The organism is Streptomyces sp. NPDC048331 (assembly GCF_043201215.1).
GTDB lineage: Bacteria > Actinomycetota > Actinomycetes > Streptomycetales > Streptomycetaceae > Streptomyces.
In genome coordinates, this window is record NZ_JBICYT010000052.1 from 1 (window position 1) to 44,562 (window position 44,562).

Consider the following 44,562-nt stretch of genomic DNA (forward strand, 5'->3'; position numbering starts at 1 on the left):
CCGCCCCACCCGAAGCCACCCCCAGCCCCGCCGGCGTTTGAGGCGCGACCACCGGACCGCACCCGGGAACGGCACCCGCACCGCCCGGCCAGGGCAAGGGCGCGGCCCGGAAGCGGGATCAGCCGCCCAGCTGCGACGCGCTCGGGACCTTGTCCGTCACCGTCGCACCCGCGCTCTGACCGGCTTCCTTCACGCTGTTGATGACACTGTCGAACGCATCGATGTCACCGTCACCCGCCTGCCCCTTGCGCAGCTTCCCGCCGAGCCCCTTCAGCGACTCGATGCCCGCCGCCAGCGGGGCCACCGCCTTCGCCAGCAGCGGGTCGCCCTTGGCGTTCTGGGTCGCCGCCTTGAGCCGGTTGTACGCGAACGCGCCCGCCAGGCCCGCCTTGATCAGGGCGAACGTACGGCCCTTGGCGCCCTTCTTGAACTTGCCCGCGCGGTACGGCTTGACGATCCACTGGTACGTCGCGCCCGCCGCGAGGCTCGCGTTGGCGACGAACCGCGTCTTGGCGAACTTCTGCTTCTCCGCGGACGTGCTGGGCGACGGTGTCGCGGCGGCCAGTTCGTCGGCCTCGGCGGCGACGGGCTCCGCCGCCGCGAGGGCGGCCAGCTCACCCATCGACGCGGCGGACAGCTCCTCGCGCGGGCCGTTGCCGCCACTGCCGCATGCGGTGGCGCCGACCATCAGCGCGGTGGACAGCACCACGGCGGTGACGGCGCGGCGGAATCGGACGGTCGTGGGTACGGACACGGTTTCCTCCGGAGACTGAGGCGTCCTCCGCAGCCTCACCCCGGTCCCGCCACCCCGCCACCGGGGGAACCCGTTCGGGTTTACGACACGCCAAGGCGGCAACACGGGCCGTATGAGCACTCACACACGAGTACGCACCCGAGGAAGCAGTCAGGCAGGCCGTGCCGTCGCGCTGGTGGCGGACGTGCTCGCCTTCATCATCGGACTGTGGATCCTGCTCTACCTGCTGGAGGCCAACCAGGGCAACGCCCTGGTCGACCTCGTCCACGACGTCGCATCCTGGCTCGCGGCCTGGTCCTACGACCTGTTCACCTTCAGCCGCGAATGGGTCCAGGTCGTCATCGGCTACGGCATCGCCGCCGTCGCCTATCTCCTCATCGGCCACGCCGTCGCCGGTTGGCTGTACCGCCGCTGACGGGTCAGCCGCAGCAGTCCGGTTCCAGCCCGGCCGGGAGCGTGGTCCCACCGAACACCTCGGTCGTGGCCTCGTCCCCACCGAGCGCGGCGACGGCGAGCAACAGGGACCCGGCCGTCCAGGTGGTCTGCTCCACCGGCCAGACGGCCTCGTCCTGGAACACGTACCCCGTCCAGTACATGCCGTTGTCCGCGCGCAGGTGGGTGATCGACCGCAGGATCTCCAGCGCCCGGTCCGACTCCCCCGTCGCCCAAAGCGCCAGCGCCAGCTCGCAGGACTCGCCGCCCGTCACCCACGGATTGGGCAGCACGCAGCGCACGCCCAGGTCCGGGACCACGAACTCTTCCCAGCGCTCGTCGATGCGCGCCCTGGCCTCCGAGCCGGTCAAGGCCCCGCCCAGGACCGGGTAGTACCAGTCCATCGAGTAGTGGTTCTTGTCGAGGAACCGCTCCGGGTGGCGCCGGATGGCGTGCCGCAGCGCGCCCGCCGCGAGCTCCCAGTCGGGCTGCGGCTCCTCACGGTGCTCGGCGATGGCCAGCGCGCAGCGCAGCGCCTGGTGGATGGAGGAGGAGCCGGTGAGGAGCGCGTCGGTGACCGCCGTGCCGTCCGCCTCCCGCTTCCAGCCGATCTCGCCGCCCGGCTGCTGGAGCGTCAGGACGCACTCCACGGCCGCGTACACGGCCGGCCACATGCGGTCGAGGAAGGTGTCGTCGCCCGTGGACAGGTAGTGGTGCCACACGCCGACGGCTATGTACGCGGTGAAGTTGCTCTCGCGGCTCGCGTCCTGCGGCTGCGCGGTGTCCACACCGTCGGGCCGGTCGGCGTAGGCCGCGTACCAGGAACCGTCCTGGTTCTGGTGCCGGGCCAGCCACGTGTACGCGCGTTCCGCGGCCTCGTGCTCACCGGCCGCGTCGAGGGCCATCGCGGCCTCGGTGTGGTCCCACGGGTCGAGGTGGTGTCCGCGGAACCACGGTATGGCGCCGTCGGCGCGCTGCGCGGCGAGGATGCCCGCCACCGTCTGCGCGGCCTCCTCGGCCGTCAGTACGCCGTCCAGGACCAGGTGTTCGGTACGCCCGGGCGTGCTCACTGGGCGGCGCTGACGGGGAGATGGGGCTTGGTCGCGTAGGCCACGAAGCTCTTGCCGATGAGCGGGTTCAGGGCCTGCTCGGCGAGCCGCGTCGCCATCGGCTTCTTCATGATGTCCCAGACCAGGAGCTTGTGGTACGCCTTGACGGGCAGCGCCTTGTCGTTGTCGACGCCGAAGGCACACTTGAGCCACCAGTACGGGGAGTGCAGCCCGTGGGCGTGGTGCGTGCCGTACGGCTTGAGGCCCGCGGCCTTCATCTTGCCGAGCAGCTCGTCCGCCTTGTAGATGCGGATGTGGCCGCCCTCGACCTCGTGGTAGGCGTCGGAGAGCGCCCAGCAGATCTTCTCGGGGCCGTAGCGCGGCACCGTGATGGCGATGCGCCCGCCGGGCTTGAGCACGCGCACCATCTCGGCGAGCACACCCTTGTCGTCGTGGATGTGCTCCATCACCTCGGAGATGATGACGACGTCGAAGGAGTCGTCGGGGAAGGGCAGCGCCAGCGCGTCGCCCTCCATGGCGGTGGCGGTGGCCCCGGCGGGGGCCTCGCCGGCCTCCTTCATCGCCGCGAACCACTTGGCGACCTCGCGGATCTCCTCGCCGTTGCGGTCGACGGCGACCACCTGGGCGCCTCTCCGGTAGCACTCGAAGGCGTGCCGGCCTGCGCCGCAGCCCAGGTCGAGTACGCGGTCGCCTGCGGCGAGCGGGAACCGGGAGAAATCGACGGTCAGCACGGGGTCCTGCCTTCGCGGTCGCGGGGGTGTTCGGGGGATGGGAAGAAGCGGGGGTGGCGGAAGGTCAGCGCGCCCGGCGGGCACGGCCGGCGGCGGCCTGTTCGATGGCGGCGCGGTAGTGCGCGACGGTGCCCTTGGCGGCCGCGGCCCAGGTGAACCGGGTCAGGACCCGTTCGCGCCCGGCGGCGCCGAGGCGGGCCCGCAGCAGGGGGTCGCCCAGCGTCCGGCCCAGCGCGGCGGCCAGCGCGCCCGCGTCGCCCGGGGGCACCGCGAGGCAGGTCTCGCCGTCGGGTCCGGCGACCTCGGGGATCGCGCCGCCGGTGGTGGCGACGAGCGGGGTGCCGGTGGCCATGGCCTCGGCCGCCGGGAGCGAGAAGCCTTCGTAGAGGGAGGGCACGCAGGCGATCTGGGCGCTGCGGTAGAGGTCGACGAGCTCGGCGTCGGTGATGCCCTTGACGAACCGGACGGCGTCCTGGAGGCCGTACGTCTCGATGGCACGGGCGACGGGGCCCTGCTCGGCGCGCTTGCCGACGACGACGAGGTGCGCCTCGGGCTGCTCGGTACGCAGCTTCGCGAGGGCCTCGACGAGGTACACGAGCCCCTTGAGCGGTACGTCGGCGCTGGAGGTGGTGACGATGCGGCCCGGTACCTCGGCCACGGACGGGTCCGGCGACCAGAGGTCGGTGTCGGCGCCGATGTGCACCACGTGGATGCGCTCGTCGCGGACACCCAGGTGCTGGGCGATCTCCTGCTGGGATGACCCGGACACGGTGAGCACGGACGGCAGCCGGCGGGCCACCCGACCCTGCATGCGGGTGAAGCCGTACCAGCGGCGCACGGAGGCCCGCTTCAGCCGGCCCTGCGCGGCGTCGAGGTCGAGCTTGCGGTCGACGGTGATGGGGTGGTGGATCGTGGTGACCAGCGGGGCGCCGAGGTCGGCGAGGAGGCCGTAGCCGAGCGTCTGGTTGTCGTGGATGACGTCGAAGTCACCGGCGCGCGCGGCCAGATGACGGCGGGCGCGCAGCGAGAAGGTCAGCGGCTCGGGGAAGCCCCCGGTCCACATGGTGGCGACCTCGAGGGCGTCGATCCAGTCCCGGTACTCGTCGCGCTTGGGTGTGCGGAAGGGGTCCGGACTGCGGTAGAGGTCCAGGCTCGGGAGTTCGGTGAGCGAGGCGCCCGTGTCGAGGACCGGGTAGGGCTGCGCGCCGATGACTTCGACGGAGTGCCCCAGTTGTACGAGTTCACGCGAGAGGTGGCGGACGTAGACGCCCTGGCCGCCGCAGAACGGGTTCCCCTTATAGGTGAGGAGTGCGATACGCAGCGGGCGGTCGCCGTCGGCGGCGGGGCCCGCGAAAGGGCTCGTCACCATGGCCTCTGCGGTCACTCTCGGCCCCCTTCTCACTGCAACTTTCGCCGGAGCGTAACCGCTCGGATAATGTAGAACAAGTTTCAGACTTGATCCGTCGAAGACCATTGAATCTACCGGCCGGAAACCACACCGTAAGAGGCGGAGCAGGTGATTCGCGCCACGGCTCCTGCGCCTACGATGCTGGCCGCGGACCAGCCCGGATTCAGCCCGCGCAACGACACGGAACGGGACACATGACAGCGGAAGTGAAGGCCGTCACCACACCGGCGTCGCCTCCCCTGACGGAACGCCAGGAGGCACGCCGCCGCCGGATCCTGCACGCCAGCGCGCAGCTGGCCAGCCGGGGCGGTTTCGACGCCGTCCAGATGCGCGAGGTCGCGGAGGCGGCGGGCGTGGCGCTGGGCACGCTCTACCGCTACTTCCCCTCGAAGGTGCACCTGCTGGTCGCCACCATGCAGGACCAGCTCCAGCACATGCACACCACGCTGCGCAAACGCCCGCCGGCCGGGGACGACCCGGCGGCGCGGGTCGCGGAGACCCTCATGCGGGCCTTCCGCGCCCTCCAGCGGGAGCCTCAGCTGGCCGACGCGATGGTGCGGGCACTGACGTTCGCGGACCGGAGCGTGAGCCCCGAGGTGGACACGGTGTCCCGGCTGACCACGGCGATCATCCTGGACGCGATGGGCCTGGAGCAGGCGCCGACGGCGGAGCAGCTCTCGGCGGTCCGGGTCATCGAGCACACCTGGCACTCGGCACTGATCACGTGGCTTTCCGGCCGCGCCTCGATCGCCCAGGTCAAGATCGACATCGAAACGGTATGCCGCCTGATCGACCTGACGGCCCCGGAAAAGGCCTGAAGCCGCCGCTGCCTCCCGAGGGCGGGCGGGGTCGGGGGGCGGGGTCGGGCGGGCGGGGTCGGACGAGGGCGGGCGGTTCCGGGGTGGCCGGGGTCCACTCGGTCCGCATCAGGGATGTGTATGGGGGTTTCCCGTCAGTCCCATCGTCCCTCCGGGTCGGGCCGGTCCCTCAAGGGCGCTCCTCCTTCGTCGTCGCGTCGCTTCGCGATGGCCTGCGGCCACCCTTGACCGACCGTCCCGCCCCGGAGAAACGAAAGACTGCCGAGAAGCCCCCAAAAGAACGAGCCGGTCCAAGGCCATAGGGACGGGGACATCACAGACCCCCGACCCGACTCCGGTGAGCACGGTCCCGAGACGGGCCCCCAGGAGGGGCCTTCCGTGTCGGTGGGGCGCGCCCGATCGCTACGCGCTCCTCACCTCTCAGCGTCCGACGACCGTCCTGGGCTGGACATAGACCGCCCACGCCCCGCAGACGCTTTCCGTCCGAGGCGCCCCCAGGCTGACCGGGGCCGGACAGAGACCGCCCACGACCCGCAGACGCTTCCCGTCCGAGGCGCCCCCAGGCCGACCTGGGTCGGACATGGGCCGCCCTCACCCTTGGGCGCTTCTCACTGACCGCGACCGGCGGCCGTCAGGGGCTGACGAGAGGCGACGCGAGGGGCGGACGGCCGACAGCTCGGCCCATCGGTGGTGGATCCGGGTCAGCGCGAGCCCGGCACCACCAACCCACCCCCAAAGCGGGGCAATAAGGGCAAACCTTCGGCCTCCGGACCGCCCACGCGCGCTGACCCGCATCCACCACGGAACAGCCGTGCTTCCACGCCCTTGCACCCCAAACGGTCGTCGGACGCCTCGCACGGGGAGCGTCCATGAGTCGTGGGCGGCCTATGCCCAGCCCAAGACGATCGTCGGACGCAGGTCGGGCAACGGACCGAGCTCGTGGGCGGCCTATGTCCGACCCAGGACGGTCGCCGGACGCTGAGAGGTGGGGAGCGCGTAGCGATCGGGCGCGCCCCACCGACACGGAAGGCCCCTCCCATGGGCCCGTCTCGGGACCGCGCCCACCCGGGCCTGCCTGGGCTTCTGTGATGTCCCCGTCCCTGAAAGGATCGACCGGCTCGTTCCTTTGGGGGCTTCTCGGCAGTCTTTCGTTTCTCCGGGGCGGGACGGTCGGTCAAGGGTGGAGCGCAGCGACATCGCGAAGCGACGCGACCGCAGGGAGCGCCCTTGAGGGACCGGCCCGACCCGGAGGGACGATGGGACTGACGGGAAACCCCCATACCCACCCCTGATGCGGACCGAGTGGACCCCGCCCACCCCGAAGCCCCGTCCCACCGACCCACCCCCGCCCGAGCGGCCCCGCGGCTCACCGCCGCGTGAGCAGGGCTCCCCAGACGGCCCGGGCGCGGTGCAGTCGGTAGGAGAGCTTGCCCCACGGGCGATAGCTCCAAGGGATGGCGTTCGCGTAGCCGTCGACCTGTCGGAACTGCTCCAGGGCCGCTCGGTAGCGGCGCTGGCGGACGAGGAAGTAGGCGAGCAGGTGCCGCGCCTGCGGCAGGTTCGGGTGGCCTTCCGCCGCTCCGACGTCCTCCAGCGCCGCGTCCACGAGCGCGAGGACGTGCGGCGTGCCGAACAGGCCCGCGGGGTCGCCTCCCAGATCCACTTCCTCGTACCACGCGAGCAGGGGCAGGAGCGCCAGCAGGCTTCCACGCGGTGCATGCCTGGCCGCCCGCGCCGCGAACTCCTCCACTTCGGCCCGGGAACCGCGCCACTTGCTGCAGAAGTACAGCAATGCGGCGTAGTGGGTGCCGAAGTGGTGCGGCGAGGCCGCCTCGGCCTCGGCCAGCAACGCGCCCATCTCGTCCTTGGGGAAGGCCAGCCCGCGCCCGACCGTAACCAACCCGGCCAGCGGTGTCGGATCTCCCGGACAGCGGCGTGCGGCGTCCGCCAGCTCCACGCGCGCCGCGGCAAGCTCCTGGTGGAAGCCGGCGAACTGCTCCCGGGACGTCACACTCGCCGACCGGAACCCGCGCAACCGCCAGGCCCGCTTCACGCGCGTCCACCCGGCGACCAACATCGCGTCGGGGTCGTCCGGGGCGGCCGCCTGCCAGGCCTTCAGCCAGCCGTCACCGTCGTACGCGGCTGAGTACGCCAGGTGCCCGGCGTAGTGCGTACGGCGCTCCCAGTCGGTTCCGGCCGCCTCCATGAGGTCGGCCGCGGGCTCCCACGCCCCACCGCGCACGGCCTTGAGCGCGAGCTGGAGCTGCGGATCGGGCCCGGCCAGACGCCCGTTCAGGGGGCGTGGGGGTATGAGGGCGGCCAGGAGAAAGCACAGCACCACGACCGCAGCCGCTGTGTAGAGGATGGGGATGGATATGGATGAATCGACCAACTGAAGCTGGGCCAAGGGGGTTCCCGTCATCGAACTCGTTCGCCCGTCCGTTCGAGATGCGAGCGCAGCGGAGTATGCAACATCGACAACGGAACGGACAACGGCCGATCATGCGGCGGGGCGGGGCGTATCCGACCGCCCCACCCCTGCCCCTCTCCCTGCTCCTCTACTCCTCCGGCGGGAAGACCGGTTCGCCCGTCGCCGCGAGGGTGATGAGGATGGCTTCCACGGGGCAGCCTTCGGCCGCCGTGAGGGTGGGTTCGTTCGCGTCCGACTGGGGTGTGCGGGGGTGGGACTGGCGTGCCGAGTCCAGGACGAAGCCGTCCGGGGCGTGGTTCACGCACATGCCCGAGCCGATGCAGACGCCTCTGTCCACCTCGACCTGCCAGCGGTCACCCATCAGGCACCCGCCTCGTAGCCGGCCGGGAGGTGGATCATCTTGTGCTCCAGGTACTCGCTCAGGCCTTCCGGGCCGAACTCCCTTCCCAGGCCGCTGTTCTTGTAGCCGCCGAACGGTCCCAGCATGTCCAGGCTGAAGGTGTTCACGTTGAAGGTGCCGGTGCGGATCCGGCGGGCGAAGTCGATCCCGCGCTCGACGTCCGCGGTCCAGACGCTGCCGCTGAGGCCGAACTCCGAGTCGTTGGCGACGCGTACGGCTTCGGCCTCGTCGCCGTAGGGGATCAGGCAGACGACCGGGCCGAAGATCTCCTCGCGGGCGATCCGCATGGAGTTGTCGACGTCGCCGAAGAGGGTGGGCTCCACGTACCAGCCTCGCTCCAGGCCCGCCGGGCGGCCGCCGCCCGCCAAGACCTTCGCGCCCTCCTCCTGCCCGATCCGGATGTAGTCCAGCGAGCGTTGCCGCTGCCGCTCGGCGACGAGCGGACCGAGTTGGGTCGCCGGGTCGAGGGGGTCGCCGACGACGAGTGCGCCGGCCGCCTCCGCGAGGGCCTCGGCCACCTCCTCGTACCGGCTGCGGGGGGCGAGGACGCGGGTCTGGGCCACGCACGCCTGGCCGTTGTTCATCCAGGCAGCGGGCACGATCCCGGCGACGGCGGTCGCGACGTCGGCGTCGGGGAGGACCACGGCCGCGGACTTGCCGCCGAGTTCGAGGGTGACGCGGGTGAGGTTGCGCGCGGCGACCTCCATCACGCGCTTGCCGGCCGCGACCGAGCCGGTGAAGGCGACCTTGTCGACGCCGGGGTGTCCGACGAGGTATTCGCTGACCTCGCGGTCCGCGGGCAGGATCGACAGCACGCCCTCGGGGACCCCGGCCTCGCGCGCGATGTCGGCGAGGATGTAGGAGTCGAGCGGCGCCTCCGGGGAGGGCTTGAGGATCACCGTCGAGCCGGAGAGCAGCGCCGGCGCCAGCTTGGCGGCCGCCACGAACTGCGGGACGTTCCAGGGGATGACGGCGGCGACCACGCCCACCGGCTCCCGGCGCACCAGGATCGGGCCGAGCACGCCCTGGCGGTGCTCCTCGTACGGGTAGGCGCGGGCGACCGTGATCGCGGCGTCGTAGACCATCATCGGGCCGAGCGCCTGGGCGAGGATGCTCCAGGAGTACGGGGAGCCGTTCTGGGAGCTGATCGAGCGGGCGATCTCCTCGTGCCGGACGGCGATGGCGTCCTTGATGCGGGAGACGACGGCTATCCGCTCGTCCAGGGTCATGCGCGGCCAGGGTCCCTCGTCGAACGCCTTGCGCGCGGCGGCGACGGCGCGGTCGACGTCCGCCTTCGAGGCGTGCGGGACGGATCCGATGACCTGCTCGGTGTGGGGGGAGACGATCCGGATCGTGTCGGTGCCCAGCGGATCCGTCCACTCCCCGCCGATGAACAGCTTTCCGTGTTCCACGAGCTCGGTCATGGCTGAGGCCTCCTGCGGCTTGGCGTTGCAGAACTGATACCAGTTCTAGTTAGAGGAGTCCACGGCCAGGACCGAACCTCCGCCCCCGCCACGTAGATGATCGAACGACTGGTCAGCGGGCCCGGAAAGTGGTCGACTTGGGCTACTACTGGAACACGTTCTCATCCGAGGGCGGCAACAGGGGGAGGGCGAGGGCGCATGACGGAGGACGGCACGTCACAGGCCGCACAAGGCGCGGAGAACGCGCAGGCAGCGCAAGCAACGCAGGCAGCGCGGGACGGCGCGGCTCGGGCCGCGGGAGACGGCACCGCACGGGCCGCCGGGGACACGCCGCACGTCACCGATCACGGCGGCGGCGTGTGGGCCGTCAAGGTCCCCATCCCCGACAACCCCCTCGGGCACACCCTCGTCCACGTCCTCGACACCGACCGCGGCCCGGTCCTGATCGACACCGGCTGGGACGACCCCGCCTCCTGGGACACCCTCGTCGCCGGCCTCGCCGCCCTCGGCACCGCCGTCACCGACATCCACGGCGTGGTCATCACCCACCACCACCCCGACCACCACGGCCTCTCCGGCCAGGTCCGCGAGGCCTCCGGCGCCTGGATCGCCATGCACGCCGCCGACACCGAGGTCGTCGTGCGCACCCGCTCCTCCGAGCCCGGCATCTGGTTCGACTACATGAGCGCCAAGCTCGCCGCCGCCGGAGCCCCCGAGGAGCACATCGCCCCGCTGCGCGCCGCCCGCGCGAGCGGCCGCATGCGGACCCTGCCCGGCCTGCGCGCCGCCGTCCCCGACCGGGAGATCGTCCCCGCCGAGCTGCTCCCCCTCGCCGGCCGCCGGTTGCGCGCGATCTGGACCCCCGGCCACACCCCCGGCCACGTCTGCCTGCACCTGGAGGAACAGCACCCGGCGCGACTCCCCGGCAACGGCCGCCTCTTCTCCGGTGACCACCTGCTGCCCGGGATCTCCCCCCACATCGGCCTGTACGAGGCCCCGGAGGACACCCGCGTCACCGACCCCCTCGGCGACTACCTCGACTCCCTCGAACGCATCGGCCGCCTCGGGCCCGCCGAGGTGCTCCCGGCCCACCAGCACGCCTTCACCGACGCGCCCGCCCGCGTACAGGAGCTGCTCGACCACCACGAGGAACGGCTCACCGGCCTCTTGCGGCTGCTCGCCGAGCCGCTGACCCCGTGGGGGCTGGCCGAGCGGATGGAGTGGAACCGGCCCTGGGAGCAGATCCCGTACGGCTCTCGCAACATCGCCGTCTCCGAGGCGGAGGCCCACGTGCGGCGACTGGTCAAGCAGGGCCGCGCCGAGGCGGTGCCGGGCACGGACCCGGTCACCTACCGGGCCCTGTGACCGAGGCCGGTGCGCCGTGTGACCCGGCCCGGTAAGGGGCGCCCGGCCCCTGCGCCCCCGGGCCCGCCGGTTACGGGCCGGTAGAGTGAGTCTGTCGTCCACACCTCTGTACGGGGGGAAGCCGGTGCAATTCCGGCGCTGACCCGCAACCGTGACCCGCACCCGGCACCGCCCGGGCGGGGAGCCGGAATGCCCCGTACCGGAGGTGCGCGGCTCGTGCCGCCGGAGCCCCCGGCGGCCGGCACCGTCGAGGTAAACGGAGCCGGAGCCCGGTGCCTGTGCGTGCCTGCTGCCGGTTCCCCCGTACGAGAGGCACCCGCCCCCTGATGAACGTCCGCCGCAGCGCAGCCGCGCTCGCCGCCTCCGCCGTGCTCTGTGTGGGCGCCGCCCCCGCAGCCCTCGCCGACACCGCGCCGCCCGCATCCCCCTCCGCGCCCCCGGTCATCCCCTCCGGCCTGTACGGCAAGAACGACCCCACCTACGACGGCGTGTGGCGGCAGTCCTTCGCGCTGCTCGCCCAGCACACGGTCGGCGTCGAGCCCGCCCGGGAGGCCGTGACCTGGCTGGCCGCCCAGCAGTGCGACAACGGCGGATTCACCTCGTTCCGCCCGAACGCCGCTTTGGCGTGCGACGCGAACACGATGTACGACACGAACGCCACCGCGGCGGCCGTGCAGGCGATGAAGGCCCTCGGCGGCCACGACGCGGCGGTCAAGAAGAGCGTCGACTGGCTGAAGTCCGTCCAGAACGAGGACGGCGGCTGGAGCTACGTGCCCGGCTCCCCCAGTGACGCCGACTCCACCGGCGTGGTGATCAGCGCCCTGTCCGTGGCGGGCGAGAAGGCGGCCGAGGTCAGGTCCAAGGCGGGCAAGTCGGCCTACGACGGCCTGCTCACCTTCCAGCTGGGCTGCGCGGCCGAGCCGGCCGCCGACCGGGGCGCGTTCGCGTACCAGCCGGCCGACGGCAAGCTCGTCGCCAACGCCAGCTCCACGGCCGCTGCCGCCCTGGCCGGCCTCGGCAAGGGCGCGGCCGTCGTCCCGGGCGCCGAGAACACCCCCGCCGCCCCGCTCGCCTGCCCGGCCGCGAACGCCGCCGACCCGGTGGCCGCGGCCCAGGGCGCGGCCGGCTACCTGGCCGAGGCCCTCAAGAAGGACGGCCACCTCATGGCCGTCACGCCGGGTGCGGACCAGCCCACCCCCGACACCGGCAACACCGTGGACGCGGTACTGGCCCTGGCCGCCGCCGGCCACAAGGAGTCGGCGGCGGGCGCGCTGAAGTGGCTGGAGACCAACTCCGCCGAGTGGGCCAAGGGCAGCCCGGCCGCCCTGGGTACCCTCGTCCTCGCCGCCAACGCGACCGGCACCGACCCGAAGTCCTTCGGCGGCACCGACCTCGTCGCCGCGCTGAACGCGACCGGCCCGGCCCCGCAGGGCGCGGACACCGAAGCGACCGAGGTGGACGGCGAGAAGAAGAAGTCCTCCGGCAACCAGAACGTCTGGTGGATCGTCGGCGCGGGCGCCGCGGCCGGTATCGGCATCGGCATCCTGCTGAGCGGCCGCCGGAAGAAGAACCTGTCCTGATGCGCCGCCGCCTGCCCGCCGTGGCCCTCGCTCTCGGGATCGCCCTGGCCCTGCTGTCCGCCGCCCCGGCACTGGCGGCCGGCTACCGCTACTGGTCGTTCTGGGACGGCGCGGCGGGCGGCGGCTGGTCGTACGCCACCCAGGGGCCCTCGCTGGCCCGCCCCAAGGACGGCTCCGTACAGGGGTTCCGCTTCTCGGTGAGCAAGGACGCGGCGGCGCAGGCGGCCCAGCCGCGCGCCGCGGCCGACTTCGAGACCGTCTGCGGGGCGACCGCCCCGACGGAGGGCAGCAAGCGGGTGGCGCTCGTCATCGACTTCGGCGTCCCGGAGGACGCCCCGACGGGCGACACCCCGCCCGATGCCGCCCCACGCACGGCCTGTGCGCAGGTGGCCGCCGATGCCACGACGGCCGAGGCGCTGGCCTCGGTCGCGAAGCCGCTGCGCTACAACAGCGCGGCGCTGCTGTGCGCGATCTCCGGCTATCCGAAGCAGGGGTGCGGTGAGCAGGTCGCGGACGGCGCGCCGCGGTCCGCCGCCCCGACCGCCCCGACGTCGTCCGCCGCGCCGGATTCCGGCGGGGGCCCGTCCGCGGGCCTGCTCGCGGGCATCGCCGCGGTGGCGGCCCTGGCCGCGGCCGGTATCTGGCAGTCCCGCCGCCGCTCCCGATGACGGACCACGACACCGGGCCCGCCCCCACCGGAGCCGCAGCCGAAGACGTGCCCCCGGCCCGGCGGAGCCAGGCCGGGGCGCAGGGTTCCCCGCACCGGTCGACGTACGAAAGGTGGCGGCCCCCGCAGGCCGTGCGCGCCACCACCCTGCACGCGGGGGCCTGGTGGCTGTGGGCCCTCGGTCTCGCCACCGCCGCCTCCCGCACCACCAACCCGCTCCTGCTCGGGTTGATCATCGGCGTCGCCGGGTATGTGGTCGCGGCCCGTCGCACCGAGGCGCCTTGGGCCCGTTCCTACGGGGCCTTCCTCAAGCTCGGCCTCTTCGTCATCGGCCTGCGCCTGGTCTTCTCCATGCTCCTGGGCTCCCCCATCCCCGGCTCTCACACCCTCTTCACCCTTCCGGAGATCCCGCTCCCGGCCTGGGCTCAGGGCATCCGTTTCGGCGGTCGCGTCACCGCCGAGCAGCTCGTCTTCGCCTTCTACGACGGCCTGAAGCTGGCCGCGCTCCTGGTGTGCGTCGGCGCCGCGAACGCCCTCGCCAATCCGGCGCGGCTGCTGAAATCCCTTCCGGCCGCCCTGTACGAGGCCGGGGTCGCCGTCGTCGTCGCCATGACCTTCGCGCCGAACATGGTCGCCGACGTCGTCCGCCTCCGGACCGCCCGCCGGCTGCGCGGCCGCCCGACGGGCGGGGTGAAGGCCGTCCTCCAGATCGGCCTGCCGGTGCTGGAGGGCGCCCTGGAACGCTCCGTCGCCATCGCCGCGTCGATGGACGCGCGCGGCTACGGCCGCACGGCCGAGGTCCCGCCCGCCGTCCGGCACACCACCAACGTCCTCACCCTCGGCGGCCTGCTCGGCATGTGCGCGGGCACGTACGGTCTGCTGGCCGCGCAGGGCGCCGCGTACGGGCTGCCCGTGCTCGGTGTCGGCGCGGCCCTGGCCGTCGCGGGCCTGCGCCTGGGCGGCCGCCGGTCGGTGCGGACCCGCTACCGGCCCGACCGGTGGGGCCCGCGCGCCTGGCTGGTCTCCGGATCGGGCGCGGCGGTGGCCGCCCTCATGATCCACGCCGGTTCCGTCGACGCGGCCGCGTTGCACCCGGGCGTGGTCCCGCTGACGGCCCCCCTGTTCCCGCTGTGGCCGGCGGCCGCGATCCTGATCGGCCTGCTGCCCGCCTTCGTGGCACCCGTACCGCCCAAGGAGGCGTCGCAGTGATCCGGTTCGAGCAGGTGTCGGTCACCTACGAGGGTGCGTCCGGCCCTTCCCTGCGGGATGTCGACCTGGTGATCCCCGAGGGGGAGCTGACGCTGCTGGTCGGCCCGTCGGGCGTCGGCAAGTCCACCCTGCTGGGTGCGGTCTCCGGACTGGTCCCGCACTTCACGGGCGGCACCCTGCGGGGTCGGGTCACGGTCGCCGGCCGGGACACGCGCACCCATGAGCCGCGCGAGCTCGCGGACGTGGTCGGCACGGTCGGCCAGGACCCGCTCGCGCACTTCGTGACGGACACGGTGGAGGACGAGCTCGCCTACGGCATGGAGTCCTTGGGCCTGCCACCTGCGGTGATGCGCCGCCGGGTGGAGGAGACCCTGGACCTGCTGGGCCTGAACGAGCTGCGTGACCGGCCGATCGCGACGCTGTCCGGCGGTCAGCAGCAGCGGGTCGCGATCGGCTCGGTCCTCACCCCGCACCCGAAGGTGCTGGTGCTGGACGAGCCGACGTCCGCGCTCGACCCGGCGGCGGCGGAGGAGGTCCTCGCGGTCCTCCAGCGCCTGGTGCACGACCTGGGCACGACCGTGCTGATGGCGGAGCACCGGCTGGAGCGGGTCGTGCAGTACGCCGACCAGGTCCTGCTCCTGCCGTCGCCGGGCGCGGCCCCGGTCATCGGCACCCCGGCGGAGATCATGGCCGTCTCCCCGGTGCACCCGCCGGTGGTCTCCCTGGGTCGCCTCGCGGGCTGGGCCCCGCTCCCCCTCTCGGTCCGCGACGCCCGCCGCCGGTCCGCTCCGCTCAGGTCCCGCCTGTCATCGGTCGCCCGCCCCGCCGCTTCCCAGGGCTCCGCCCCCGCTCCCGCGCCTCGAACGCCGGCGAGCCCGGGTATGTCAGCCTCGCCGGCGCTCGAGGCGGATCAAGCCCCGCCGCTGTTCGAGGCGCGGGGGTCCGGGGGTGGAGTCCCCGTAGCGGCCGGAGCCCCCGGCCTGCTCGCGCGCCTGCTGCGCCGCGCCCAGCCGAACCCGGCCCCCGCCCCCGCACTCGGAGGGATCGGCGCCGCCCCCGCCGAGGTCCACCGGGTCACCGTCCGCCGCGGCCGCGTCCAGGCCCTGCACGACATCACCCTCACCGTGGCCCCCGGCGAGACCGTCGCCCTCATGGGCCGCAACGGCGCCGGCAAGTCCACCCTCCTCTCCGCCCTCGTCGGTACGGTCGCCCCCACCACCGGCGAGGTGACCGTCGGCGGCCGCACCCCTCACCGCACGGCACCGCCCGAGATGGTGCGTCGCGTCGGCCTCGTCCCGCAGGAGCCCCGCGACCTCCTCTACGCCGACACGGTCGCCGCCGAGTGCGCCGCCGCCGACTCCGACGCCGCGGCGCCCCCCGGCACCTGCCGCGACCTCGTCTCCGCGCTGCTCCCGGACGTTCCCGACGAGATCCACCCGCGTGATCTCTCCGAGGGCCAGCGCCTGGCCCTCGCCCTGGCGCTGGTCCTCACCGGCCGTCCCGCCCTGCTGCTCCTCGACGAGCCCACCCGCGGCCTGGACTACGCGGCCAAGGTCCGCCTGATCGAGATCCTGCGCGGCCTGGCCGCCGACGGCCACGCCATCGTCCTGGCCACCCATGACGTGGAGCTGGCCGCGGAGCTGGCCCACCGTGTGGTGATCCTGGCCGGTGGGGAGGTCGTCGCGGACGGTCCGACCGCCGACGTGGTCGTCTCCTCGCCCGCCTTCGCGCCGCAGGTGGCGAAGGTCCTGGCTCCGGACCCCTGGCTCACCGTGGCCCAGGTCGCCGAGGCCCTCGCGGCGGCGGAGGCCCGATGAACGGGCCCGGCCGCCCGGCACGCCCCGTCCGCATCGGTCCCCGCGCCGCCGTCGCCCTGGCCCTCGTGACGCTCATCGGCATCGCGGCCTTCGGCTGGCCGCTGCTCGCCGACCGGCAGTCGGGCCTGGCCCACTCGCAGGACGCGCCCTGGCTCTTCGCCGCGCTCCTCCCGCTGCTGGTGGCGGTGGTCGTCGCGACGATCGCCGACAACGGCATGGACGCGAAGGCGGTGGCGATGCTCGGTGTGCTCGCCGCCGTCGGGGCGGCGCTGAGACCGCTGGGCGCGGGTACGGCCGGGCTGGAGCCGATGTTCTTCCTTCTGGTGCTCAGCGGGCGCGTCCTCGGCCCCGGCTTCGCTTTCGTCCTGGGCTCGGTGACGATGTTCGCCTCCGCCCTGCTGACGGGCGGGGTGGGGCCGTGGATGCCGTTCCAGATGCTGGCGATGGGCTGGTTCGCGTTGGGGGCCGGGCTGCTGCCGGGCTCGGAGCGGATCCGGGGCCGGGCGGAGCTGCTGATGCTGGCCGGGTACGGCTTCGCGGGCGCGTTCGCGTACGGCTTCGTCATGAACCTGCAGGGCTGGGTGATCCTGCAGGGCATGGACCACGGCGCCTCCTTCCATGCGGGGGACCCGCTGCCCGCGAACCTGGCGCGGTTCGTCGTGTACTACCTGACGACCTCGTTGGGCTGGGACCTGGGCCGGGGCGTGCTGACGGTCGTACTGACCCTGGCCCTCGGGGCGACCCTGCTGAAGGCGCTGCGGCGGGCGACCCGTAAAGCCGCGTTCGATGCCGCGGTCTCCTTCGATCCGGGGGTCGGAACGGAGCCCGAACCCGCCCTCGAAAAGGGTACGAACGGCGGCGGAGGGTGACATTCGGGGCGCCCCCCGGTGACCCGCCCCATAGGGCCCAGGTCACATACGAACGCGGCTAGTAGGCGTGGGGGCCCCTGAACACGGCCGGACGGGGGGTTCGTCGTACGGCCCGCTGCGAGGAGCGCTAGTAAGAGGGACCTTTGCCAGGGCGTCGGGGCGTCTGTAGAACTGGATGAGTCGCAGGGCGGCAGGGGTACTTCGGTCCCTCACCCGCCGCCGACGAACCCCTCTCCTTTGCGTGAGTGGCTCACGCGTGTCCTCGGCATGCGTGCGACCGCCCTTGTCCCCGTCGGAAGGTTCCCTCCGTGTCCAACACCGTCATCCGCCGCATCGCCGCTTCCAAGAAGGCCCTCGCGGGCACCGTCGTCGCCCTCGGTGTCGCCGGTTCCATGCTTGCCACGGTTCCCGCCCAGGCGGCCCCGATGAGCGCCAAGGCGATCGCGCAGCAGATGATCAAGGACCCGGCCCAGTTCGCCGCCTTCGACAAGATCATTTCGCACGAGAGCGGCTGGGACTACACCGCCACCAACGCCTCCTCCGGCGCGTACGGCCTGGCCCAGGCCCTGCCGGCGTCGAAGATGGCCTCCGCGGGCGCGGACTGGAAGACCAACCCGGCCACCCAGATCAAGTGGGGCCTGGACTACATGAACGACCGCTACGGCAGCCCGGTCGGCGCCTGGAACTTCTGGTCCGCCAACCACTGGTACTAGGCCGCCCACGGGCAGCAGCACAGCACCAAGACATACGAAGGCCCCGGTGGCCGGCCTCCCCAGGTCCGGCCTCCGGGGCCTTCTGCATCCCATCCCACGGGTCTCAGGGGCGCCTCAGAGGCGCTGGATGATCGTGCCGGTCGCCAGCGCGCCTCCGGCGCACATGGTGATCAGCGCGAACTCCTTGTCACGGCGCTCCAGCTCGTGCAGCGCGGTGGTGATCAGCCGGGCTCCGGTGGCGCCGACGGGGTGGCCGAGCGCGATGCCCCCGCCGTTGACGTTGACCTTCTCCAGGTCCTGATCGAAGACCTTCGCCCAGGACAGGACCACGGAGGCGAAGGCCTCGTTGATCTCGACGAGGTCGATGTCCCGCAGCGACATCCCGGCCTTGCCGAGCACGGCCCGCGTCGCGTCGATCGGCCCGTCCAGGTGGAAGTGGGGGTCGGCGCCGACGAGGGTCTGGGCAACGATCCGGGCGCGGGGCTTGAGCTTGAGGGCGCGCGCCATCTTGCGCGAGGCCCACATCACCGCGGCGGCCCCGTCGGATATCTGCGAGGAGTTCCCGGCGGTGTGCACGGCGGTGGGCATGACCGGCTTGAGCCGGGCCAGCGCCTCCATGCTGGTGTCGCGCAGGCCCTCGTCCCGGTCGACCAGGCGCCACATGCCCTGCCCGGCGGCCTGCTCCTCCTCGGTCGTCGGTACCTGCACGGCGAAGGTCTCGCGCTTGAACCGCTCCTCGGCCCACGCCGCCGCGGCCCGCTCCTGGGAGAGGAGGCCGAGCCGGTCGACGTCCTCGCGGGACAGGCCCCGGTGGCGGGCGATCCGCTCGGCGGCCTCGAACTGGTTGGGGAGGTCGACGTTCCACTCGTCCGGGAAGGGCTTGCCCGGGCCGTGCTTGGATCCGGAGCCGAGCGGCACGCGGCTCATGGCCTCGACGCCGCAGGCGATGCCGATGTCCATGACCCCGCCGGAGATCATGTTGGCGACCATGTGGTTGGCCTGCTGGGAGCTGCCGCACTGACAGTCCACCGTCGTCGCGGCGGTCTCGTACGGGAGCCCCATGGCGAGCCAGGCATTGCGGGCGGGGTTCATCGACTGCTCGCCGGCGTGCGTCACGGTGCCGCCGACGATCTGCTCCACGCAGTCGGGCTGGATTCCGGTACGGGCCAGGAGTTCGCGGTAGGTCTCGCCGAGCAGGTAGGCGGGATGGAGGTTGGCGAGAGCGCCCCCGCGCTTACCGATGGGGGTGCGTACGGCTTCGACAATGACGGGTTCCGCGGCCATGAGCTCGTCCTCTCCTGCACTGCGTCAGCACGGCGGGCCGTCCCGGCGCCCCGCCCCGAACTAGTACGCGTTCTAGTTCTCCCCGCAGTCTTATGACCTGAGGCCCCGGCACGCAAGGGTCTTGCACGTGCCCTGCACGGATTCCACACGCAACAGTTGGCGCCACGACCCTTGTCACTTCTGGAACTCGTTACTACCTTCAAGCCAACTTCTGATGGTCCGTCAGACTTTGGAGTTGCCCGATGTCCTGCCCCGCACTGCCCGAAGGCTTCGACGCCACCGACCCAGACCTGCTCCAAAGCCGCGTCCCCTTCCCGGAGTTCGCGCAGCTGCGGCAGACCGCACCCGTGTGGTGGTGCCCGCAGCGGCGGGGCGTCACCGGCTTCGACGACGAGGGCTACTGGGCCGTGACCCGGCACGCGGACGTCAAGTACGTCTCCACGCACCCGGAACTGTTCTCCTCGACGACCAACACCGCGATCATCCGCTTCAACGAGCACATTCCGCGTGACGCGATAGATGCCCAGCGTCTGATCATGCTGAACATGGATCCGCCGGAACACACCCGCGTACGGCAGATCGTGCAGCGCGGCTTCACCCCGCGGGCCATCCGCGGCCTGGAGGAGGCCCTGCGCGACCGCGCCCGGAAGATCGTCGAGGAGGCGTCGGCCACGGCCGCCGACGGCAGCTTCGACTTCGTCACGCAGGTCGCGTGCGAGCTCCCGCTGCAGGCCATCGCCGAACTGATCGGCGTACCGCAGAAGGACCGCGCGAAGATCTTCGACTGGTCGAACAAGATGATCGCCTACGACGACCCGGAATACGCGATCACCGAGGAGGTCGGCTCCAACGCGGCGATGGAGCTCATCGGGTACGCGATGAACCTCTCCGCCCAGCGTAAGGAATGCCCGGCCAAGGACATCGTCACCCAGCTGGTGGCGGCCGAGGGCCAGGGCAACCTCGGCTCCGACGAGTTCGGCTTCTTCGTCCTGCTGCTGGCGGTCGCCGGCAACGAGACCACGCGCAACGCCATCAGCCACGGCATGCACGCCTTCCTGACCCACCCCGAGCAGTGGGAGCTCTACAAGGCGACCCGGCCGTCGACCGCCGCCGAGGAGATCGTGCGCTGGGCCACCCCGGTGGTGTCCTTCCAGCGCACCGCCACCCAGGACACCGAGCTGGGCGGCGCGAAGATCAAGGCGGGCGACCGGGTGGGAATGTTCTACTCCTCCGCCAACCACGACCCCGAGGTCTTCACGAACCCGGACGTCTTCGACATCACCCGCGACCCCAACCCCCACCTGGGCTTCGGCGGCGGCGGCCCGCACTTCTGCCTCGGCAAGTCCCTCGCCGTGATGGAGATCGACCTGATCTTCAACGCCCTGGCCGACGCCCTCCCGAACCTCCACCTCACGGACGCTCCCCCCCGCCGCCTGCGCGCGGCCTGGCTCAACGGCATCAAGGAACTCCGCGTCACCCACGCCTGAGGCGATCTGTCGGGCCCGCCGGCGTTCGAGGCGCGGGGGTCCGGGGTCAGCGCCCCCGGCGACGGCGCCGCACCCGTTCGAGTGGCGGACCACCCCGAACGGAGTGATCCTGGCAAGCAGCGGCGATCCAGCCGACGGGGCGCCGGGGCAGCGAATGCCCCGGCGCCCCTTCGGCCACCACAAGCCCGGCCAGGGACACGGCGCCGGCCCGCCCGGCCAGGGCTACGGCGCCGGCCCGCCCGGCCAGGGCTACGGCTGCGACGGCCGCCCCGCAACCGCGTCGTACACCCGCAGCCGCAGCCTCCGCTGCCACCCCTCCTTCTCCTCCCGCACCCGCGCCCTCCGCTCCTTCCGCCCCCCGACGGGGTACCGCGCCCGCGCCCACGGCGACCCCGGGCGGGCCAGCCGTACCGCCCCGACCAGCGCGAAGATCGGTACGAGGATCCCCAACAGCCCGGTGAACACCTTCCCCTTGGCCAGCGTCACCAGCGCGAAGCCCGCGTTCACCGCGACCACCACCACGGACGTCCAGCCGGAAGCCCTCGCACCGCCCTCCGCGGCGTCGTCGACGCCGAACGGCGACGCCCCCAGCAACAGCAGCCCGCACGCGGCGGCCCCGACCACCACCGCGTCCACGGAGAGCCGGCCCTCCTCGGACCAGTAGACGTCCTTCAGGTGCAGGATCAGCGCGAACTCGTCGAGCACCAGCGCCGTCCCGATGCCGAACACGGCCGCGTCGATCTCCGCCCACGGGGTCCGGTTCCCGGTCGGGGAGGCCAGCGCCAGGCCGCTGACGATCATCAGGACCACGCCGAACACCACGTGGTGGATGTGCAGCCCGCCCGGCGTGACGTTCTTCGGCCACCAGGAGACCTGCGCCCGGATCAGCCGCACGCTGATCCGGATGAAGAGGAACGCGCCGAGGAAGCCCAGCAGCAGGCAGAGCAACGGCTGCTTGCCCGGCTCGACGATCTGACGCTGGTACCAGTCGCCCACGTCTCAGCCCGGCCGCATCGGCTTCGCAGTCATGACCCGATGCTGGCACCGGCCGGGCCGCCCCGCCCGGCGGACACCGGTTCGCCCGGCTCCGCCTCGACGCCCTGGCGCTGCACGGGCAGGTTCAGCCGCAGCCCGCGCGGCCCGGACAGGACGTACACGAGCCCGAAGCCGGCGGACACGACCGCGGCCCCGCCCACGGCGTCCAGGACCCAGTGGTTGGCGGTCGCCACGATCGCGCACACCGTGATCAGCGGGTGCAGCGCCCCGAGCAGCTTCTGCCAGCCCTTCGGAGCCAGCACCACGATCACGATCCCGCACCACAGCGACCAGCCGAAGTGCAGCGAGGGCATCGCCGCGTACTGGTTGGAGATCGCGGTCATGGCCCCGTACGAGGGGTTGGCCAGGTCCTGCGGCCCGTGCACGGTGTCGATGAAGCCGAGGCCGGGCATCAGGCGCGGCGGCGCGAGCGGGTAGAGCCAGAAACCGGCGAGGGCGAGGACGGTGGCCAGCCCCAGGGAGGCCCGCGCCCAGCGGTAGTCGCCGGGGCGCCGCCAGTACAGGACCGCCAGGATCGTCAGCGGGACGACGAAGTGGAAGGAGGTGTAGTAGAAGTTGAAGAACGCCTCCAGCCAGGGCGTGTTCACCACGGCGTGGTTCACCGCGTGCTCGATGTCGATGCCGAGCGCCTTCTCGATGCCGTGGATCTGGCTGCCGTTGCCCTCGGCGAGGCTGCGGCTGGTGGGCGCGGCGGCCCGGATGTGCGAGTAGAGCGAGTACCCGACCCGTATCAGCAGGAGTTCCAGCAGGAGGTTCGGGCGGGACAGCACGCGCCGCCAGGACGGCAGCAGCGGCACCCGCGCCCAGCGGGCCGCCGCGGGCTGCCCGTAGTCGGTGGGTACGGGCTCGCGCCAGTACGGCGACGAGCGCCGCAGGAACGGTACCGCGCAGGCCGCGGCCACGGCGGTGAGCAGCGGCACGTTGTCGCGTACGGGGGCCAGCGCGGCCAGGTTCGGCAGCAGCATCGCGCTCGGCAGGGTCATGGCGAGGACCACGGCCACCGGCCACACGGGCCGGTCGGCGGCCCGCTTGCCCACCTTGCCGGCGACGGCGAGGAGCACCCAGAGCAGCTGGTGGCGCCAGCCGGTCGGGGAGACGGCGACGGCCACGCAGCCGGTGACGGCGACGGCGAGCAGCAGCTGGCCGTCGCGGGCGTAGCGGACCGCGCGGCGCAGGCCGATCCAGACGATGGCGGCGGCCAGGGCGGCGTAGAGCAGGATCTCGGCGGGTCCGGTCAGGCCGAGGCGCAGCAGCGCGCCGTGCACGGACTGGTTGGCGAGGCCGTCGGGGGCGCCGCCGAGGCCGGTACCGGCGAGGTGCTCGACCCAGTACGTCCAGGAGTCGCGCGGCATGGCCGCCCAGGACAGCGCGGTGGCTCCGGCGAAGGTCACGGCGGCGGTGCGCGCGGTGGGGCGGCGTCCGGTCAGCCACAGCAGCGGGGCGAACAGCAGGAGCGCGGGCTGGAGCGCGGCGGCGAGGCCGACGAGGAATCCGGCGGGCCGGTCGCCGGGCACACGGAATACGGCGAGCAGCACGAGCAGGACGGGCAGGACGGCGGTCTGGCCGGGCGAGGCGGCCTCGCGGACGGGCAGGGAGACCATCATCAGCGCCGTGAGCACGGGCGCGGCGAGCAGCGCGGTGCGCCGCGGCACCGGGTCGGGCAGGCCGCGGGCGGCGACGAGCCCGATGGCGGCGACGCACAGCAGCGTCACGCAGGTCCAGGCGACCTCCAGCGACGGGGCGGCCAGGCCGACCAGCGGCTTGAGGACCAGCCCGGCGAAGGGGGTGTCGGAGAACTGGCCGGTGTCGTAGACCGTTCCGGGCAGGGTGCCGGGGAGGTGGAAGCCGCTCAGCCACTCGCTCGGTGGCGTCCGCAGCACGGCGGCGGCCTGTCTGACGGCGAGAGCTCCGGCCAGCGCCCAGAGCAGGAGCCGGGCCGCCCCGAGTCTGCCGTGATCGCCTATGACTCCGGCATGTCCGTTCGCACCGCTGTGCTCTGCCGCGTTAGCCACGCCTCGCCGGCCTCCCGCCATGTTGACCGCAACCCTGACTTCGCCTGGCTGCCGCGCTCCATTACCCGCACGACGATATCCCCCACGGGATGCGTCGGGCGGCCCGCTTCTCGACCGGGGGCCGGGGGCGGGCCGGGGACCGGGGGGCTCTCCAGGTGCGGACGGCGCAGTTCATGGCGAAGCTGAGGTGGACAGGCATTCCGTGGAGAGGATGGCTCATGTCCATGCTTGACAAGCTCAAGGACCTCATCAAGGGACACCCTGACCAGGCCCGCCAAGGCGTGGAGAAGGCCGGAGACGCCTTCGACGCGAGGACCGGGAACAAGTACCAGAGCCAGGTCGACACGGCACAGCAGAAGCTCAACGAGCAGATCGGCAAGGAGCCGCCCGCGCCGGGGCAGACCCGTCCGCCGCAGCCCTGAATCGGACCTCCGGGCCGGTAGGACGCCGGGACCGCAGCGCAGGGACCGCACCGTGGTGCGGTCCCTGCGGGCGGTCGTGCGGGCGGATGTAGGAAACTGCACGCATGTCGTCGAGGCCGGGCATACCGCCCGGCCGGCGTTTCATGAGAGGTGTCCTGTGCCCAGCGTCGTAAAGATCAACGCACTGACGGTTCCCGCCGAGCAGCGGGAGATCCTGGAGAAGCGCTTCGCCTCCCGGGCCGGGGCGGTGGAGAGCTCGGACGGCTTCGAGTGGTTCGAGCTGCTGCGCCCGGTGGGGGGCACGGACCAGTACCTGGTGTACACGCGTTGGCGTTCGGAGGAGGACTTCCAGGCGTGGATGGAGGGCCCGATGAAGGCGGCCCACCAGGGCGGTGGTGAGGGTGGCGGCGAGCGTCCGAAGCCCGCGGCTTCCGCGTCCACGGTGTGGTCGTTCGAGGTCGTGCAGCAGGCGGCGCCGAAGCAGGCCTGACACGAGCCGAAGCGGGCCTGACACGATTCGGGCCCGGGTCGGGGCCAGGTCCGATCCCCGGCCCGGGCCGCGACCCGGGCCCCGGGCCGGACCTCGGGCCGTCTCAGCTCCAGAAGGCGTCTTCCTCGTCGATGTCCGCGGTGCACTGGTCGATGTCGGTGATCTTGTCGCCGATGATCGTGAAGAAGAGTCCTTGGCGGATCTCGATGCCGCGGTCGCCGCGGTCGGCGCGCGCCGTGTGGAAACTCATCACGTGCCCGCGTCCGTCCGCCAGCACCGATTGCAGATCCACCTGGAAGGTGCCGTTCGTCTCCGTGCCGAGGCGACGGTAGAGGTCCAGGACGTTGTCCCGGCCCTTGTGGTGCCCGGACAACGGGTTGCTGCCCGGCACGTGGTGGATGACGTCGGCCGTCAGCAAGGTGCTCATCGTCTCCATGTCGCCCTTGCCGAAGGCCTCGTAGCCGCGGCGGACCAGGGCACAGTCGGGATGCTCTGACATGGCGTTCCCACCCTCCGGGTACGCAGGGAATGTCCTTTTTCCTATCATCGGCCTGGCCTTGTGGATATTCCACGTGGGAGAGTGACCGCGGATTCCGCAGCGGCGCGGGTCGGATGTCGGTCGCCCCGCGTACGGTCTGCGCATGGTTGATCAACAATCTCCCGGGCGATCGATACGTGACTTCGCGACCTGGGAGCCCGTACTGAGGCTCTTGTGGGCGGCCAAGGCGGACACGGCCGGTACCGGGCCCGCTCGCGTGGCGGGGCGCATCGGGCGAAGCGGCTGGAGCCTGGCCCTCCCGCACCCGGTGCCACCGCCCGGTCGGGCTCTCCGGACCGAGGACGTACGGGACGAGCTCGACGCGGTGGAACGGGTGCGGGCCGCGCTGGCGGAGGCCGGTGTCGACGACGTCTCGTTCTCGGCGAAGATCGAACCGACCGGGACGACCGTGCTGCGACTGATCGGACCCAGCCCGGCGGTGGAAACCGGAATCGGAGGCCCGCACCCCGGTGCGCTCCTCCTGGTCGAGGGCGCTCTTCCCGAGCCCTGGCGTCGCCTCCCCGATCCGATGCCCGGAGCGGGGCCGGCCCCTTCCGCGGACCTGGAGCTGCTGGAGCGGACGCTGCGCGAGCGGCTGCCCGACGCCATCGGCGCGACGGAGGACGAAATCGCCTCCGCCGAAGCCCGCCTGGGCGTCCGTCTGCCCGAGGAACTCAAGGTCCTGTACCGGGTGACGCGGGCGCGGTGGGAGGACTGGGGCAACGCCTACGAGGTGGCGGACGGTGTCTTCGAGGCGGTGCGCTGTGAACTCTCCTCCGTGGACGACCTGTACACCGCCGACGCTTCGACCCGCGACTGCAGTTGGGAGTTCGCGGCCATGGAGGCGGTCGACACTCCGCCCGACGCAGCCGTACAAGGCGTCGTCGGATCACCTGGGTGGATCGTCTTCGGAGAGAACGGCGGAGGAGACCGACTGGCGGTCGACCTGACACCCGGCCCGCGCGGACACGTCGGGCAGATCATCCTGATCGGCCACGAGGAGAGCGTCGGCGCCGCGTTGCTGGCCGAGTCCCTCACCGACTGGGTCCTGGACCGTGAGGCGGAAGGGAGTCGACGCCGCCGAGCACAACCACCGCTCGTGGCCCACGTCAACCACGCGAGCATCCGGAGCGTGCGGGAAGCCGCGCACCCCGGCCTGGAGGTCCTGTCGCTCGGGGTGTGGGACGGCCCACCGTTCAGCCTCGCCCCGGTCGCCGGGCTGCCCCGCCTGCGCACCCTCTCCGCGTACGCCGGCACACTCGCCGACCCGCTGGAGATCGCCGAGCTCACCGGCCTGGAGTTCCTGGCGCTCGACCCGCGGGACTGGCGCGTCCTCCTGGACGCCGGCGCCGTCCCCCGAAGCCTGTCGGCCGCGTCCATCAGGGCGTACGGCGACCAGGACCCCCTGACCGTCGTGGCCCTCGCCAACGAGATCCTGGCCCTCTGGGACCGCCCTCAGATCATCCAGACCGTCCTGGAAGGAAACCTCGACCCCGTGGCGACGGCCTAGTGGGCGGCGTGGTCCCGGCGCGGCAAGGCGTCGTAGGGCTCTTCCGCGTCGGACCCGCACAACTCCGCGTTGATCTGCTTCACCAGCTTGACCAGGTCGGTCGGGCGCTCCGGTCCCCACCAGTCGCCGAGCAGCTCGGCGAGCGACTCCTCCCGGGCCTCCGCCAGCTTTCCGGCGCTCACCCGCCCCTGGTCCGTCAGGACCAGCGGCAGCCCGTCCCGGACGGCGAGCCCACGCTCCTCGATCTGGCGCGCGGCGTCCGTGACGACCTTCAGCGGCACATTGGTGCGCTCGGCGAGCATCGCGGGCTCCACCGAGCCGTACCTCTTGATCCGCAGCAAGAGCCAGCTGGAGGCGGGCAGCAGGTCGTAGCCCGCCTTCTCGGTGATCTTCTCGTAGACGTGCCGGCGGCCCTCGCGGGTACCGAGGACCGACAGCGCACGGGCGACCTCGTCATGGGATGAGCGCTGGACGGGGTTGGAGGCCAGGGTCTCCGTCACATCGGGAGCCGTCACCGACCCGCGGAGCTTGTCCTCCTTCAGGAACCAGGCGATCACGAAGGCGATGAGGACGACCGGCACCGCGTAGAGGAACACGTCGGTGATCGCGGTCGCGTAGGCGTCGAGCACCTGGGGTCGCAGATCGGCGGGAAGCGCGGCGATGGCCCGCGGGTCCGCCTCCAGCTGCGCGACGCTCGCACCGGCCGGAAGCGTGACGCCCGCCAGGGAGGCGGCCAGCTTGTCGTCGAGCTGATGGGTGAAGACCGTGCCGAAGATGGCCACGCCGAAGGAGGCGCCGATGGAACGGAAGAAGGTGGCACCGGAGGTGGCGACGCCGAGGTCGGCGTAACTGACCGCGTTCTGCACCACCAGGACGAGCACCTGCATGACCAGGCCGAGGCCGGCGCCGAACACGAAGAAGTAGACGCTCATCTCCCAGGTGGAGCTGGTGCGGTGCAACTGGTGCAGCAGGAGCAGGCCCAGCGCGGTCACCGCCGTGCCCGCGATCGGGAAGACCTTCCAGCGCCCGGTCCGGCTGACGATCTGGCCGGAGACGGTGGAGGTGAGCAGCATGCCGATCACCATCGGCAGCATGTGGACGCCCGACATGGTCGGTGAGACGCCCTGGACGACCTGGAGGAAGGTCGGCAGGTAGACCATCGCGCCGAACATCGCGAAGCCGACGACGAAGCTGATCGCCGAACAGAGGGTGAAGGTGCGGATGCGGAACAGGCCGAGCGGCAGTACCGGTTCGGTGGCCCTGCGCTCCACGAGGAGGAAAGCGACGAGCAGTGCGGCGCCGAGGACGGCGACGCCGATGATCCGGGCCGAGCCCCAACCCCAGGTGGCGCCGAGGGAGGCGACGAGCACGAGGCAGGTGGCCACGCAGGCGATGAGGAAGGTGCCGAGGTAGTCGATGGTGTGTTTCGAGGAGCGGGCCGGGATGTGCAGGACGGCGGCGATGACGACGAGCGCGACGAGACCGATGGGGAGGTTGATGTAGAAGACCCAGCGCCACGACAGGTTGTCCACGAACAGGCCGCCCAGCAGCGGGCCCAGCACGCTGGTCGCACCGAAGACGCCACCGAAGAGGCCCTGGTACTTGCCGCGTTCGCGCGGCGGGACGATGTCGCCGACGATCGCCATCGACAGCACGATCAGTCCCCCGCCGCCGAGGCCCTGCAGGGCACGGAAGCCGATGAGCTGGGGCATGTCCTGGGCGATCCCGCACAGCGCCGACCCGATGAGGAAGAGGACGATGGCGTACTGGAAGAGCCGCTTGCGTCCGTACTGGTCGCCGAGCTTGCCCCACAGCGGGGTGGCGGCGGTGGAGGCGAGCATGTAGGCGGTGACGACCCAGGACAGGTGCGCCATGCCGCCGAGGTCGCTGACGATGGTCGGCAGGGCGGTGGAGACGATGGTCTGGTCGAGCGCGGCGATCAGCAGGCCCAGCAGCAGCGCTCCGATGGAGACGAGTACCTCGCGGGAGGCGTGCTCGCCGGCGGGGTTGGTCCTGTCCGGGTCGGGAACGGGGCCCGGGCCCTTCGCGGTCACATCCTGAGCCATCGATACCTCCTCAGGCCGGATCAACGTCTCCATCCTGAGCGGTGTGTCCGGTTATGGCCTCTCGGGCGGTTGGGACGGCTCCTGCGGGTCTGCATAATCGCAGGCAATAGCCAGGGAGGGAGTCCAGTGAGCCGTCAGCACTGTCCAGAATGCGGCGCCACCGGCGCAGCCTGCGGGTGCGTGCCGGGTGTGGGTTTCAACCCTTTGCGTATCCGCCCGTACGTGACGTTGCCCGACCCCGGCGAGCCGGACACCCCGGTGTCCCCGCAGCCGGTGTCCGGCGCGGTGGCCCCGGACCCGCACCCGGCGCCCGTTCCGGTGGACGACGACACCCCGGCGTACGGGATACCCGTACCACCGCAGGACGGGCCGTGGCCCGCGGAACCCGCCGGGCCCGCGTACCCGCCGAACCCGGCCGAGACGGTCCAGCTCCGGGCGATCCCGGCAGCGGGCCGCACGTACGCCGCCGCAACGGCCCCGGCGAAGCGAACCGGCCCGGCCGCGCGGAAGCCGCTCGCGCTGCTGATCGGCGCCGCCGCGGTGGTCGCCCTCAGCGGAACGGCCGTGGCGGTGTGGGCGCTCCCGAGTTCCACCGAAACCGATGCCGTACTGCTGGAGGGCAAGGCCTCGGCGCCCGTGACGAGCGCCGCCCCGGCCGCGCCCTCCGCGAGTCCGTCCCCGACCAAGGGCAGCCCGTCCCCCTCGGCCTCCCCGTCACCGAGCGCCTCGAAGTCGGCGTCCCCCTCCCCCTCACCGAGCGCGTCCCGCACCTCCGCGCCCCCGTCTCCCAGCCCCTCCCCGAGCGCGATCCGCTCCTCCAGCCCGCCGCCCACGCCGCAGGCCCCGACCCTGCGGCACGGGGACTCGGGCTCGGAGGTGGAGAAGCTCCAGCGGCTGCTGGCGGCACAGGGCCTGTACCGGGGCCGGATCAACGGCCGGTTCGACTGGCGGGTGGAGGACGCCGTGTCGGAGTTCCAGTACGACAGGGGCATCGACGACCAGGAATGGGGCTTCTACGGGCCGGTGACCCGCAAGGCACTGGAGGGATGAGCGTCACATGTCCGCTGGTGGCGCGGACCGCCCTTTGTTTTGTATCGTGATGGAACAAAGTGGTTCCGTCCTCATTCCCTGACCGGTGGACGGAACCACTTGTTCTCTTTCCCGCCCCGTCTGGAGCCCCGCCGATGCCGGCCAGCACCACCACCGCACCCGTAGCCCTCACCGCCAAGGCCCTGCTCCTGGACATGGACGGCACGATCGTCAACTCCGACGCGGTGGTCGAACGCTGCTGGCACGAATGGGCGGTCTCCCACGGGCTGGACCCCCAGGCGGCCATGAAGGTGGTCCACGGCCGCCAGGGCTACGCCACCATGGCCGTCCTGCTGCCGGACCGCCCCATGGAGGTCAACCACGCCGAGAACGCGGTGATGCTGGCCCGCGAGACGGCCGACACCGACGGCGTGATCCCGGTCGTGGGTGCCCCGGAGTTCATGGCCGCGCTCGACGGCCTGCCGCACGCCCTGGTCACCTCCGCCGACACGGCCCTCGCCACGGCCCGGATGACCGCCGCCGCCCTGCCCATGCCCGAGATACGGGTCACGGCCGAGTCCGTCCAGGCCAGCAAGCCCGACCCCGAGGGCTTCCTCATGGGCGCCGCCGCACTGGGCGTGGACCCGGCCGACTGCATCGTCTTCGAGGACTCGGCCGCGGGGATCACCGCGGGCAGGGCGGCAGGCATGCGCGTGATCGGCGTGGGCCCCCGCGCGGCCGCCCACGCCCCGACGGCCCACGTCCCGGACCTGACCGCCCTCCAGGTCACGGCCACCCCGGACGGCTCGATCACCATCACGCTCCACCCGGCGGCCTGACCCCGAACGGCTCCCACGTCGGCGAGGCGACCGCTCGGCGGCACAGCCTGCGGGCGCCCGTCGGATGCCGCAGGCTGTGCCGCCGAGGCCGGCCGGGCCGACGCCGCGTCGGGATGATGCTCGGCGGAACCGGGCTTGCCGGAACCGGGCTGCGGGAATCGGGCCACCGGGGACCATGCTCGCCGGACTCGGGTCGCCGGGACCACGCTCGCCGGACTCGGGCCGCCGGGACCACGCTCGCCGGAACGGTCTGCCGGAACCGGGCCGCCGGGACCACGCTCGCCGGAACGGGGCCACCGGGAACCAGGACCCCACTCGCCGGAATGCGGGGCCGGGCCTCTCCGACCGCCCCGATGGCCTCTCGTCTCCCGGCCCGTTCCTTCGGGGGCTTCCCGGCAGTCTTTCGTTTCTCCGGGGCGGGACGGTCGGTCAAGGGTGGCCGAAGGCCATCGCGAAGCGACGCGACGACGAAGGAGGAGCGCCCTTGAGGGACCGGCCCGACCCGGAGACACGATGAGACTGACGGGAAACCCCCGAACCCTCCCCGATGCCGCCCCAGCAGCTCCCGCCCCTACTGCCCCCACTGCCCCTACTGCCCGACCCGCCCGTCGATGCGCTCCCGCAGGAAGTCCGCGTGGCCGTTGTGGCGCGCGTACTCCTCGATCATGTGGACCAGGACCTCGCGGAGCTCCATCGGTTCGCCGTCATGCCCGCCACCACCCGCGACGTCCAGGCTGGGGGCCTCCGCCACGAGCTGCTCCGCGAAGGCGACCTCGGCACGCCAGGTGTCCCACGCGTCCGCGACCACCGCCGGGTCTGCCACCGCGCCGGTGAAGTCCCCCGCGCGGTCTTCCTCCGAGCGGTAGTGCCGTCGTACCTCCTGGCCCGCCATGACCTGCCGGAACCAGTACTGCTCGACGCCGGCGAGGTGGCGTACGAGACCCAGTAGGGACAGGTTGGACGGTTCCACCGAGCGCCGCGCCAAAGCCTCCGCGTCGAGGCCCGCGCACTTGAGTTCCAGCGTCAGGCGCTGGTCGCGCAGATATCCGGCGAGCACGGCGCGCTCGCCCTGGAATCCGCCGTCGGTCCGCGTGTCCTCGTCGGGGTGGACGAACATGTTGGACCAGCCGAACTTCCGCTCCTCGACGGACACAGCAGCAGGCACGGACGCGGGCGCGGACCCAGCCACGGGCATGGGCACGGACGCGGGCACCGGCGCCGAAGCAGCCGCAGACACGGGCTCCGCCAGAAGCGCGGGCTCGACGAAGGGACTGATGGAGGGGCGGACGGAAGGGCGGGCGGAAGGGCCGCCGAAGGAGGGGCCGGCAAAAGATTGGCCATCGAAGGAAGGCCCGCCGAAGGAAGGCCCGGCGAAGGAAGCGGTGTCGGTCACGCGCACGAGCCTGACCTGTACGTTCTCCGCCCGCAAGGCAATATCCCCCACCCCACCCCACTCCTCCCTCCCCGAACTCAGCCCGCGATCGCCTCGTACAGGGAGAACGCGGCCAGCGCTGCCATCACGGCCGCCGCGATCTTGATGATCAGCCGCAGCGGCACGTACTTCATCAGGGTCCGCCCGCCCAGGATGCCGATGCCCGCGACCGCCCACAGGGCGAGCACAGCGCCGATGCCGACCGAGACGGGGTCGTCGTACCGGGCGGCGAGGTTGGCGGTCATGATCTGGGTCAGGTCGCCGAACTCCGCCACCAGGATCAGCATGAAGCCCGCCCCGGACACCTTCCAGAAGGACTGGTCGGCGGGCGGCTTGACCTCCTCGTCCCCGTCGTCCTTCTTCAGGAGCAGCATGGCCGCGCCCAGAAGAAAGAGGACGCCGACAACGGCCTGGACGAGCCGGTGCGGAAGCAGCGTGAGGACGCTGCCCGCGGCGATGGCGAGTGCGACGTGCACGGCGAAGGCGGCGGCGACGCCGGCGAAGACGTAGGAGGCGCGGTAGCGGGTGCCGAGCATCAGGCCGGCGAGGGCCGTCTTGTCGGGGAGTTCGGCAAGGAAGACGACGCCGAAGGCGATCGCGGTGATGCTGAAGCTGAACACGGGGGTGAAACCTCGATCGGTCGGGCAGGGCGCCATCGGGACCGAGAGACCTGGGCTGTGTCAGGGGTCGCTTCGGCTCGGCGGCGCCCTGGCTTGCGCGTGCGCGTACGAAACGCGCCTGCGCTGAACAGGACACTGCGGCCGAAGGTCTCGCTGGCCTGCCGCTGTACGCGGCCTGCCTCCGGGCGCCGGCTGGGGTGACCCAGCAGTATGTCGACGGTCCGGCGAAGAGCTACTCCCCTTCTGCTCCGAACAGGATACGCGACGCCCACGGCCGGCCCTATGGACCGTCGCCCCCACCTCGCCCTCTCGCGCCCCTTCGCACCCGCCCCGAACCACCCCGAACCACCTTCGGCGGCACACCCCCATCCCTCCCGCATCCCTCCCCCGGCCCCCTCACACCCCGCTCACACCCCCATCGCACCACCCTCACACGATTACGGAATATCAACTTCCGATTAAATCAGGGGCGTTGATTGACTTGATGTGACGTGCCCATGTCGCCAGGCTGTCACCTGGCGCCCATCCCCGCGATACCCGGCGCCGCCACGATGGCCACGCCCCGCCGGGGCCGCACGGCCACACCCCCCGCACCCAGGGAGCCCCTCATGGCACTCATACCCAGCATCTACGCGCGTCGAATTGGCGTGCTCGCGTCAGCGGCGTCCCTCGCCGCGCTGACCTCCCTCCTCAACGCCCCCGCCGCCCAGGCCGCGCCGCCCGCCCCCATCAGCGCCTCGGCCGCCCGCGCCTACCTGGCGACCGTCACCCCGAAGACCGAGGGTTCCACCAGCGGCTACAGCCGCGACCTCTTCCCGCACTGGAGCACCGTCTCCGGCAGCTGCAACACCCGCGAGACCGTCCTCAAGCGGGACGGCGTCAATGTCGTCCAGGACTCGGCCTGCGCCGCCGTGAGCGGAAGCTGGTACTCGGAGTACGACGGCGCCACCTGGACCGCCGCCTCCGACCTCGACATCGACCACGTCGTCCCGCTCGCCGAGGCCTGGCGTTCCGGCGCCAATTCCTGGACCACGAGCAAGCGCCAGCAGTTCGCCAACGACCTCACTCGCCCGCAGCTCATCGCGGTCACCGACAATGTCAACCAGGCCAAGGGCGACCTCGACCCCGGCAAGTGGATGCCCTCGCGGACGGCCTACCGTTGCACGTACGCACGGATGTGGGTCAACGTGAAGCAGTATTACGGTCTGAGCATGGACTCCGGCGAGAAGACGGCCCTGGTCAACACCCTCAACGGCTGCTGAGGCCACTGACACGGCTCACGCCGGCGAGGCCACTGAGGCCGCGCACCGAGCCGGCCGCCGATCTTTCCCCGTCAGGGGGAGGCGTCGCTCCCCCTACCCGTCGTACCGTGATCGAAGGGGCTACGGAGGAGGGGGAGTTGCATGGCCGGACTGCGTCTGGGGCCGCTGCTGCGCCACGTCGACTGGGACACGGGGCGGTCGGCCACGATCTGGATCGAGGCGGACCGCCCGTGCACGGCCGAGGTGCGGTGCGCGGACGGGTCGGGCGGCAGTGCGCGCACCTTCCAAATAGCCGGTCACCACTACGCGCTGGTCCCGGTGACCGGCCTGACCCCTGGCGCGACCACGGCCTACGAAGTGCTGCTCGACGACCGGCCGGTGTGGCCGCTGCCGGAGAGCGGTTTCCCGCCGAGCACGATCACCGCTCCGGCCGTGACGGGCCCCGGCCGGCCCGGGCCCGGGCTGCGCGTGACCTTCGGCTCCTGCCGACAGGCCGCGCCGCCCGCGGGCCGGCGGGGGCCGCACGGCGCGGACGCGCTCGACACCCTCGCCGCGCGGCTGGCCGCAGACCCGGAGGCGGTGCGGCCGGACGTCCTGCTGCTGCTCGGCGACCAGGTGTACGCGGACGCGCTGTCGCGGGAGACCCGGGCGTGGCTCGCCGCCCGTCGGGATCTGCGGGAACCTCCCGGTGCCCAGGTCGCGGACTACGAGGAGTACACGCGGCTCTACTACGAGTCCTGGCTCGACCCGGAGATCCGCTGGCTGCTGTCGACCGTCCCCAGCCTGCACATATTCGACGACCACGACGTCATCGACGACTGGAACACGAGCGCGGCCTGGCTGGCGGAGATGCGGGCCACCCCGTGGTGGCGGGAGCGCGTGCTCAGCGGCCTGATGTCGTACTGGGTGTACCAGCACCTGGGCAATCTCTCCCCCGCCGAGCTGGCGACCGACGCGGTGTACGAGGCGGTACGGCAGACCCGCGACGGTACGGACGTCCTACAGGCCTTCGCCTCCGCGGCGGATGCCGATCCGGCTACGGTGCGCTGGAGCTACCGGCGCGACTTCGGCCGGACACGGCTGCTGATGGTGGACACCCGGGCCGCGCGGGTGCTGGCGGAGGACGGGCGGGCGATGCTCGATCCGGCGGAGCAGCAGTGGCTGCGGGAGAACGCCTTGGCAGGGCATGGCGGTTACGACCATCTGCTGATCGGGTCCTCGCTGCCGTGGCTGATGCCGCCGCTGATCCACGACGCCGAGACGTGGAACGCCGCGCTGTGCCGTGGGGAGCGGGGGCCTCGGTGGGCGCGGATCGGGGAGGATCTGCGCCGGCGCAGCGATCTGGAGCACTGGGCGGCGTTCCCCGCCTCGTTCGCGGCGCTGACCGACCTGATCGAGGAGGTCGGCACGGGGCCTCGGGCGCCGGCGACGGTGTGCGTGCTGTCCGGGGACAACCTTCTACAGCACGTAGGTTGACGCTATCCTCGGCCCATGCCGATCGCCCCGGAGTACCTGCACCTCGTCCACCAGGGCCCGTTCCCCTGCTACCTCTACGGACGCAGCAGCCGCGACCCCAAGAAGCGCGGCCGGTCGGTCGGCGACCAACTTCACGACGGCCGCGACCTCGCAGACACCTGGGGCTGGCCCGTCGTCGAAGAGTTCAAGGACACCGGCGTCTCCGCCACCCGATACGCCCACAAGGCGCGCGACGACTTCGACGAGATGCTGACCGGCATCAAGGAGCGGCGCGTCCGTCTCGTCGTCGCCTATGAGGCCTCCCGTTACTACCGCGACCTTGAGGTGTACGTTCGGCTGCGCAACGCCTGCGCCGAGGCTGACGTCCTGCTCTGCTACAACGGCATGATCTACGACCTCAGCACCGCCACCGACCGGAAACTGACCGCGCAGGACGCCCTTCAGGCCGAGTCCGAGGGCGACATGATCCGGGAACGGAACCTGCGCACCGTCAGGATCAACGCGACGGCAGGCAAGCCGCACGGCCGCACGCTGGACGGCTACCGGCGACGCTACGACCCGGACACCGGTGACCTGATCGACCAGGTTGAGGACATTGAGCGGTCGCCGCTCATCCGCCGTCTGTTCGACGAGGCGGAGGCACACCGGTCGATCCGCGGCATCGCAGTCCGCTGTGGCGACGACGGCTGGTACACGCGGGATGGCAAGGCGATCACCCGCACGTTCGTGCTGGGGGTGCTCCGAAATCCGGCCTACATCGGTCGGCGCGTTTTCCGGGGCCGCGAGCTTTGCGATGCGACGTGGCCCGCGCTGATCCGGCCCGCCCAGTTCCAGGCGGTACAGGCGTATCTCGACCAGGAGGACAGGACATGGGCTCGGGGTCAGGACTCCGAGCCGCGGCACCTGCTCTCGGGGATCGCCCTGTGTGGTCTGCACCCGGAGCTGGCCGGGGAGGGGGCCGAGCCGGTGATGCGGCCGTACGTCAACGGTAAGTCGTGGTCGTACCGCTGCGAGTTGAAGGCCCACGTGTCCATCAATGAGGCCATGTTGCATGACGCCGTCACAGAGGCTGTTGTATCGCGGCTGGAGGACCCCGTGTACGCCGCTGGGTTCAGGGAGAAGCCGGCACAGGCGGCGGCCGACGCAGCGCGGAACCGGCTGGTCAGCCTGGAGCGGCAGCTCGACGAGGCGCGCGAGATGGCCAGCCAGTTCGACGAGAGTGGGGCCCCGGCATTGAGCGTGGCGTCTCTGGCCGCGCTTGAGCGGCAGCTGATGCCGTTGATCGCAAAGGCCAGGCAGGAGGCGCAGGGCCCGCAGGGGGTGCCGCTGGTCCTGCGGAATCTGATCGGGGCGCCGGATGTGTCGGAGGCGTGGGATGACATGGAGCTGGAGCAGCGGCGTGCGGTGATTCGCCGGGTGGTGACGATTCGGGTGTACCGGTCGGCGACGCAGGGTGCACGACGTCTCACGCCGGACCGGGTTCGGTTGTCGTGGTACGGCGAGCCCGGCTTCAGGGGTGTCGTGCCTCGCGCTCGCGGGCAGGCTGATTAGCCGCGTCGGCGGGATGGGCAGCGGCCCGGTCTCGGGTGGGCTGTTGTCCCGGGAGGCGGATGATTTTCGCCTCGGAGGTGGTGGGCGGGGCGTTGTGGAGGCCGGCGAGGTACAGGCGTACCCCGGTCTCCATGCTTTCCACGATGAGGGCCTCGCGCTGTCCCTCGAACTTCTCCTCGAAGGCGGCCTTGGCTGCCGCAAGCGCGTGCTGATTCGCAACCCGGTCCGCTTCGAGGTCCCGGATGCGACGGCGGTGCTCTTCTGCCTGGGCGGCACCGAGGGCCAGGTAGCGGGTGCGTTCGTCGTGGGCATGCTGACAGGCGGTTTCGAGGCGACGGCGTTCGTCTTCGAGGAGTCGCCGTTCATCTCTGGCGTCCACGCTCCAGGTTCGGGTCATGGCGAGGTGCATCATGGCGGCGGACGCAAGTCCTACGAGGCCGCCGCCGAGGGAGGCGGGGGTGTTGCTGTCGACGATGCCGTAGGCGACGACGCTGGAGGAGAAAGCCATGACTACGCCGGCTGTTGCGGCGGCCGCGCGGGCCCGGGTTGTTGTGGTTTCTGTCTGTTCCATCCGTACCCCCGCTATGCGTGTGCTGCCGCGCCTCCGTCGTCGTCGGCGGTGGCGCGTTCTGTGCGTTCCGTACGTTGCAGCCGCTCCACTGCCGCGGTGAAGAGCTCTCGCCCGACCGCGGTCTGAATGCCCAGCGCATCGGCTGCTTCATCCAAAGTGATTGAACGTGAGCCTACCCCTGTTGCCCGAGATTGCGCAGGGGCTGACAGGGACTCAGGGGAGAGGATTTCGGCCGCGATGAGGAGGTCGATGGCGTTGACGTCGACTGCCTTGGCGAGGGGTTCGAAGAAGCGTGGGTCGGGCATGGCCTCCCCCCTGAGCACGCGGCCCATGGTGCTTTCTGAGAGGCCGGCGGCGCGCGCAAGCGCGGCTTTGCCGCCGTGGCCGTCGAGGTCGTACCTGCCCGTGGCTCGGGCGGCGTTGGCGATCAGCCTGCCGAACCGCTGTCGAACCGTCTCTTCACTCCGCATGCGTGCACGGTATCTGCCCAGGTAGGAAGGTGCAGCACCCTTGCTAGCAAGCAAGGGTGCGCGTTTGGCCAGGTGGAGGCATTGGGGCAGCGTGTTCCAGCGCTCGAACATGCGTTCCCCTTCGAATCTTTACTTTCACAGCAGGCAACCTTGCTTGCTAGGCAGGGTGTCTTGTGCCTAGAGTTCTGCCTACCGAGGCAGAATCGTCTAGGTAGGCAGAACCGAGGGGGGTGACCCATGAAGTACCGACTCCACATCGCAAACCTCAAGCAGGCCGCCCACACCCGGGGCGACACCACGCAGTACGCCATCGCGAAGCGGACCGGACTCTCCGAACCGCACGTCAGCAAGCTGCTGAACCACCGGTCGAAGCCGCTCGTCGAAACCCTGCTCGTCTTCAAGCGGACGTACGGCGGCACCGTCGACGATTTCATCGAAGAGGTCGCCGCATGAGCCGCGCGGAACGCATCGCCCGGCTCGGCCCCGAGTACGTCGCCTACATCCGGCAGCGCGTGGCTGAGGCTCCTGCACCGGACGCGGCACACGTCGACGAGCTCCGGCCGATCCTCACCAACCCGGCCAAGCGCCGCACACGGCCCGCGGGCTCCGCGCCGGCCGCCGCCTGACCCCTGACAGACCGAGGGGTCGCGGGGCCTGGCACGGCCCACACGACCCCGGCATTCCTCACAACCCGAAGAGATCGAGGAACACCATGAACCACAAGCCTAGCCCCACCGACCTGCTGGACGGCGCACGCCGTACGGTCCTGGTCGCCCTCCCGGTCCGACCCACGCCGCCGGCCACGGTCGAGAGCACCATCCTGGCCGCCGCCCGGGTCATCGCCCGCGTCGGTCTCCACCACGGCGACTACGTACTGGACGCGCTCGGCCGCGACGGTCTCGACGTGCCGATGTACGTCCGCCCGATGTCGGTGGTCGGTGCGATCCGGCACGCGGCTACGGGCTCGCCGCAGAAGACGAACTGTGTCGCGGACATGGCGATCGGGTTCCTGGCCCTGTCGATCGACGGCGGCCCGGCGTGGACGGATCCGTTCAGTCTGGAGGCGCACGTCGACGACTGGTCGGACGGTGTGACGGCGGCTGAGGCGGTTGCGTTCCTGGAGCTGGCGGCTACGGCCCCGGAGCGTGCGGCGTGAACACGAAGGCGCTGAATTCGCTGGCGGACTTGATCTGTCGGGCTCAGGAGCAGGACCGGACGCCGATGGGGATCGCGTTCGCGATCGACGCGGCGGGCCGGCACATGTCCCCGGAGACGGTCGCCGAGCTGGACCGGTTGCAGACGCGGGTGGCCGAGCTGGAGACCTCGGCTCGTGGCTGTGACGGTGAGGGATGCGTCCTGCCCCACAGCTCGTGGTGCACCCGGGCCCGGAAGTTCGCGTCCCAGCACGACGGCTGCACCTGCGGCGAACCGTGGACGGACACGCCTCAGACTCACGCCGGGCACTGCTGGCTGATGAGCCCGCCCTGGGACGAGATGGAGTGGCACCGCAAGCGTGTTGCCGAGCTGCTGGCCCGGGTCGCCGAGCTGGAAGCCGAGCGGCACGCGACGAACGAGGCCCTGTCCGACGCGGCCGTACAACTGCGGGCAGACCGAAACCGGTTCGCCGAGCTGGAGGCCGAGCGCACCCGCCCGGCGCCGATGCTCTACCGCGACCGGTTCGGCGACACCTGGCAGGCCGACGGCAACAGCTTGACGCTCGCCGCGACCGAAGCCGGCGGCCCGACTACCGGGCGGCCCTGGGTCGAGCCTGCGGCGGACGTCGCCCGGGACTTCGGCCCGCTCGTACCGGTCCGGTCTCCGGAAGACCCGTACGTCTCCCCGCTGCACCACGACTACCGCGTCAGCCACGACCTTCCCGAGGTGCCCCATGTCTGAGCAGCCGCCCGTGACCGGGCCCATCCCCATCTACGTCAAGCCGATCCCCGTGGGCGCCGAGCTCGACCTGGTCGCACTCACCGCGCACGTCGTCAGCGACGTCCTCGACGCGCTCATCGAAGGTGACGACACCACGCTGTGGGACCTCCTCCACGAGGTTGCTGCTCCGTCGGCGGGCGCGGCGGAGCGGCTGGACCGGGAGGAACTGGAGCAGCAGCTCGTCGAGCGCGCGTCGTCCCGCGTGCCGCTGTACGGGGCCGCGGCGTTGGCGGAGGCGCCCCGTGGCTGACCGAGTTCTGGTGCTGTGCGCCCACGGCTACGCGCTGATGCAGGACTCGTGCCCCGGCTGCGACGCCGAGGCCGAGACCCCGCACCAGGGGGACCCGGTCCGTGTCGTCCCCTCCTGGACCAGCACCCCGCACACCCGCTGCCGCCGCTGCTCCCTCCGCCCGTCCCACCGCATCCACCTGAAGGGCGTGACCCGATGACCACCCCGAAGCCCGTCCGTGGCCCGCTGTACGTCGAGGCCACCCCGATCACGGTCACCCTCGACATCAGCCCGCTCGTCTCGAACAACGTGCATGACCTCCTTGACCTGCTTCGCTCGGACGAGTTCATCGACACGTTCATGGAGCTGGACACCACGGGCGGCCTCGCGTTCGAGGAACTGCACGCGGCCCTTGTCGAGCGGCTCGCTACGAAGGTCGCGTTGACTGGCAAGCAGGCCGTGCGTATCGGCGAGCAGCTGGTGGTACTCGGCGAGGAACGGTCCATCCCGGAGCAGCGCGGGGAGGCGGCATGAGCGCCGCCGAGCACTTGGCCGAAGCCATCTCCGTGGGCTGCACCCGTGACGACCACGACCACGTCGGCGACCACCGACGCGAGGTTCTGAACGAGGCCATTCAGACCGCGAACTCTGCGTACGAGCAGCAGGAGCTGGGCGACGCGCGCAGCGACTACAACGAGGGCGTGTTCGACGCCGTGTCGGCCCTGTACCGGCTCCTCAACAGCGCGAGCAGGGTGGAGGGGAAGGGCACCGGCACGACCGGCGGCGAGCCCACCCCGTCCGACCCGCTGATCGTCCGCCGCTTCGACACCTCCATCGAACCCGACCGCTTCTGCGGCGAGACCGAGATGGTCGTCTACGCGGTCGCCGAGGACGGGCGCCCGGTCGCGCTGCTCCTCGACGATGCGGCGCGCGCCAAGCTCGCCAGCCTGATCGGTCATCCCGGGCCCGGGCTGGACGAGCGGGCCCTCCGGCTCGCCGACCACATCCTCAACGCCGGCGGGGAGTGGACCACCAACAAGGCCCACCAGTGGGTCGTCTCGGCCATCGAGCCGAAGCCGCCGATCCACTTCACCCGGCACTCCCTCCAGGCCCTCGCCGTACACGGCTACCTCACCGAGCGCCGCGAGCCGGGCCGGGTCTCGTACACGCCGAACTACGCCACCGGTGGTGGCCGATGACCGAGACCGCGCTGGCCGGGGCGAGCACCGCCCCGGCCGCCGGCCCCACCGTCCTCGGATGGTTCCAGGCCGGCTCACCCGAATGGCACGCCGCCCGCGCAGCCGGGATCGGTGGCTCCGAGATCGCCGCCGTCCTCGGCCTCTCCCCCTACGAGTCCCGGTTCTCCCTGTGGCACCGCAAGAAGGGACTCCTGGCGCCCGTCGACGAGACGAGCGTCATGTACTGGGGGAAGAAGCACGAGCCGACGATCTGCGACGAGTTCGCGGAGCGGCACCCCGAGTTCAAGGTCGCGCCGTCTCCGACGTACGCAACGATCGGCCGGCCGTGGCAGATCGCGAACCCGGACCGTCACCTCTGGCCTGCCGAGGACCCCAGGTTCCTGGCACCCATCGAGGAGCTACTGGAGGCCAAGACCAGCCGCGACGACGAGGGCTGGGGCGAGGAAGGCACTGACCAGATCCCGGTGTACTACCGGGCCCAGTGCCTCTGGTACCTCGATGTGCTGCGTGCTCGCCGCTGTCACGTCGCTGTGCTGATCGGTCTGTCGGACTACCGGGAGTACGTCGTCGAGTACGACGAGGCCGAGGCCCGGGTTCTGCGGGAGGCGGGCGCGGAGTTCGTTCGGACGCTGGCCGCCGGCGAACGGCCGTCCATCGACGGGCACACCGCGACCTACCAGGCGATCCGGGATCTGCCCGAGGGCCTGGACGCGGTGGACGTCGAGATCCCGACCGTGCTCCGCGACCGGTGGTACGCGGCGCAGGACGCGGCATGGATCGCCGAGGACGAGCTGACCGCCTGCAAGAGCGAACTCCTCGACCTGATCGGCACCGGCCAGCGCGCCATGTGTGAACGCGTCCGGATCGCGACCCGCACCGTCCGCGACGGCAGGACGTACCAGCTCCTTCCCGCCCGCACCCGAAGGACCGCCCGATGACTCCTGCGGAACAGATGCTCATCGCCGCCGCCGACCTGAACGCCAAGGTCGCGCGGGCTAAACGCAAGGGGGGCGCCATCACCGTGCCGGCCTCCGCAGTCAGCGAGATCGCCTACCTCCTCGAAGTCTGCGGCCGGTCAACCGCTCAAGCCGGGGCGATCAACGGCACCAGGAACCCGGCGCTCGTCGAGCACGCCCACGACATCGCCCGCACTTACCTCGGAGAGCAGCCCCGATGACCGACAACACAATCTCCAACGCCGTCGCAGTCAGGGACAACGGGCCGGGCGCGATGATCGAGGCCTACCGTGCCGACCTGGCCACCGTCATGCCGTCCCACGTCAAGCCCGACACGTTCGTCCGTCTCGCAGTCGGCGTCCTGCGCCGGGACCCGAAGCTGACCGAAGCCGCCCGTAACAATCCGGCCGCGTTGATGGGCGCCCTCATGGACGCCGCGCAGCTCGGGTTGACGCCGGGAACCGAGCAGTTCTACCTGGTCCCCCGTAAGACGAAGGGCCGCCTGGAGGTTCAGGGGATCCGCGGCTACCAGGGCGAGATCGAACTGATCTACCGGGCGGGCGCCGTGTCTTCGGTGATCGTCGAAGTTGTCCGGCAGGCCGACCGGTTCCGGTACGCGCCGGGTCGGGACGAGCGTCCCGACCACGAGATCGACTGGGACGCATCCGACCGGGGGCCGCTCCGTCTCGTCTACGCCTACGCCGTGATGAAGGACGGTGCTACCTCCAAGGTAGTCGTCCTCAACAGGGCTCAGGTGATGCAAGCCAAGGCCATGAGCCAGGGCTCGGACACCCCCTACTCCCCGTGGCAGAAACACGAGGAGGCCATGTGGATGAAGACGGCCGCGCACCGGCTGACGAAGTGGGTTCCGACCTCAGCGGAGTACATGCGCGAGCAGCTCCGTGCGCACGCCGAGGTGGCTGCCGAGGTCCGGCCCGCACCCGCCGTGCTGGCCCCCCAGCCGGGCGGGCTGACCGTCACGAACGACGAGGACGAGGGCCCGATCGACGCCGAGTTCGTGGACGACGTGCCGTCCGCTGGTTGGCCGGCGGCCGCGCAGCCCGGATCGGGGGCCCGCGCATGAGCTGGCACCTCGGCCGTATGGCCGCCCTGGACTTCGAGTCCAGCGACAAGCACCCCACGACCGCGCGGATCGTCACCTGCGCCCTCATCCTCGTCGGCGGCGGCCAGCCCACCGACTACCGGAACTGGCTGATCAACCCCGGTATCCCGCAGGAGCCCGGCGCGATCGCCGTGCACGGCATCACCGACGAGTACGCCGCCGAGCACGGCCAGGCCGCCGAGCAGGGCATCACCGGGATCGTCAAGGCGTTGTCCGAGGTCGTCGCCGCCGGGATCCCCATCGTCGGCCACAACGTCGGCAGCTACGACCTCAACCTCCTTTCCCACGAATCGGTGCGGCATCTCGGCGCCCCGCTGACCGAGACCATCCCGGACGCGTCCGCCCGGATGCGGGTGATCGACACGATGGTCCTCGACAAGCAGACGGCTCCGTTCCGCCGGCGAGTGTCGGAGGAGCAGGGCCCGTACCAGCTGAAGACCACCGCGCAGCGGTACGCGCTCGGCTGGGATGACGCGGCGGCGCACGGCGCGGACTACGACGCGCTGATGTCGGCCCGGGCGGCGTGGCACATGGGCAACATCGCGCACCGGCCGCACGACCAGCGGCCGGACTGGGTGCAGGCCTTGCGTACGCAGCGCTTCGACTCGCTGATCTTGGGTCTCGATGACCTGCACGCCGCGCAGGCGAAGTGGGCGGCCCGGGACGCCGAGTCGTACCAGCGGTACCTGAGGGACCCGGCGAAGTCGGGTGCGAAGCACGATCCGGCCGCCGTGATCGACGGTTCCTGGCCCCTCATCCCTCAGCAGCAGGACGGAGCGCAGTGATGCGAGTACGAACCCTCATCCGCCGGTTCCGCGGCGACCAGACCCGGGCCGCCGGAGTGATCGCGGGCCAGGCCGTGAAGATCCGCGACCTGGAGGCCCGGCTGGCGACCGCCGATGCGGCCGTCATCAAGCTGATGCGGAACGGCAACAGCGGCTCGGACGACCAGATCAAGTTCCTGAAGAGGGAACTGGAGCGCCGGGCCCGGCTGATCGACCAACTCCGTACCGGGGTCGTCGATGACGCGCAGACCGCCGAGTTGCGCCGCCGGCTCCACGACACGCAGCAGGCCAACCGCGGCTTGGAGCAGCGACTCGCGCTCCTCCAGGCCGCGAACAGCGGGATTTCCGTGCTGGAGGCCGCCGCGTGACCACCGGAATTCCCGCGGCTGGGCTCCGAAGCATCAGCTACGGCGGCGGCGTCCAGTCCACGGCGCTGCGAACTCTGCGAGTTCAGACTTTCCGAGAGGTCTTCAGCAGGAACCCGGACCTGCGTTGTGTCTCCGCTTCGGCATCAAGGGCCGGGTTCGGGCCG

The 44,562-nt window shown here is 71.6% G+C and carries 46 protein-coding genes, 1 pseudogene and 1 riboswitch; of the genes and pseudogenes, 31 read left to right on the forward strand and 16 right to left on the reverse strand.

From position 1 onward, the window contains the following. Positions 1-118: 118 nt before the first annotated feature. Entirely contained in the window at positions 119-688 is a 570-nt protein-coding gene (locus ACGFYY_RS38085; protein ID WP_365274699.1) for a hypothetical protein, read from the reverse strand. Between the two features lie 178 nt (positions 689-866). Between ACGFYY_RS38085 and ACGFYY_RS38090 the strand changes: the two genes are divergently transcribed. After that, positions 867-1,169 carry a hypothetical protein gene (locus ACGFYY_RS38090; protein ID WP_365274626.1) on the forward strand — a complete coding sequence of 101 codons (303 nt, stop codon included), beginning with the start codon at positions 867-869 and terminating at the stop codon, positions 1,167-1,169. A gap of 4 nt (positions 1,170-1,173) precedes the next feature. Here the strand turns inward: ACGFYY_RS38090 and ACGFYY_RS38095 are convergent, their stop codons facing one another. The 3 genes from ACGFYY_RS38095 to ACGFYY_RS38105 all read right to left on the reverse strand — a co-directional run bounded on the left by ACGFYY_RS38095 (position 1,174) and on the right by ACGFYY_RS38105 (position 4,371). Next, positions 1,174-2,256, reverse strand: coding sequence for a prenyltransferase (locus ACGFYY_RS38095; protein WP_393716673.1), 1,083 nt, complete (start codon positions 2,254-2,256; stop codon positions 1,174-1,176). After that, entirely contained in the window at positions 2,253-2,987 is a 735-nt protein-coding gene (locus ACGFYY_RS38100; protein ID WP_033227193.1) for a class I SAM-dependent methyltransferase, read from the reverse strand. Before ACGFYY_RS38100 ends, ACGFYY_RS38095 begins: the two co-directional genes overlap by 4 nt. 64 nt (positions 2,988-3,051) lie before the next feature. After that, a complete protein-coding gene (locus ACGFYY_RS38105) occupies positions 3,052-4,371 on the reverse strand; it encodes a glycosyltransferase family 4 protein (protein WP_393716675.1) in 1,320 nt (439 codons plus the stop codon). 218 nt (positions 4,372-4,589) lie between these two features. Between ACGFYY_RS38105 and ACGFYY_RS38110 the strand changes: the two genes are divergently transcribed. Further along, on the forward strand, positions 4,590-5,213 hold the full coding sequence (locus ACGFYY_RS38110) for a TetR family transcriptional regulator (RefSeq protein WP_030757790.1): 624 nt from the start codon (positions 4,590-4,592) through the stop codon (positions 5,211-5,213). Positions 5,214-6,579: 1,366 nt separating this feature from the next. Here ACGFYY_RS38110 and ACGFYY_RS38115 read toward each other — a convergent pair. From ACGFYY_RS38115 to ACGFYY_RS38125, 3 genes are all read right to left on the reverse strand, one after another. After that, entirely contained in the window at positions 6,580-7,620 is a 1,041-nt protein-coding gene (locus ACGFYY_RS38115) for a hypothetical protein (protein ID WP_393716678.1), read from the reverse strand. Between the two features lie 151 nt (positions 7,621-7,771). Then, positions 7,772-8,005 carry a ferredoxin gene (locus tag ACGFYY_RS38120; RefSeq protein ID WP_266391064.1) on the reverse strand — a complete coding sequence of 78 codons (234 nt, stop codon included), beginning with the start codon at positions 8,003-8,005 and terminating at the stop codon, positions 7,772-7,774. Beyond that, positions 8,005-9,468: an aldehyde dehydrogenase gene (locus ACGFYY_RS38125; protein ID WP_393716681.1), complete on the reverse strand. Its 1,464-nt coding sequence runs from the start codon at positions 9,466-9,468 to the stop codon at positions 8,005-8,007. The genes ACGFYY_RS38120 and ACGFYY_RS38125 overlap by 1 nt, the downstream gene beginning before the upstream one ends. A 198-nt stretch (positions 9,469-9,666) precedes the next feature. Between ACGFYY_RS38125 and ACGFYY_RS38130 the strand changes: the two genes are divergently transcribed. From ACGFYY_RS38130 to ACGFYY_RS38160, 7 genes are all read left to right on the forward strand, one after another. Next, positions 9,667-10,833: an MBL fold metallo-hydrolase gene (locus tag ACGFYY_RS38130; protein ID WP_393716683.1), complete on the forward strand. Its 1,167-nt coding sequence runs from the start codon at positions 9,667-9,669 to the stop codon at positions 10,831-10,833. A gap of 114 nt (positions 10,834-10,947) precedes the next feature. Continuing rightward, positions 10,948-11,028: riboswitch (cobalamin riboswitch) on the forward strand. Between the two features lie 131 nt (positions 11,029-11,159). After that, on the forward strand, positions 11,160-12,413 hold the full coding sequence (locus tag ACGFYY_RS38135; RefSeq protein ID WP_393716685.1) for a prenyltransferase/squalene oxidase repeat-containing protein: 1,254 nt from the start codon (positions 11,160-11,162) through the stop codon (positions 12,411-12,413). Further along, positions 12,413-13,081 carry an SCO2322 family protein gene (locus ACGFYY_RS38140; protein ID WP_393716687.1) on the forward strand — a complete coding sequence of 223 codons (669 nt, stop codon included), beginning with the start codon at positions 12,413-12,415 and terminating at the stop codon, positions 13,079-13,081. The genes ACGFYY_RS38135 and ACGFYY_RS38140 overlap by 1 nt, the downstream gene beginning before the upstream one ends. Continuing rightward, positions 13,078-14,289 (forward strand): energy-coupling factor transporter transmembrane component T, encoded by a 1,212-nt coding sequence (locus ACGFYY_RS38145; protein ID WP_393716689.1) that lies wholly within the window; start codon positions 13,078-13,080, stop codon positions 14,287-14,289. The genes ACGFYY_RS38140 and ACGFYY_RS38145 overlap by 4 nt, the downstream gene beginning before the upstream one ends. Next, positions 14,286-16,106, forward strand: a complete 1,821-nt coding sequence (locus tag ACGFYY_RS38150; protein WP_393716691.1) for an ABC transporter ATP-binding protein — start codon at positions 14,286-14,288, stop codon at positions 16,104-16,106. The genes ACGFYY_RS38145 and ACGFYY_RS38150 overlap by 4 nt, the downstream gene beginning before the upstream one ends. Continuing rightward, positions 16,103-16,975, forward strand: coding sequence for an ECF transporter S component (locus ACGFYY_RS38155; protein WP_393716693.1), 873 nt, complete (start codon positions 16,103-16,105; stop codon positions 16,973-16,975). The genes ACGFYY_RS38150 and ACGFYY_RS38155 overlap by 4 nt, the downstream gene beginning before the upstream one ends. Before the next feature lie 308 nt (positions 16,976-17,283). After that, the gene (locus ACGFYY_RS38160) at positions 17,284-17,688 is read left to right on the forward strand and encodes a transglycosylase SLT domain-containing protein (protein ID WP_393716695.1); all 405 of its coding nucleotides are present in this window, start codon (positions 17,284-17,286) and stop codon (positions 17,686-17,688) included. 114 nt (positions 17,689-17,802) lie between these two features. Here the strand turns inward: ACGFYY_RS38160 and ACGFYY_RS38165 are convergent, their stop codons facing one another. After that, complete coding sequence (locus tag ACGFYY_RS38165) at positions 17,803-18,972, reverse strand: steroid 3-ketoacyl-CoA thiolase (RefSeq protein WP_365270023.1); 1,170 nt, start codon at positions 18,970-18,972, stop codon at positions 17,803-17,805. A 242-nt stretch (positions 18,973-19,214) separates the two neighbouring features. On the opposite strand from ACGFYY_RS38165, the gene ACGFYY_RS38170 reads away from it, so the two are divergent. Then, positions 19,215-20,459 carry a cytochrome P450 gene (locus ACGFYY_RS38170; RefSeq protein ID WP_393716698.1) on the forward strand — a complete coding sequence of 415 codons (1,245 nt, stop codon included), beginning with the start codon at positions 19,215-19,217 and terminating at the stop codon, positions 20,457-20,459. Positions 20,460-20,708: 249 nt separating this feature from the next. Here the strand turns inward: ACGFYY_RS38170 and ACGFYY_RS38175 are convergent, their stop codons facing one another. Together ACGFYY_RS38175 and ACGFYY_RS38180 are read right to left on the reverse strand one after the other, a co-directional pair. After that, complete coding sequence (locus tag ACGFYY_RS38175; protein WP_365270017.1) at positions 20,709-21,455, reverse strand: hypothetical protein; 747 nt, start codon at positions 21,453-21,455, stop codon at positions 20,709-20,711. A gap of 29 nt (positions 21,456-21,484) precedes the next feature. Beyond that, positions 21,485-23,527, reverse strand: a complete 2,043-nt coding sequence (locus ACGFYY_RS38180; RefSeq protein WP_393716700.1) for a bifunctional glycosyltransferase 87/phosphatase PAP2 family protein — start codon at positions 23,525-23,527, stop codon at positions 21,485-21,487. 218 nt (positions 23,528-23,745) lie between these two features. On the opposite strand from ACGFYY_RS38180, the gene ACGFYY_RS38185 reads away from it, so the two are divergent. Together ACGFYY_RS38185 and ACGFYY_RS38190 are read left to right on the forward strand one after the other, a co-directional pair. Further along, positions 23,746-23,949 (forward strand): antitoxin, encoded by a 204-nt coding sequence (locus ACGFYY_RS38185; RefSeq protein ID WP_365270011.1) that lies wholly within the window; start codon positions 23,746-23,748, stop codon positions 23,947-23,949. A gap of 157 nt (positions 23,950-24,106) precedes the next feature. Further along, positions 24,107-24,439 carry an antibiotic biosynthesis monooxygenase family protein gene (locus tag ACGFYY_RS38190; protein WP_393716703.1) on the forward strand — a complete coding sequence of 111 codons (333 nt, stop codon included), beginning with the start codon at positions 24,107-24,109 and terminating at the stop codon, positions 24,437-24,439. 103 nt (positions 24,440-24,542) lie between these two features. Here ACGFYY_RS38190 and ACGFYY_RS38195 read toward each other — a convergent pair whose 3' ends face one another. Then, positions 24,543-24,938 (reverse strand): nuclear transport factor 2 family protein, encoded by a 396-nt coding sequence (locus ACGFYY_RS38195; RefSeq protein WP_393716705.1) that lies wholly within the window; start codon positions 24,936-24,938, stop codon positions 24,543-24,545. A gap of 142 nt (positions 24,939-25,080) precedes the next feature. Here ACGFYY_RS38195 and ACGFYY_RS38200 point away from each other — a divergent pair, with 142 nt between their 5' ends. Continuing rightward, on the forward strand, positions 25,081-26,487 hold the full coding sequence (locus tag ACGFYY_RS38200; protein WP_393716707.1) for an SMI1/KNR4 family protein: 1,407 nt from the start codon (positions 25,081-25,083) through the stop codon (positions 26,485-26,487). Here ACGFYY_RS38200 and ACGFYY_RS38205 read toward each other — a convergent pair. Beyond that, positions 26,484-28,553, reverse strand: coding sequence for a DHA2 family efflux MFS transporter permease subunit (locus ACGFYY_RS38205; RefSeq protein WP_393716709.1), 2,070 nt, complete (start codon positions 28,551-28,553; stop codon positions 26,484-26,486). The genes ACGFYY_RS38200 and ACGFYY_RS38205 overlap by 4 nt on opposite strands. A gap of 222 nt (positions 28,554-28,775) precedes the next feature. Here ACGFYY_RS38205 and ACGFYY_RS38210 point away from each other — a divergent pair, with 222 nt between their 5' ends. Both ACGFYY_RS38210 and ACGFYY_RS38215 read left to right on the forward strand, forming a co-directional pair. Next, positions 28,776-29,603, forward strand: a complete 828-nt coding sequence (locus tag ACGFYY_RS38210; protein WP_393716711.1) for a peptidoglycan-binding protein — start codon at positions 28,776-28,778, stop codon at positions 29,601-29,603. A 134-nt stretch (positions 29,604-29,737) separates the two neighbouring features. After that, positions 29,738-30,421, forward strand: coding sequence for an HAD-IA family hydrolase (locus tag ACGFYY_RS38215; protein WP_393716713.1), 684 nt, complete (start codon positions 29,738-29,740; stop codon positions 30,419-30,421). Between the two features lie 589 nt (positions 30,422-31,010). Here the strand turns inward: ACGFYY_RS38215 and ACGFYY_RS38220 are convergent. Continuing rightward, complete coding sequence (locus ACGFYY_RS38220) at positions 31,011-31,538, reverse strand: DinB family protein (RefSeq protein WP_393716748.1); 528 nt, start codon at positions 31,536-31,538, stop codon at positions 31,011-31,013. A gap of 353 nt (positions 31,539-31,891) precedes the next feature. After that, the gene (locus ACGFYY_RS38225; protein ID WP_393716715.1) at positions 31,892-32,473 is read right to left on the reverse strand and encodes a TMEM165/GDT1 family protein; all 582 of its coding nucleotides are present in this window, start codon (positions 32,471-32,473) and stop codon (positions 31,892-31,894) included. A 617-nt stretch (positions 32,474-33,090) separates the two neighbouring features. Here ACGFYY_RS38225 and ACGFYY_RS38230 point away from each other — a divergent pair. From ACGFYY_RS38230 to ACGFYY_RS38240, 3 genes and pseudogenes are all read left to right on the forward strand, one after another. Continuing rightward, entirely contained in the window at positions 33,091-33,735 is a 645-nt protein-coding gene (locus ACGFYY_RS38230) for an HNH endonuclease family protein (protein ID WP_365270056.1), read from the forward strand. A 141-nt stretch (positions 33,736-33,876) separates the two neighbouring features. Beyond that, positions 33,877-35,187: pseudogene (locus tag ACGFYY_RS38235) on the forward strand (alkaline phosphatase D family protein); the annotation flags it as partial. Between the two features lie 39 nt (positions 35,188-35,226). After that, entirely contained in the window at positions 35,227-36,762 is a 1,536-nt protein-coding gene (locus ACGFYY_RS38240; RefSeq protein WP_393716717.1) for a recombinase family protein, read from the forward strand. Here ACGFYY_RS38240 and ACGFYY_RS38245 read toward each other — a convergent pair. Both ACGFYY_RS38245 and ACGFYY_RS38250 read right to left on the reverse strand, forming a co-directional pair. Next, positions 36,722-37,270, reverse strand: a complete 549-nt coding sequence (locus ACGFYY_RS38245) for a hypothetical protein (RefSeq protein WP_393716719.1) — start codon at positions 37,268-37,270, stop codon at positions 36,722-36,724. The genes ACGFYY_RS38240 and ACGFYY_RS38245 overlap by 41 nt on opposite strands. A 74-nt stretch (positions 37,271-37,344) precedes the next feature. Further along, on the reverse strand, positions 37,345-37,803 hold the full coding sequence (locus ACGFYY_RS38250; RefSeq protein WP_393716721.1) for a hypothetical protein: 459 nt from the start codon (positions 37,801-37,803) through the stop codon (positions 37,345-37,347). Between the two features lie 237 nt (positions 37,804-38,040). Here ACGFYY_RS38250 and ACGFYY_RS38255 point away from each other — a divergent pair, with 237 nt between their 5' ends. The 13 genes from ACGFYY_RS38255 (at position 38,041) to ACGFYY_RS38315 (ending at position 44,398) form a co-directional block, all read left to right on the forward strand. Next, positions 38,041-38,256 carry a helix-turn-helix domain-containing protein gene (locus tag ACGFYY_RS38255; RefSeq protein ID WP_393716723.1) on the forward strand — a complete coding sequence of 72 codons (216 nt, stop codon included), beginning with the start codon at positions 38,041-38,043 and terminating at the stop codon, positions 38,254-38,256. Beyond that, complete coding sequence (locus tag ACGFYY_RS38260; RefSeq protein WP_393716725.1) at positions 38,253-38,429, forward strand: hypothetical protein; 177 nt, start codon at positions 38,253-38,255, stop codon at positions 38,427-38,429. The genes ACGFYY_RS38255 and ACGFYY_RS38260 overlap by 4 nt, the downstream gene beginning before the upstream one ends. Positions 38,430-38,515: 86 nt before the next feature. Continuing rightward, complete coding sequence (locus tag ACGFYY_RS38265) at positions 38,516-38,959, forward strand: hypothetical protein (protein ID WP_393716727.1); 444 nt, start codon at positions 38,516-38,518, stop codon at positions 38,957-38,959. A 65-nt stretch (positions 38,960-39,024) separates the two neighbouring features. Then, the gene (locus ACGFYY_RS38270; protein WP_393716729.1) at positions 39,025-39,699 is read left to right on the forward strand and encodes a hypothetical protein; all 675 of its coding nucleotides are present in this window, start codon (positions 39,025-39,027) and stop codon (positions 39,697-39,699) included. Next, entirely contained in the window at positions 39,692-39,988 is a 297-nt protein-coding gene (locus ACGFYY_RS38275) for a hypothetical protein (RefSeq protein ID WP_393716731.1), read from the forward strand. Before ACGFYY_RS38270 ends, ACGFYY_RS38275 begins: the two co-directional genes overlap by 8 nt. Next, positions 39,981-40,187, forward strand: a complete 207-nt coding sequence (locus ACGFYY_RS38280; protein ID WP_393716732.1) for a hypothetical protein — start codon at positions 39,981-39,983, stop codon at positions 40,185-40,187. Before ACGFYY_RS38275 ends, ACGFYY_RS38280 begins: the two co-directional genes overlap by 8 nt. Then, complete coding sequence (locus tag ACGFYY_RS38285) at positions 40,184-40,501, forward strand: hypothetical protein (RefSeq protein WP_393716734.1); 318 nt, start codon at positions 40,184-40,186, stop codon at positions 40,499-40,501. Before ACGFYY_RS38280 ends, ACGFYY_RS38285 begins: the two co-directional genes overlap by 4 nt. Continuing rightward, positions 40,498-41,166 (forward strand): hypothetical protein, encoded by a 669-nt coding sequence (locus ACGFYY_RS38290; protein WP_393716736.1) that lies wholly within the window; start codon positions 40,498-40,500, stop codon positions 41,164-41,166. The genes ACGFYY_RS38285 and ACGFYY_RS38290 overlap by 4 nt, the downstream gene beginning before the upstream one ends. Next, complete coding sequence (locus ACGFYY_RS38295) at positions 41,163-42,104, forward strand: YqaJ viral recombinase family protein (RefSeq protein ID WP_393716738.1); 942 nt, start codon at positions 41,163-41,165, stop codon at positions 42,102-42,104. The genes ACGFYY_RS38290 and ACGFYY_RS38295 overlap by 4 nt, the downstream gene beginning before the upstream one ends. Beyond that, positions 42,101-42,343, forward strand: coding sequence for a hypothetical protein (locus ACGFYY_RS38300; RefSeq protein WP_393716740.1), 243 nt, complete (start codon positions 42,101-42,103; stop codon positions 42,341-42,343). The genes ACGFYY_RS38295 and ACGFYY_RS38300 overlap by 4 nt, the downstream gene beginning before the upstream one ends. Beyond that, positions 42,340-43,206, forward strand: coding sequence for a recombinase RecT (locus ACGFYY_RS38305; protein ID WP_393716742.1), 867 nt, complete (start codon positions 42,340-42,342; stop codon positions 43,204-43,206). Before ACGFYY_RS38300 ends, ACGFYY_RS38305 begins: the two co-directional genes overlap by 4 nt. Further along, positions 43,203-44,030, forward strand: coding sequence for an exonuclease domain-containing protein (locus ACGFYY_RS38310; protein ID WP_393716744.1), 828 nt, complete (start codon positions 43,203-43,205; stop codon positions 44,028-44,030). The genes ACGFYY_RS38305 and ACGFYY_RS38310 overlap by 4 nt, the downstream gene beginning before the upstream one ends. Further along, on the forward strand, positions 44,030-44,398 hold the full coding sequence (locus ACGFYY_RS38315) for a hypothetical protein (protein WP_393716746.1): 369 nt from the start codon (positions 44,030-44,032) through the stop codon (positions 44,396-44,398). The genes ACGFYY_RS38310 and ACGFYY_RS38315 overlap by 1 nt, the downstream gene beginning before the upstream one ends. Positions 44,399-44,562: the final 164 nt, after the last annotated feature.

Bases quoted from the DNA above. Each gene is read 5' to 3' on its own strand.
- ACGFYY_RS38205 (WP_393716709.1), bottom strand. From the start codon at position 28,553: ATGGCTCAGGATGTGACCGCGAAGGGCCCGGGCCCCGTTCCCGACCCG.
- ACGFYY_RS38090 (WP_365274626.1), top strand. From the start codon at position 867: ATGAGCACTCACACACGAGTACGCACCCGAGGAAGCAGTCAGGCAGGC.
- ACGFYY_RS38265 (WP_393716727.1), top strand. From the start codon at position 38,516: ATGAACCACAAGCCTAGCCCCACCGACCTGCTGGACGGCGCACGCCGT.
- ACGFYY_RS38140 (WP_393716687.1), top strand. From the start codon at position 12,413: ATGCGCCGCCGCCTGCCCGCCGTGGCCCTCGCTCTCGGGATCGCCCTG.
- ACGFYY_RS38270 (WP_393716729.1), top strand. From the start codon at position 39,025: ATGGGGATCGCGTTCGCGATCGACGCGGCGGGCCGGCACATGTCCCCG.
- ACGFYY_RS38295 (WP_393716738.1), top strand. From the start codon at position 41,163: ATGACCGAGACCGCGCTGGCCGGGGCGAGCACCGCCCCGGCCGCCGGC.
- ACGFYY_RS38185 (WP_365270011.1), top strand. From the start codon at position 23,746: ATGTCCATGCTTGACAAGCTCAAGGACCTCATCAAGGGACACCCTGAC.
- ACGFYY_RS38245 (WP_393716719.1), bottom strand. From the start codon at position 37,270: ATGGCTTTCTCCTCCAGCGTCGTCGCCTACGGCATCGTCGACAGCAAC.
- ACGFYY_RS38255 (WP_393716723.1), top strand. From the start codon at position 38,041: ATGAAGTACCGACTCCACATCGCAAACCTCAAGCAGGCCGCCCACACC.
- ACGFYY_RS38170 (WP_393716698.1), top strand. From the start codon at position 19,215: ATGTCCTGCCCCGCACTGCCCGAAGGCTTCGACGCCACCGACCCAGAC.
- ACGFYY_RS38290 (WP_393716736.1), top strand. From the start codon at position 40,498: ATGAGCGCCGCCGAGCACTTGGCCGAAGCCATCTCCGTGGGCTGCACC.
- ACGFYY_RS38200 (WP_393716707.1), top strand. From the start codon at position 25,081: ATGGTTGATCAACAATCTCCCGGGCGATCGATACGTGACTTCGCGACC.
- ACGFYY_RS38220 (WP_393716748.1), bottom strand. From the start codon at position 31,538: ATGTTCGTCCACCCCGACGAGGACACGCGGACCGACGGCGGATTCCAG.
- ACGFYY_RS38315 (WP_393716746.1), top strand. From the start codon at position 44,030: ATGCGAGTACGAACCCTCATCCGCCGGTTCCGCGGCGACCAGACCCGG.
- ACGFYY_RS38165 (WP_365270023.1), bottom strand. From the start codon at position 18,972: ATGGCCGCGGAACCCGTCATTGTCGAAGCCGTACGCACCCCCATCGGT.
- ACGFYY_RS38135 (WP_393716685.1), top strand. From the start codon at position 11,160: ATGAACGTCCGCCGCAGCGCAGCCGCGCTCGCCGCCTCCGCCGTGCTC.
- ACGFYY_RS38120 (WP_266391064.1), bottom strand. From the start codon at position 8,005: ATGGGTGACCGCTGGCAGGTCGAGGTGGACAGAGGCGTCTGCATCGGC.
- ACGFYY_RS38145 (WP_393716689.1), top strand. From the start codon at position 13,078: ATGACGGACCACGACACCGGGCCCGCCCCCACCGGAGCCGCAGCCGAA.
- ACGFYY_RS38195 (WP_393716705.1), bottom strand. From the start codon at position 24,938: ATGTCAGAGCATCCCGACTGTGCCCTGGTCCGCCGCGGCTACGAGGCC.
- ACGFYY_RS38275 (WP_393716731.1), top strand. From the start codon at position 39,692: ATGTCTGAGCAGCCGCCCGTGACCGGGCCCATCCCCATCTACGTCAAG.
- ACGFYY_RS38310 (WP_393716744.1), top strand. From the start codon at position 43,203: ATGAGCTGGCACCTCGGCCGTATGGCCGCCCTGGACTTCGAGTCCAGC.
- ACGFYY_RS38240 (WP_393716717.1), top strand. From the start codon at position 35,227: ATGCCGATCGCCCCGGAGTACCTGCACCTCGTCCACCAGGGCCCGTTC.
- ACGFYY_RS38155 (WP_393716693.1), top strand. From the start codon at position 16,103: ATGAACGGGCCCGGCCGCCCGGCACGCCCCGTCCGCATCGGTCCCCGC.
- ACGFYY_RS38250 (WP_393716721.1), bottom strand. From the start codon at position 37,803: ATGCGGAGTGAAGAGACGGTTCGACAGCGGTTCGGCAGGCTGATCGCC.
- ACGFYY_RS38085 (WP_365274699.1), bottom strand. From the start codon at position 688: ATGGTCGGCGCCACCGCATGCGGCAGTGGCGGCAACGGCCCGCGCGAG.
- ACGFYY_RS38285 (WP_393716734.1), top strand. From the start codon at position 40,184: ATGACCACCCCGAAGCCCGTCCGTGGCCCGCTGTACGTCGAGGCCACC.
- ACGFYY_RS38130 (WP_393716683.1), top strand. From the start codon at position 9,667: ATGACGGAGGACGGCACGTCACAGGCCGCACAAGGCGCGGAGAACGCG.
- ACGFYY_RS38260 (WP_393716725.1), top strand. From the start codon at position 38,253: ATGAGCCGCGCGGAACGCATCGCCCGGCTCGGCCCCGAGTACGTCGCC.
- ACGFYY_RS38305 (WP_393716742.1), top strand. From the start codon at position 42,340: ATGACCGACAACACAATCTCCAACGCCGTCGCAGTCAGGGACAACGGG.
- ACGFYY_RS38110 (WP_030757790.1), top strand. From the start codon at position 4,590: ATGACAGCGGAAGTGAAGGCCGTCACCACACCGGCGTCGCCTCCCCTG.
- ACGFYY_RS38215 (WP_393716713.1), top strand. From the start codon at position 29,738: ATGCCGGCCAGCACCACCACCGCACCCGTAGCCCTCACCGCCAAGGCC.
- ACGFYY_RS38125 (WP_393716681.1), bottom strand. From the start codon at position 9,468: ATGACCGAGCTCGTGGAACACGGAAAGCTGTTCATCGGCGGGGAGTGG.
- ACGFYY_RS38300 (WP_393716740.1), top strand. From the start codon at position 42,101: ATGACTCCTGCGGAACAGATGCTCATCGCCGCCGCCGACCTGAACGCC.